General features: G+C 34.4%; 60 protein-coding genes (2 of these 60 running past the window's edge). 50 read left to right on the top strand and 10 right to left on the bottom strand.

The genetic code is table 11. The annotated features are described in order from the left end of the window. The 10 genes from mutL to glnA all read left to right on the top strand — a co-directional run. On the top strand, positions 1-1537 hold the 3' portion of the coding sequence (mutL, locus tag WAX74_RS02325) for a DNA mismatch repair endonuclease MutL (RefSeq protein ID WP_336496205.1). Its footprint begins 248 nt before the window's first position; the window shows 1537 of its 1785 coding nt (coding positions 249-1785); its start codon lies off the left edge, out of view; it ends in the stop codon at positions 1535-1537. An 11-nt stretch (positions 1538-1548) separates the two neighbouring features. Further along, a complete protein-coding gene (gene glpK / locus WAX74_RS02320; protein ID WP_336496038.1) occupies positions 1549-3054 on the top strand; it encodes a glycerol kinase GlpK in 1506 nt (501 codons plus the stop codon). Between the two features lie 3 nt (positions 3055-3057). Next, positions 3058-4710, top strand: a complete 1653-nt coding sequence (locus tag WAX74_RS02315) for a glycerol-3-phosphate dehydrogenase/oxidase (RefSeq protein WP_336496037.1) — start codon at positions 3058-3060, stop codon at positions 4708-4710. Continuing rightward, positions 4710-5630 (top strand): alpha/beta hydrolase, encoded by a 921-nt coding sequence (locus WAX74_RS02310; protein ID WP_336496036.1) that lies wholly within the window; start codon positions 4710-4712, stop codon positions 5628-5630. The genes WAX74_RS02315 and WAX74_RS02310 overlap by 1 nt, the downstream gene beginning before the upstream one ends. Beyond that, on the top strand, positions 5623-6543 hold the full coding sequence (miaA, locus tag WAX74_RS02305; RefSeq protein ID WP_336496035.1) for a tRNA (adenosine(37)-N6)-dimethylallyltransferase MiaA: 921 nt from the start codon (positions 5623-5625) through the stop codon (positions 6541-6543). The genes WAX74_RS02310 and miaA overlap by 8 nt, the downstream gene beginning before the upstream one ends. A gap of 66 nt (positions 6544-6609) precedes the next feature. Further along, positions 6610-6837: an RNA chaperone Hfq gene (hfq, locus tag WAX74_RS02300; protein WP_336496034.1), complete on the top strand. Its 228-nt coding sequence runs from the start codon at positions 6610-6612 to the stop codon at positions 6835-6837. A gap of 66 nt (positions 6838-6903) precedes the next feature. Continuing rightward, a complete protein-coding gene (locus WAX74_RS02295; protein ID WP_336496033.1) occupies positions 6904-7203 on the top strand; it encodes a rhodanese-like domain-containing protein in 300 nt (99 codons plus the stop codon). A 79-nt stretch (positions 7204-7282) separates the two neighbouring features. Continuing rightward, positions 7283-8530, top strand: a complete 1248-nt coding sequence (locus WAX74_RS02290; protein ID WP_336496032.1) for a methionine gamma-lyase family protein — start codon at positions 7283-7285, stop codon at positions 8528-8530. A gap of 131 nt (positions 8531-8661) precedes the next feature. Beyond that, positions 8662-9045: a MerR family transcriptional regulator gene (locus tag WAX74_RS02285; RefSeq protein WP_336496031.1), complete on the top strand. Its 384-nt coding sequence runs from the start codon at positions 8662-8664 to the stop codon at positions 9043-9045. A 39-nt stretch (positions 9046-9084) separates the two neighbouring features. Continuing rightward, entirely contained in the window at positions 9085-10419 is a 1335-nt protein-coding gene (gene glnA, locus WAX74_RS02280; RefSeq protein ID WP_336496030.1) for a type I glutamate--ammonia ligase, read from the top strand. A 101-nt stretch (positions 10420-10520) separates the two neighbouring features. Here the strand turns inward: glnA and WAX74_RS02275 are convergent, their stop codons facing one another. Continuing rightward, positions 10521-10670 carry a hypothetical protein gene (locus tag WAX74_RS02275; protein WP_336496029.1) on the bottom strand — a complete coding sequence of 50 codons (150 nt, stop codon included), beginning with the start codon at positions 10668-10670 and terminating at the stop codon, positions 10521-10523. 305 nt (positions 10671-10975) lie between these two features. Here WAX74_RS02275 and WAX74_RS02270 point away from each other — a divergent pair, with 305 nt between their 5' ends. After that, positions 10976-11848 carry a YitT family protein gene (locus WAX74_RS02270; protein ID WP_336496028.1) on the top strand — a complete coding sequence of 291 codons (873 nt, stop codon included), beginning with the start codon at positions 10976-10978 and terminating at the stop codon, positions 11846-11848. Positions 11849-11928: 80 nt separating this feature from the next. After that, a protein-coding gene (locus WAX74_RS02265; RefSeq protein WP_336496027.1) for an IS3 family transposase occupies positions 11929-13289 on the top strand; the annotation gives its coding sequence in 2 pieces (ribosomal slippage) (positions 11929-12385 and positions 12385-13289; 1362 coding nt in all). Positions 13290-13582: 293 nt separating this feature from the next. On the opposite strand, the gene WAX74_RS02260 is transcribed toward WAX74_RS02265, so the two are convergent. Both WAX74_RS02260 and WAX74_RS02255 read right to left on the bottom strand, forming a co-directional pair. Then, positions 13583-13744 (bottom strand): YjcZ family sporulation protein, encoded by a 162-nt coding sequence (locus tag WAX74_RS02260; protein WP_336496026.1) that lies wholly within the window; start codon positions 13742-13744, stop codon positions 13583-13585. 361 nt (positions 13745-14105) lie between these two features. Beyond that, complete coding sequence (locus WAX74_RS02255) at positions 14106-14753, bottom strand: cupin domain-containing protein (protein WP_413788902.1); 648 nt, start codon at positions 14751-14753, stop codon at positions 14106-14108. Positions 14754-14959: 206 nt separating this feature from the next. On the opposite strand from WAX74_RS02255, the gene WAX74_RS02250 reads away from it, so the two are divergent. From WAX74_RS02250 to WAX74_RS02235, 4 genes are all read left to right on the top strand, one after another. Next, positions 14960-15346, top strand: a complete 387-nt coding sequence (locus WAX74_RS02250; RefSeq protein WP_336496025.1) for a VOC family protein — start codon at positions 14960-14962, stop codon at positions 15344-15346. 212 nt (positions 15347-15558) lie between these two features. Then, positions 15559-16215 carry an alpha/beta hydrolase gene (locus WAX74_RS02245; protein ID WP_336496024.1) on the top strand — a complete coding sequence of 219 codons (657 nt, stop codon included), beginning with the start codon at positions 15559-15561 and terminating at the stop codon, positions 16213-16215. 285 nt (positions 16216-16500) lie between these two features. Then, a complete protein-coding gene (locus tag WAX74_RS02240; protein WP_336496023.1) occupies positions 16501-17331 on the top strand; it encodes an STAS domain-containing protein in 831 nt (276 codons plus the stop codon). 207 nt (positions 17332-17538) lie between these two features. Further along, entirely contained in the window at positions 17539-17835 is a 297-nt protein-coding gene (locus WAX74_RS02235) for a hypothetical protein (protein ID WP_336496022.1), read from the top strand. Positions 17836-17857: 22 nt separating this feature from the next. Here the strand turns inward: WAX74_RS02235 and WAX74_RS02230 are convergent, their stop codons facing one another. The 3 genes from WAX74_RS02230 to lexA all read right to left on the bottom strand — a co-directional run bounded on the left by WAX74_RS02230 (position 17858) and on the right by lexA (position 19909). Further along, positions 17858-18019 (bottom strand): hypothetical protein, encoded by a 162-nt coding sequence (locus WAX74_RS02230; protein WP_336496021.1) that lies wholly within the window; start codon positions 18017-18019, stop codon positions 17858-17860. Positions 18020-18132: 113 nt separating this feature from the next. Then, entirely contained in the window at positions 18133-18324 is a 192-nt protein-coding gene (locus WAX74_RS02225; RefSeq protein WP_336496020.1) for a hypothetical protein, read from the bottom strand. 964 nt (positions 18325-19288) lie between these two features. Continuing rightward, the gene (gene lexA, locus WAX74_RS02220; RefSeq protein WP_336496019.1) at positions 19289-19909 is read right to left on the bottom strand and encodes a transcriptional repressor LexA; all 621 of its coding nucleotides are present in this window, start codon (positions 19907-19909) and stop codon (positions 19289-19291) included. Between the two features lie 168 nt (positions 19910-20077). Here lexA and yneA point away from each other — a divergent pair, with 168 nt between their 5' ends. The 5 genes from yneA (at position 20078) to WAX74_RS02195 (ending at position 23865) form a co-directional block, all read left to right on the top strand. Then, entirely contained in the window at positions 20078-20395 is a 318-nt protein-coding gene (gene yneA, locus WAX74_RS02215) for a cell division suppressor protein YneA (RefSeq protein WP_336496018.1), read from the top strand. Then, on the top strand, positions 20392-21039 hold the full coding sequence (locus WAX74_RS02210; protein ID WP_336496017.1) for a YneB family resolvase-like protein: 648 nt from the start codon (positions 20392-20394) through the stop codon (positions 21037-21039). Before yneA ends, WAX74_RS02210 begins: the two co-directional genes overlap by 4 nt. Before the next feature lie 65 nt (positions 21040-21104). Continuing rightward, positions 21105-21338, top strand: a complete 234-nt coding sequence (locus tag WAX74_RS02205; RefSeq protein WP_336496016.1) for a DUF896 domain-containing protein — start codon at positions 21105-21107, stop codon at positions 21336-21338. A gap of 85 nt (positions 21339-21423) precedes the next feature. After that, complete coding sequence (tkt, locus tag WAX74_RS02200; RefSeq protein ID WP_336496015.1) at positions 21424-23424, top strand: transketolase; 2001 nt, start codon at positions 21424-21426, stop codon at positions 23422-23424. A 219-nt stretch (positions 23425-23643) separates the two neighbouring features. Then, positions 23644-23865 carry a YneF family protein gene (locus WAX74_RS02195; RefSeq protein ID WP_336496014.1) on the top strand — a complete coding sequence of 74 codons (222 nt, stop codon included), beginning with the start codon at positions 23644-23646 and terminating at the stop codon, positions 23863-23865. A gap of 21 nt (positions 23866-23886) precedes the next feature. Here WAX74_RS02195 and WAX74_RS02190 read toward each other — a convergent pair whose 3' ends face one another. Then, positions 23887-24816, bottom strand: coding sequence for an alpha/beta hydrolase (locus WAX74_RS02190; RefSeq protein WP_336496013.1), 930 nt, complete (start codon positions 24814-24816; stop codon positions 23887-23889). A gap of 11 nt (positions 24817-24827) precedes the next feature. Next, the gene (locus WAX74_RS02185; protein WP_336496012.1) at positions 24828-25724 is read right to left on the bottom strand and encodes a hydroxymethylglutaryl-CoA lyase; all 897 of its coding nucleotides are present in this window, start codon (positions 25722-25724) and stop codon (positions 24828-24830) included. Between the two features lie 84 nt (positions 25725-25808). Between WAX74_RS02185 and WAX74_RS02180 the strand changes: the two genes are divergently transcribed. The 13 genes from WAX74_RS02180 (at position 25809) to WAX74_RS02120 (ending at position 42589) form a co-directional block, all read left to right on the top strand. Continuing rightward, the gene (locus WAX74_RS02180; protein ID WP_336496011.1) at positions 25809-26990 is read left to right on the top strand and encodes an acetyl-CoA C-acetyltransferase; all 1182 of its coding nucleotides are present in this window, start codon (positions 25809-25811) and stop codon (positions 26988-26990) included. 18 nt (positions 26991-27008) lie between these two features. Continuing rightward, on the top strand, positions 27009-27260 hold the full coding sequence (locus WAX74_RS02175) for a YqkE family protein (protein WP_336496010.1): 252 nt from the start codon (positions 27009-27011) through the stop codon (positions 27258-27260). Between the two features lie 301 nt (positions 27261-27561). Next, positions 27562-29262, top strand: coding sequence for a polysaccharide deacetylase family protein (locus WAX74_RS02170; protein WP_336496009.1), 1701 nt, complete (start codon positions 27562-27564; stop codon positions 29260-29262). A 15-nt stretch (positions 29263-29277) separates the two neighbouring features. Continuing rightward, positions 29278-30513 (top strand): DegT/DnrJ/EryC1/StrS family aminotransferase, encoded by a 1236-nt coding sequence (locus WAX74_RS02165; RefSeq protein ID WP_336496008.1) that lies wholly within the window; start codon positions 29278-29280, stop codon positions 30511-30513. A gap of 34 nt (positions 30514-30547) precedes the next feature. Beyond that, positions 30548-32419, top strand: a complete 1872-nt coding sequence (locus WAX74_RS02160) for a ligand-binding sensor domain-containing protein (RefSeq protein ID WP_336496007.1) — start codon at positions 30548-30550, stop codon at positions 32417-32419. 4 nt (positions 32420-32423) lie between these two features. After that, the gene (locus WAX74_RS02155) at positions 32424-33488 is read left to right on the top strand and encodes a dienelactone hydrolase family protein (RefSeq protein WP_336496006.1); all 1065 of its coding nucleotides are present in this window, start codon (positions 32424-32426) and stop codon (positions 33486-33488) included. Positions 33489-33565: 77 nt separating this feature from the next. Then, positions 33566-35014, top strand: a complete 1449-nt coding sequence (locus WAX74_RS02150) for an extracellular solute-binding protein (protein ID WP_336496005.1) — start codon at positions 33566-33568, stop codon at positions 35012-35014. A 41-nt stretch (positions 35015-35055) separates the two neighbouring features. Continuing rightward, complete coding sequence (locus tag WAX74_RS02145; RefSeq protein ID WP_336496203.1) at positions 35056-37332, top strand: heparinase II/III domain-containing protein; 2277 nt, start codon at positions 35056-35058, stop codon at positions 37330-37332. A 62-nt stretch (positions 37333-37394) separates the two neighbouring features. Beyond that, positions 37395-38045, top strand: a complete 651-nt coding sequence (locus WAX74_RS02140; RefSeq protein WP_336496004.1) for a YesL family protein — start codon at positions 37395-37397, stop codon at positions 38043-38045. Between the two features lie 159 nt (positions 38046-38204). Continuing rightward, positions 38205-39128 (top strand): ABC transporter permease, encoded by a 924-nt coding sequence (locus WAX74_RS02135; RefSeq protein ID WP_336496202.1) that lies wholly within the window; start codon positions 38205-38207, stop codon positions 39126-39128. A 79-nt stretch (positions 39129-39207) separates the two neighbouring features. Next, positions 39208-40053, top strand: a complete 846-nt coding sequence (locus WAX74_RS02130) for a carbohydrate ABC transporter permease (RefSeq protein WP_336496201.1) — start codon at positions 39208-39210, stop codon at positions 40051-40053. A 70-nt stretch (positions 40054-40123) separates the two neighbouring features. Next, a complete protein-coding gene (locus WAX74_RS02125; RefSeq protein ID WP_336496003.1) occupies positions 40124-41746 on the top strand; it encodes an extracellular solute-binding protein in 1623 nt (540 codons plus the stop codon). Positions 41747-42067: 321 nt separating this feature from the next. After that, on the top strand, positions 42068-42589 hold the full coding sequence (locus tag WAX74_RS02120) for a histidine phosphatase family protein (RefSeq protein WP_336496002.1): 522 nt from the start codon (positions 42068-42070) through the stop codon (positions 42587-42589). Between the two features lie 330 nt (positions 42590-42919). Here WAX74_RS02120 and WAX74_RS02115 read toward each other — a convergent pair whose 3' ends face one another. Next, positions 42920-43822, bottom strand: coding sequence for an aldo/keto reductase (locus tag WAX74_RS02115; RefSeq protein ID WP_336496001.1), 903 nt, complete (start codon positions 43820-43822; stop codon positions 42920-42922). Positions 43823-43891: 69 nt separating this feature from the next. On the opposite strand from WAX74_RS02115, the gene WAX74_RS02110 reads away from it, so the two are divergent. The 12 genes from WAX74_RS02110 (at position 43892) to WAX74_RS02055 (ending at position 54362) form a co-directional block, all read left to right on the top strand. Then, complete coding sequence (locus WAX74_RS02110; RefSeq protein WP_336496000.1) at positions 43892-44440, top strand: NUDIX hydrolase; 549 nt, start codon at positions 43892-43894, stop codon at positions 44438-44440. A 219-nt stretch (positions 44441-44659) separates the two neighbouring features. Further along, on the top strand, positions 44660-45157 hold the full coding sequence (locus tag WAX74_RS02105; protein WP_336495999.1) for a hypothetical protein: 498 nt from the start codon (positions 44660-44662) through the stop codon (positions 45155-45157). 86 nt (positions 45158-45243) lie between these two features. Beyond that, positions 45244-45684 carry a ferric iron uptake transcriptional regulator gene (fur, locus tag WAX74_RS02100; protein ID WP_053589843.1) on the top strand — a complete coding sequence of 147 codons (441 nt, stop codon included), beginning with the start codon at positions 45244-45246 and terminating at the stop codon, positions 45682-45684. Positions 45685-45733: 49 nt separating this feature from the next. Next, on the top strand, positions 45734-46636 hold the full coding sequence (gene xerD, locus WAX74_RS02095) for a site-specific tyrosine recombinase XerD (protein WP_336495998.1): 903 nt from the start codon (positions 45734-45736) through the stop codon (positions 46634-46636). Positions 46637-46717: 81 nt separating this feature from the next. Further along, positions 46718-47896, top strand: a complete 1179-nt coding sequence (deoB, locus tag WAX74_RS02090) for a phosphopentomutase (RefSeq protein ID WP_336495997.1) — start codon at positions 46718-46720, stop codon at positions 47894-47896. Between the two features lie 16 nt (positions 47897-47912). Further along, positions 47913-49217 (top strand): pyrimidine-nucleoside phosphorylase, encoded by a 1305-nt coding sequence (locus tag WAX74_RS02085; protein ID WP_336495996.1) that lies wholly within the window; start codon positions 47913-47915, stop codon positions 49215-49217. A gap of 209 nt (positions 49218-49426) precedes the next feature. Next, on the top strand, positions 49427-49783 hold the full coding sequence (locus WAX74_RS02080) for an STAS domain-containing protein (RefSeq protein WP_053589839.1): 357 nt from the start codon (positions 49427-49429) through the stop codon (positions 49781-49783). Further along, positions 49773-50219, top strand: a complete 447-nt coding sequence (gene spoIIAB / locus WAX74_RS02075) for an anti-sigma F factor (protein WP_336495995.1) — start codon at positions 49773-49775, stop codon at positions 50217-50219. The genes WAX74_RS02080 and spoIIAB overlap by 11 nt, the downstream gene beginning before the upstream one ends. Continuing rightward, positions 50219-51007 carry a SigF/SigG family RNA polymerase sporulation sigma factor gene (locus WAX74_RS02070; protein ID WP_336495994.1) on the top strand — a complete coding sequence of 263 codons (789 nt, stop codon included), beginning with the start codon at positions 50219-50221 and terminating at the stop codon, positions 51005-51007. The genes spoIIAB and WAX74_RS02070 overlap by 1 nt, the downstream gene beginning before the upstream one ends. A gap of 26 nt (positions 51008-51033) precedes the next feature. Next, on the top strand, positions 51034-52452 hold the full coding sequence (locus tag WAX74_RS02065) for a spore germination protein (RefSeq protein ID WP_336495993.1): 1419 nt from the start codon (positions 51034-51036) through the stop codon (positions 52450-52452). Positions 52453-52521: 69 nt separating this feature from the next. Further along, a complete protein-coding gene (gene lysA, locus WAX74_RS02060; RefSeq protein ID WP_336495992.1) occupies positions 52522-53838 on the top strand; it encodes a diaminopimelate decarboxylase in 1317 nt (438 codons plus the stop codon). 164 nt (positions 53839-54002) lie between these two features. Further along, positions 54003-54362: a GNAT family N-acetyltransferase gene (locus WAX74_RS02055; protein WP_336495991.1), complete on the top strand. Its 360-nt coding sequence runs from the start codon at positions 54003-54005 to the stop codon at positions 54360-54362. A gap of 59 nt (positions 54363-54421) precedes the next feature. Here the strand turns inward: WAX74_RS02055 and WAX74_RS02050 are convergent, their stop codons facing one another. Further along, positions 54422-54925 (bottom strand): DUF309 domain-containing protein, encoded by a 504-nt coding sequence (locus WAX74_RS02050; RefSeq protein WP_336495990.1) that lies wholly within the window; start codon positions 54923-54925, stop codon positions 54422-54424. Between the two features lie 54 nt (positions 54926-54979). Between WAX74_RS02050 and WAX74_RS02045 the strand changes: the two genes are divergently transcribed. From WAX74_RS02045 to WAX74_RS02030, 4 genes are all read left to right on the top strand, one after another. Then, the gene (locus tag WAX74_RS02045; RefSeq protein ID WP_336495989.1) at positions 54980-55759 is read left to right on the top strand and encodes a segregation/condensation protein A; all 780 of its coding nucleotides are present in this window, start codon (positions 54980-54982) and stop codon (positions 55757-55759) included. Next, positions 55743-56324 (top strand): SMC-Scp complex subunit ScpB, encoded by a 582-nt coding sequence (gene scpB, locus WAX74_RS02040; RefSeq protein WP_336495988.1) that lies wholly within the window; start codon positions 55743-55745, stop codon positions 56322-56324. The genes WAX74_RS02045 and scpB overlap by 17 nt, the downstream gene beginning before the upstream one ends. 44 nt (positions 56325-56368) lie before the next feature. Further along, positions 56369-57328, top strand: a complete 960-nt coding sequence (locus tag WAX74_RS02035; protein WP_336495987.1) for a D-alanyl-D-alanine carboxypeptidase family protein — start codon at positions 56369-56371, stop codon at positions 57326-57328. A 106-nt stretch (positions 57329-57434) separates the two neighbouring features. Beyond that, positions 57435-57671, top strand: partial view of a pseudouridine synthase gene (locus WAX74_RS02030; RefSeq protein WP_336496200.1) — the 5' portion only. Its footprint extends 498 nt past the window's final position; only the first 237 of its 735 coding nucleotides appear in the window; the start codon lies at positions 57435-57437; the stop codon falls past the right edge of the window.

Below are 57671 nucleotides of genomic sequence, written 5' to 3'. Positions count from 1 at the left end.
TGAACATGATCTATTTAGAATTCGATCGTTAGGATTTCGTGGTGAAGCACTTGCAAGTATAGCTTCAGTCTCAAAGATAAATTTATGGACTTCTGACGGGGTAAATGTTGGGACAAAAGTAGACTTAGAAGGTGGTCGTATTCTTACATGTAAACCAGCTCCTATACGAAGAGGAACGGATATTATTGTAAAACAATTATTTTTTAATACTCCTGCAAGATTAAAGTATTTAAAAACGGTTCAAACGGAGCTAGGTCATTCAATCGATTTAATAAATCGTTTAGCACTTAGTTTTCCATCCATTGCTTTTAGACTTACACATAATAATCAAACGATCGTTCAAACGAGTGGAAGAGGAGACTTAAAGCAAGTACTTGCTTCTATATATGGTGTTTCAAATGTTAAGAAAATGGTCCGTTTTGATGGAGAATCTTCCGATTTTCGTATTTCTGGTTATGCATCATTACCTGAGATTACAAGAGCATCCAAGAATTATATTACAATACTTGTTAACGGCAGATGGGTGAAGCATTACGGGTTAAATAATGCAATTGTCGATGCATATCATACATTGTTGCCTATTGGAAGATTTCCGATAGTAGTATTGAATATTGAAACGGATCCTATGCTTACGGATGTTAACGTACACCCTGCTAAGCATCAAATACGTTTAAGCAAAGAGAAGGAACTAATGGAGCTAGTGAGACAAACCATTCGTTCTATTATACACCGTGTTCAACAACCACCAAAAATTATGGAAAAACCTGAAGTAAAGAAACAGCCAAGTATACAATTTGATTTCTTTAAACAAACATATAAAGAACCTGAACAGCCAATTCAACAATCCCCTATTCAAAGTCAATACGAAACAGAGCAGGCTTCAATTGTATACGAGGAAATCGAACCTCTACAGGAAGAAATGCCGATAGAGGAATCAATAGAGATCAAAGAACCATTCCCAGACTTACATGTCGTAGGTCAAATTCACGGCACATATATAGTGGCACAAAGTGAAGACGGATTTTATTTAATTGATCAGCATGCGGCTCAGGAGCGTATCAAATATGAATTTTATAAAGAGAAAGTGGGGGAAGTAAATGCAAGTGAACGTCAAGCGTTACTGTTGCCTCTTACTTTTCACTACACTTTAGATGAAGCATATCGTATTAAAGAATCTATTGATGAACTGAATACTGTTGGTATATTTTTAGAGGAGTTTGGTTCATCAAGTTTTGTTGTCAGAGAGTATCCCGCTTGGTTTCCAAAGGGCCATGAAACAAAAATAATCGAAGGATTAATCGAACAGGTTTTAACAAACCGAAGAACAGATATTAAAAAATTGAGAGAAGAAGCTGCAATTATGATGAGCTGTAAACTCTCCATAAAAGCGAATCATTATTTAACAATAAAAGATATGGAACAGCTTCTTGAAAGTTTGAAGAATGCAAAGCATCCGTTAACATGCCCACATGGAAGACCAGTAATCATTCATTTTTCAACATATGAAGTGGAAAAGATGTTCAAACGAGTAATGTAGGAGGGGAATTTGTGGGTAAATACATTTTATCAATTGATCAAGGGACCACCAGCTCTAGAGCTATATTATTTGATAAGCAAGGTAATATAGTACATTCTTCGCAGAAAGAATTCACTCAATTTTTTCCAAGGTCCGGATGGGTAGAGCACGACGCCCAGGAAATTTGGGGTTCTGTCTTATCTGTCATTGTGTCCGTTCTAACAGAAAGTGGCAATCAACCAGAAGACGTACATGCAATAGGAATTACAAATCAACGTGAAACAACAGTTGTTTGGAATAAAAATACTGGAAAGCCTATCTATCATGCAATTGTTTGGCAGTCGAGACAAACGCAATCAATCATTGACGAGTTGAAAAGAGAAAATCTCGATTCCTTTTTTAAGGAAAAAACAGGTCTGATGCTTGACCCATATTTCTCTGCTACAAAAGTAAAATGGATACTCGACCATGTGGATGGAGCAAGGGAGCAAGCTAAAAACGGAGAACTTCTTTTCGGTACAATAGATACATGGCTAATTTGGAAGTTATCCAATGGGAAAAAACATGTAACGGACTACTCTAATGCTTCTAGGACGATGCTTTATAATATATTTGAGCAGTGCTGGGACAAAGAAATATGTGAAAAATTAAATATACCAATGGAGATATTGCCAGATGTTGCTTCCTCCTCTGAAGTGTATGCCCAAACAGACCCCTCCGTATTTTTTGGTAAGCAAATTGATATTGCTGGAGTTGCAGGAGATCAACAAGCGGCGCTATTTGGTCAATGTTGTTTTGATAAAGGTATGGCAAAAAATACGTATGGAACTGGCTGCTTCATGCTCCTTAATACAGGAGAAGAAGCAATTTCATCGGCATCTGGATTACTAACAACAATTGCTTGGGGATTAAATGGAAAGGTAACTTATGCATTAGAAGGTAGTGTCTTTGTTGCGGGTTCTGCGATTCAATGGTTGCGAGATGGTTTACGTATGTTTAAAAATGCAGCAGAATCAGAAAGTTACGCTAATAGAGTAGAATCTACAGAAGGTGTTTATGTGGTTCCTGCTTTTGTTGGACTGGGCACTCCTTATTGGGATTCAGATGCAAGAGGGTCTATTTTTGGATTATCTCGTGGTACTACAAAAGAGCATTTTATACGTGCTACAATTGAATCCCTTGCTTATCAAACAAAAGATGTATTAGATACGATGGAAAAGGATTCAAGGGTCGATGTAGAAGTACTCCGAGTTGATGGTGGGGCAGTAAGTAATGAGTTTCTAATGCAATTTCAAAGTGATCTCTTAAATGTACCGGTGGAACTTGCTAAGTTAAATGAAACAACAGCTTTAGGAGCAGCTTTTTTAGCAGGACTTTCTACTGGGTTTTGGGAAAATGAGCAGGAGCTTTCAGCAATGCGTGAAAGTCAAAGATTATACAAACCAAAAATGGATGAAGTAAAACGAAATCAACTGTATAGAGGTTGGAAAAAAGCAGTAGAGGCAACAAGAGTATTTAAACTGGATGATGAGGTGTAATGAATGAAATCTTCTGTCGAACGTGAACAAATATTAAATACATTAAATTTTTATGAATTTGATGTATTAGTTATTGGTGGTGGAATTACTGGAGCAGGTATCGCTTTAGATGCTGTTACTAGAGGAATGTCCGTGGCACTTGTAGAAATGCAAGACTTTTCTGCAGGTACTTCTAGCAGATCCACAAAATTAGTACACGGTGGCTTACGTTATTTAAAGCAATTTGAAGTGAAAATGGTTGCTGATGTTGGTAGAGAAAGAGAAATAGTATATGAAAATGCCGTTCACGTGACTGAGCCAGAATGGATGCTACTTCCATTCCACAAAAAAGGAACGTTTGGCCCTAAAACAACTTCCCTTGGATTGAAGGTATATGACTTTTTAGCTGGAGTAAAAAAGGAAGAAAAAAGACATATGCTTTCAGCAGAAGAAACCCTTCAAAAAGAACCATTATTAAAAAGTAACGGTCTTCAAGGAGGCGGATACTACGTAGAGTACCGGACGGATGATGCGAGGTTGACAATTGAAGTAATTAAAAAAGCGATTGAAAAAGGAGCAGTTGGTCTAAACTATGCAAAAGTAAAATCATTTGTCTATAATGACCAATATAAGGCTATTGGCGCAGAAGTAATAGATCAAGTGAATAATAAGAAGATCACAATTCATGCAAAAAAGATTATTAATGCAACCGGTCCATGGGTGGATACTGTCCGAGCTCTAGATTCTATGGATAATAATAAAAAATTGAGACTCACTAAAGGCGTTCATGTGGTTATCGATCAAGCATTCTTTCCACTCCGACAACCAACCTATTTTGATACACCCGATAAGCGAATGATTTTTGCTATCCCACGGGAAGGTAAAACATACGTTGGAACAACAGATACTTTTTTTGAAGGAGATATACAAAATCCTGTAGCGACAAAGGAGGATGTGCAATATCTTTTAAAAGCAATACAGTATATGTTCCCAGATGTTCAAATTTCGGAAGAAAATGTCGAGTCTACCTGGGCCGGAGTCCGTCCACTAATTTATGAAGATGGAAAAAATCCTTCCGAGATTTCTCGAAAAGATGAGGTTTGGCAATCCGATTCAGGCTTATTCACGATTGCAGGTGGAAAACTAACTGGATATCGTAAAATGGCTGAGTCTATTGTAGATACTATTTCAAAACAACTGGGAGATTATAATTATGGGCCATGTGTAACTAAGCATGTAAATCTTTCTGGAGGAGACGTAGGGGGATCTGAAAACTTTAGAGCATTTATTGCTTCGAAAGAAAATCTAGCGCAATCATACGGACTTACGAAAGAAGAAGGTAGACACCTTGCTAAATTTTATGGCTCGAATGTAGACAAAATCTTTCAATATGCACATTTATTGAATACATCACGAAACTCTAATTTACCTTTAAGTGTTTTAGCACAAGTTTATTACGCGATACATGATGAAATGGCTTATTCCCCTGTAGACTTTTTAGTCCGTAGAACTGGAATGCTTTATTTTCATGTGGATCAGTATAAAGCTTATAAAAGTGAAGTGTTACAAGTGATGAAACAATTATTAAATTACACGGATAAAGAAACAGACAATTTCCAAACACAACTAGATAAACTTCTTATGCAAGCGACTTTAGGAGGAAGTGGGGAAGTTTAATGAAATCTATTTTAGAAGCAGAAATGTCTGATGGCCATTTGATCCATGTTGTTAAGTATATACCTGAACAAAATCCAATTGGTCATGTCCATTTATTACATGGTATGTCTGAGCATATTGATCGTTATGAGGAATTCGCTCTTTTCCTAGTAAACAAGGGATATATGGTAAGTGGACATGATCATAGAGGACATGGTCGCACGGTTGTTAAAAATGGAAAACAAGGCTATTTTGCAGAAGCTAATGGATTTGAGCGAGTTACAGAGGACGTTCGAGAGGTGTTACTTAAAATTCGTGAAGACTTGGTCGAAGTGCCGCTAATATTATTTGGACATAGCATGGGTTCCTTTGTTGCACGCAGATATATGCAAAAGTATAGTGATTCTTTATCTAAAGTTATTGTTTGTGGAACTACATATAATCCTGGTGTAATGGGCGATGTTGGTTCTGTTATTGGTAAAATGGCAGCTACATTTAAAACACCAAAAACCGAAAGTAAAATCCTAAACAATCTATCGTTTGGTGGATTTAATAATAAAATAGAGGACGCTCAAACTCCTTTCGATTGGTTAAACACAGATCGAGTGGAAGTGAAAAAATATATAGATGACCCGATGTGTGGATGTATCCCTACTAATCAGTTTTTTATCGATTTATTTTATGGATTAAAGGTGATTCATCAAAACAAGGAGATGGCACGTATACGAAAGGACTTGCCAGTTCTTTTAATAAGTGGTGCAGAGGATCCGGTTGGAAAAAGTGGAAAAGACATATTTAAAGTTGCGAAAGGTTTGTCAAATGCTGGGATGAAAAATATAACCGTACAATTAGTGGAAAATGCAAGACACGAAATATTATTAGAAAAAAATAAACTAGATACTTTCAATGTTATTGAAAAATGGATGATGAATAATGACTAAAAAACCTTTTGTTGTAGCAATTGTAGGTCCTACAGCTGTTGGTAAGACAGCACTCAGTATAGAACTTGCAAAAGCATGCAATGGAGAAATCATTAACGGTGATTCTATGCAAATATATCGAGGTTTAACCATTGGTACAGCTAAGATCACTACAGAAGAAATGGAAGGGGTTCCTCATCATTTAATAGATATTAAAGAACCTTCAGACACTTTCTCTGTAGCTGAATATCAAAGGTTAGTCCGAGAAAAAATAGAAGAGATAGCTATGCGTGGTTGTGTTCCTATCATTGTGGGAGGTACAGGGCTATATATTCAATCTGTGTTATATGATTTTCGTTTTACTGAAGAGTTGAAAACGGATAGTAACTTTTTGAAAGAATTAGAGCAGCTATCATCAGAAGATTTATATAAACGGTTAAAAGAACTTGATCCAATCGCAGCCTCCGAAATCCATCCGAATAATGTTCAAAGAATTATGAGAGCTATCGAACGAGTAGAATTAAGCGGTAAAAGAAAAAATGAAATTGAACAAAATCAAGGCAATGAAAAAATATATCCACATTATATTATCGGACTTTCCATCGACCGAGCATTACTCTATGAAAGAATTAATAAGAGAGTGGATATTATGATGGATAAAGGATTACTGGAAGAGGTAAAAGGGCTCCATAAAAATGGTATTCGAAATGTCCAATCAATCCAAGCAATTGGCTATAAAGAAATTTACGAATATTTGGATGGGAAAATTACTCTAGAGGAAGCAATTGATCACTTAAAGCAAAATTCACGTAGATATGCAAAGCGCCAACTAACATACTTTAGAAACAAAATGGAAATACACTGGTATAATCCGTTTACCGATTCAGAAAGAATTATTAAAGAAATTCAGGCTATTTTGCAGGAGAATGAGTAATTAAAGCGAATAGTAATGAATGGAAGAGTCTATTTAAAGTAAAATGCATACTTTGGGGGTATTGGAATGAAACCTATGAATATTCAAGACAATTATTTAAATCAATTAAGAAAGAACAATATTTTTGTCACCGTATTTTTATTAAACGGTTTTCAATTAAAAGGTATTGTAAAATCATATGATAATTTCACTGTTTTACTTGAATCTGAAGGTAAACAGCAATTAATTTATAAGCATGCGATTTCAACTTTCTCACCATCAAAATCTGTTGATATTAACTCGGAAGAAGTTTGATAAATTGACTTTTAGAAATACTCCTATTATTATTTGGAGGAATCTATACAGAAAGTGGCGATTGAAATGAATTTTATTACAACAGAAGAGCTTCTACAAAAAATAGATGCTGGTGAAAATTTAAACATAATTGATGTCCGTGAAAATGAAGAGGTTGCAAATGGAATAATTCCTGGTGCAAAACATATTCCATTAGGACAAATAGAAACTAGTTTAGATCAAATCGACAAAAACGTTCCGCAATATATTGTTTGTAAAGCTGGCGGTCGCAGCGCGATGGCTTGTGAGATGTTAGAAGAGAATGGTTTTTCAGTAACAAATATCGTTGGTGGTATGCAAGAGTGGGAAGGCGAATTACAGTTCTAATGAAGAGGACTAATTTCATTTTATGAGATTAGTCTTTTCTATTGGTGTTTTTCAAGAAAAATTAGGAGAGAATAACAACATGAACTTTAGTACAACTTTGTCAGAAGAAATATTAATTAAAGCGGAAAAAGCAGAAGAAAAAATAGCTTCCTTTCAAAAAGATGTTGAAAAAATAGCCTTTTTTAATCAACAAAAAGTGATTGGTGCATTCAAAGCTCATCATGTAAGTGATCACCATTTCAATCCTTCCACTGGTTATGGATACGATGATGAAGGACGCGATACATTAGAAAAGGTATATGCTACGACGTTTGGAGCAGAGTCAGCACTTGTTCGTCCCCAAATCATTTCAGGGACACATGCAATTTCAATAAGTTTGTTTGGTGTATTGCGTCCAGGGGACGAACTGTTATACATAACAGGAAAGCCATACGATACGCTTCAATCTATTGTTAGCGGCCAAGGAGAAGATACTGGATCCCTTGCTGATTTTGGTATCTCTTATCAACATGTAGATCTGTTAGATACTGGAGAGGTAGATTGGAACAGTGTTGAAAAATTAGTGAATGAAACTACGAAAGTAATCGCAATCCAACGTTCGAAGGGCTATGCTGTTCGTCCTTCTTTTACAATTAGTCAAATCAAAGAAATGGTTCAAAAAATAAGAGCACTCAAAAAAGACAGTATTATCTTCGTTGATAATTGCTACGGAGAATTCGTGGAAGAATTAGAACCGACTAATATCGGTGTAGATTTAATGGCGGGTTCACTCATAAAAAATCCTGGTGGGGGTATAGCTAAAACGGGAGGATATATAGCTGGTAAAAGTGATTTAGTAAAAAAATGTGCTTATCGAATGACTTCACCTGGTATAGGAGCAGAAGCAGGTGCTTCTTTAAATACATTATTAGATATGTACCAAGGGTTTTTCCTAGCTCCACATATTGTCTCACAAGCTGTAAAAGGTGCTATTTTTACTTCAGCAGTTTTAGAAGAGGTTGGCATGACAACTGAACCGCACTTTTCTGAAAAGAGAACAGATTTGATTCAATCCGTTTCATTCCAAACAGCGGAACAAATGATTCAATTCTGTAAGGCAATTCAATTACATTCCCCTGTAAATGCTCAATTTGCGCCTGAGCCTGCTTATATGCCCGGTTATGAAGATGATGTTATCATGGCGGCGGGAACATTTATTCAAGGGTCTAGTATGGAGCTAACAGCAGACGGACCAATCCGCCCACCTTTTACAGCCTTTATACAAGGTGGTTTAACTTATGAGCATGTGAAATATGCGATATTAGGAGCAGTACAGACGTTAAAATAGATGAGAAGCCACTCTCAATGAATAGAGAGTGGCTATTTTTAAAAAAACGTGTGTAAGTTTTTCTAACATATAGTTGACATGTTAGCTAACATCACATATACTATTTTTATAACCTACTAGGAGGTGCAGCGATGGAAAAGGAATGGAGACGTTCTATGCCACTGCTATCCATGAATATAGTCATGCAGTTAACTGGATTAACCGCAAGACAAATTAGATATTATGAAGAGCAGGAATTAGTTCAACCTGCACGGACAGAAGGTAAGCAGCGAATGTTTTCTTTAGATGATATTGATGTATTATTAGAAATTAAAGATTTGCTCAAAACAGGAGTGAATATTGCTGGTATTAAGCAAATTTTTGAAATGAAAAAGAATCCAGCTGCTTCGAAAGAAGTACGACAAGTAATTTCAGACAAGGAATTACGCGCAATTGTAAAGGAAGAGATGCATCTTGCTCAAAGGCAACAACGTGCATCTTTAAGACAAGGGGACCTATCTCGTTTCTATCGATAGAACGAGGTTCATATATATTAATTTTAGGAGAGTGAAAAAATGAGCAAGTATACAAAAGAGGATATCAAAAAGTTCGTTCAAGAACACGAGGTGAATTTTATTCGTCTTCAGTTTACAGACATACTAGGTACGATTAAAAACGTTGAAATTCCAGTGAGTCAGCTCGATAAAGCTCTCGATAATAAAATGATGTTTGACGGATCTTCTATTGAAGGATTTGTTCGAATTGAAGAATCTGATATGTATTTAGTTCCAGATTTAAATACATGGGTAGTATTCCCTTGGATCACTGGGAAAGGGAAAGTTGCTCGTCTAATCTGTGATGTTAATAAAGCGGATGGTACACCATTTGCTGGGGATCCGCGTAGTAACTTAAAACGCGTCTTGAAAGAAATGGAAGAGTTAGGATTCACAAGCTTCAACTTAGGGCCAGAGCCAGAATTCTTCTTATTTAAACTAGATGCGCAAGGTGAGCCAACTCTTGAGCTTAATGACCATGGTGGTTATTTTGACTTGGCACCAGTTGACCTTGGCGAAAACTGCCGTCGTGATATCGTGTTAGAACTTGAAGAAATGGGCTTTGAAATTGAAGCATCTCACCATGAAGTAGCTCCAGGCCAACATGAAATCGATTTTAAATATGCTGATGCAGTTACAGCTTGTGACAATATCCAAACATTTAAATTAGTAGTTAAAACGATTGCTCGTAAACATGGTTTGCATGCGACATTCATGCCAAAACCACTTTTCGGTGTAAACGGTTCTGGAATGCACTTTAACGTTTCGTTATTTAAAGGAAAAGAAAATGCATTCTTCGATGAGTCAACAGATTTGAAAATGAGTGAAACGTCCATGCAATTTATGGCAGGCGTATTAAAACATGTTCAAAGCTTTACTGCTATTACGAATCCAACTGTAAACTCATATAAACGTCTAGTACCTGGATACGAAGCACCATGTTACGTAGCATGGTCTGGTCAAAATCGTAGCCCATTGGTTCGAATTCCATCTTCTAGAGGATTAAGCACTCGTATCGAAGTTCGTTCAGTAGACCCTGCAGCAAATCCATATTTAGCAATGGCAGTAATTCTTCAAGCTGGTTTAGATGGTATCAAAAACAAGATGACACCACCACCAGCAGTAGATCGTAATATTTATGTCATGTCAGAAGAAGAGCGCATAGAAAATGGTATTCACAACTTACCACCTACTCTACACGCTGCTATTCAAGAGCTTGGTAAAAACGAAATAATCCGCGGAGCACTTGGAGAACATATTTACGCTAACTTCGTAGAAGCGAAGGAAATCGAGTGGGATATGTTTAGAACAACTGTTCATCCATGGGAACGTGAGCAATATTTGAAAATGTATTAATAGTAAAGCGTTGGAGCTCTAAGCTACCAACGCTTTTTCTTTTGAACTAAAAAGTAGTTCGTGGTAAATTTCTAAAAAACTACCACATCTATACAACGAAATTATTCAATATCTTTCATGTTCTCATCAAATTTCTCGATTGATCTTGCTGTTATATTCTTCGAAACATGGGCATGCCATGTGGAATGGATGGCAATGAAACTTGTTTGTGCTTCGTTGATACATGCAAACAATGAGAATAAATTTTTCAAAAAATCCTTCCTACTATTAAAAAAAGCGAACTTCTTTTATGATACAATTTTTATATTGTTTACATCATAACAAATTTATTAATAAATTATAAAAATTACCAGTATTAGAAATTGTAAAGTATCCTTTCTCAGTAATGATATAGAGCCTTCTGTAAGGGTCAATCAAGTATTATTAATACTTATGGTTTTGCTAAAAAGTAATATACTTATATAATTAAAAATAGGTTGAAAATGGATTTATAAAAAGAACATAAATCTTTGGAATATGTATCAATCAAATAATAGATTAAACGGGGAAATTAAAAATGAGAACAAACAAGAAGCAAAAGTCCAAATTAGGTAAAATGGCATTGAAAGCATTATTGGTTATTATTGGGGGCTTTATAGCTGCATATGGCTTAGAAGCAGTATTAATTCCAAATAATGTATCGGATGGTGGGGTAACGGGACTAAGCATCGTTGGATCTCAATTATTTGGAATACCCTTAGGAATTCTAATTGCAATATTGAATATTCCATTCATTTTTTTAGGATATAAACAAATAGGTAAAAGTTTTGCAATATATTCAGTGATCGGAATTGCTTCACTAGCAGTCAGTACTAGCCTGATGCACCATGTACAAACGATTATTCATGGGGATACATTGTTAGTAACGGTTGTTGGAGGTATTATTATTGGTTTTGGAATGGGATTAGCATTACGTAATGGTGGGGCATTAGATGGTATAGATATGTTGGCAGTACTACTATCTCGAAAATTACCTTTTGGTACAAGTGATCTAATACTCTTCTTAAACACGTTTGTCTTTATTGTTGTTTCAACAGTTTTCGGTCTTCAAGGGGCTATCTTATCGGCAATAGCTTATTTTATTGCTTCAAAAGTGATTCATATCGTAGAAGTAGGTTTGAGTGGTTCAAAAACTTTTAAAATCATCACAAATCATCCTGAATTAATGGTAGAGACTATTCGTGACCGCTTAGGTCGAGGAGCTACGTTTAATATAGTGCATGGTGGATATTCAAATGAACAATTCAAAGAAATAACATGTGTGATTAACCGTCTAGAAGAAAGTAAAATGAAAGAAATCATTAGTGATATTGATGTGAATGCTTTTGTCACAGTTTATGAAGTGGCAGAGGTTAGGGGCGGTAACTTTAAAAAGAATGATATTCATTGAATAAATAAAAAAGCTATACTTCAATTGAACTGCCCCGTAAATGTTAGACACAAAATCTAACATTTACGGGGGTTTTTTTAATGTCTAAATTTACAGCAGAAGAAAGAATTAAGATTGTTTTACGATTTTTAAATGGTCATGAATCTATCTCACAGATTGCTCAAGAGGTACAGGTAAATAAAAGTATTGTGAGCGGATGGATTCGCCTTTATGAACAACAAGGAATCGAAGCTTTCTTAAAAAACTATACAAGCTATTCACTGCAGTTTAAAATGGATGTACTTAATTATATGAACGAAACGGGCACATCCTCTTATGACGCGGCAGCTATTTTCAACATATCCTCTCCGGGGATGATTAGGAATTGGAGAAATAAGTTTGAGCGAGGAGGAATTAATGCCCTAGAACAAAAGAAAAAGGGGCGTCCCACAATGAAAAAAGAAAAAGAACCAAATACCAAAGCAAAATCTCCAGTTGAAGAGTCTATGGAAGCTCTACGAGCTGAGAATGAGCGTTTACGTATGGAGAATGCCTACCTAAAAAAGTTGAATGCTTTAGTTCACGAACAGGAAAAATTACAAACAAGATCAAAGCGCAAGTAATTTTTGAACTAAATTCTGAGTTTGATGTAGTGGAACTGGTTAAAGTCGCTGACATTCCACGTAGCACGTACTATTACTGGGAGAAAAGATTACAACGTGAAGATAAATACGCGACGACAAAAACAGCGATTGAAGTGATCTATCATGAACATAAAGGGCGCTATGGCTATCGTCGCATCGCTAAAGAATTAGTAAAAAAGAACATTTGTCATGATCCGAAGACGATCAACAGATTGATGAATGAAATGGGCTTAAAATGTATGGTTCGAATGAAAAAGTATCGTTCCTATCGAGGAAAAGTAGGTAGAATCGCATCTAATTTACTGAATCGTGATTTCCAGGCAGACAAAATGAATGAAAAATGGGTGACGGATGTAACGGAATTTCATCTCTTCGGGGAGAAACGTTACCTATCACCAGTTTTGGACTTGTGCAATGGTGAAATTATTGCTTATAAGGTAATGAACCGTCCAGTCTATCAACTTGTGGGTGATATGTTAGAGGAGGCAATCCGACGATTAAATCCAAGAGATGAAGTGATTCTGCATTCAGATCAAGGGTGGCACTATCAAATGAAGAAGTATCATAAGACTTTAGAACGCCACCATATAAAACAAAGTATGTCCCGCAAGGGTAATTGTTTAGATAATGCAGTCATAGAGAACTTCTTTGGCTTGTTAAAGTCGGAGCTTCTTTATCTACAGGAGTTCGAGAATATAGAGCATTTTGAACGAGAACTGCATGAATATATCGAGTATTATAATCACAAAAGAATGAAGGCAAAATTAAAAGACCTAAGTCCGGTAGAATACCGAACTCAGATCTTAGAAGTTGCCTAACTTTTTTGTCTAACTTTATTGGGTCAGATCAGATTTTGAAGTATAGCTTTTTTATTATACAAGATATAGAAAATTAGATGGAATAAAAGGATTTATGACTATTCAAATTATTATCAGAAAGAGAAATTAATAATTTAAAAAACATAATGGAATAAAAATTGAGGTTTGAATTTGTTAAAGATGCAATCGATTTGTATTTGGTAAACAAGCTCAAGTGAGAGTGGGGTGGTATAAATATTTATAAGACAGGTAAAAGACACCTGTCTCTGATGAAAAGTTAGTTATACGGATATTTAGCAATCGTCGCCACCATATCTACCATGGTTTACGAAACTTGCGCCAATGATAATCAATAGAATAAATAAAACAACAATTAAAGCGAATCCTGATCCGTATGGTCTATTATACTCAGGTCCATACCCGTACCCGTAACATGGATTACAATCATAACCCATTTTATACACCTCCCGTTTGTTAGATAGTTCATCCTATGTAATTCATTTTTCACCGACTGGTTCATTTGCTTAGTTATAAATACAAATTTTTCTGAACTAACAGGAGGATGGGTTGAGGCGCACCTCCTGTTATAAATAGCTTATTTCTATTATAAAAAAGTATTAGGCTATGTGACTATACACTTCTGCTAAGATTTGATAAAAGGCGAGGCATTGTATGCTAGAGGGAACCTAATTAATTATAAAAAACGCAATTGATAATAAATTTTTTTAAAGAACGTCCACATGGTCATTTTTTTATTTATCCAAGACTAAAGAAAGTCCCTTCGCATGAAGGTTTCATTAAAGCAATTTATATTTTCTAAGAAAAAGGAATTGGGCCACAAGGATAATTATAATGAAATGGATAAGGAGTAGGGTAAGGATAATATTGATACTCCTGAGTATTCTTATGTTGAGAGTGTTGTTTAGAAGATTTCTCTTTTGCTCTTTTACAGCCTTTAGGAGGTCCAATATAGGTGGAAGGTTGTACAGGGGCAATTGCCTCTTTCCATTGATTTTCATCCATACAATACGTATGCGCCATGATGTTAGATGGTGTAAATTTTAAGATATCAGAACCTAAAATTACCTCAGGAGTTGGAGCATCAAAAATAGCTAATAGATGTGTGTTATCGACAGTAGCAATTTCATAATGCCACCAACCTTGAGGAATGTTTGCTACCTGTCCAGGTGTTATTGGATAGTTTTGGATCTTTTTTGTATAAGGGTTCAATAAAGAAACAGTAGCTGCTCCAGAAATACAATAAACAAGTTCTGCTGCATTTTGATGGTAATGAGGCTCGACTACATTACTCTTGCTAAGAAAAATATCAAGTAAAGACACATTTTGTAATGTATTTAACTGCTTAATACCAAGTACATTAATAAAATTATTTTTATCTTTCTTGAAAAGTGGACTTTTATTTACATCAAAAGTGAACTGTTTATTTGACGAGGTGTAATCCATATTCGAACTAATACTAACATCCTTCCTTAAATGGTTGTGCTTCAAAAGCACATTTTGTTAGCATATGTATGTTTTTATATTTGGTTTGAGTTATACATTTTGGATTATTTGTCTTTCAAATAAAAATTATTTAGATCTATTAAAGGTATTTTATTTAATTTAAGAGAATATCTTATGAAATTTAATTATAGAATGAGGGATTAGGAATGACAAAAACATTTAGTAAGAGCAATGCTATTAATGGAAAGGTAGTTATATGGCATTTTGTTGAGGATTTGCTTAGTGCAGTAGAATGGTATTCAGACCTTTTAGGGATGAAACCGACAAGCAATATTGATGTCGCTTACTTCTTCTCTATAAATCAACTTACAAAACTTGCAATTAGTAATCGTTATAAAGCAAATGAGAAGAATGAGTTACCTAAAAGCTCTACATTGGATTTGCAAAGCGATGATATTTTTGAGACATACCGGATTTTTAAAGAAAAAGGTGTTCAGGTAGAAGAGATACAAAATCCCGTGTTTAATTACTATGAATTTTATTTGAGTGATTTAGAGAATAATATCATTAGAGTGCATGGTTTTGTAAAATAATAACGGTTAATTGTTACTTCTCTCAATTGTGAAGTGGCTAAATAAATGAACTTCAACTACCTGGCTATATGGATTTACTAGTTTAATAGTAAATAAATAATTAAGCAATATTCTAAATTTGCTGTTTAGATGAAGAATGTATTTTATGATACAAAACAGAATTCAGAAAGGGTAGGGTTTGTAGAAGTTACTATAAGAGGGAGGCTTTTGAGATGAAATTCATAAGTAAGAGTATTGAGGGATATAAAGGGATAAAAATTCCTTATAAACTCTACGGTAAAACTGAAGACTCGCAGGACTTATACATATTTCTACCAGGTTCAGGTTACACGGTAAATAGCCCAGTTTTTCATTATACAAGTGGAATTCTTTTTAATAATAATAAAGATATTTTAGAAATCAATTATTCTTATAAAGCAGATCTTTATCATGAATTTAGCAAAGAAGAGATTATCAAAGCAGTTAAAATAGATTCAAGATTAGTTATAGATACGGTATTAGAAACTAACACTTACAAAAATTTTTATTTTATAGGGAAATCCTTAGGAACAATAGCTATGAGCTCAGAATTACGAAGAGAAAAGTTTAAGGAATCTAAAGTAATATGGTTAACTCCTTTATTAAATTTAGACGAAGTTATAGATACTATAGTTAATAGTGGAAACAAAGGGTTTTGCATAATAGGGGATGAGGATGAAATTTATTCTGAGGAGTTATTTGGTAGATTGAAACAAAATACAAATTTAATGTCGAAATTAATTCCTAGTGCAAATCATAGTCTTGACCATAATAGTGACAGTATAATTTCAATAGATATTTTAAAAGATATTATTACTGACATAGATACTTTTTTATCCGAAGATTATTAGAAGCTTGCGAAGTTTTGTGCTTTAGCTGGAGGTAGGAATTACTTTTAAGCTGCCTTGGTGATTTCTAGAACATCATAATACTTAGCACGGGATGATTTATCGATTCCGATATATGTTGAACTGAATGGAGAAAGCAATCTGAGATTTTCGAAGAAACTCATATAGTGTTTGTGAGCTATTAAACAAGGAAAGTATGTGAAAATCATTATTTTTTTAAAATATATCAAAATCAATGGTATTTGTTATACTTGAGTATATAGCAATAATAAAGTAGGAGGATCACGAATGATTCGCAATAAATTACTATATGACTTTCTAAGCGAAAGAACTTGGTTAATAACTGAACGTTGGTACGCAACACTTAATAAAGATCAAATAGGAATTTATAGTACTTTAGAACAAGAAGAAATAGATAAGCTAAAACATCAAAATCATAGATTCCAAGAAAAATTTGTTCATTTGTTTAATGAGCCAAATGAAACATTTTTAGAAATTTTTGATGATTTTGTGGAATCAATAGTAGCAGATGAAGGTCATCAGAAAACACCGTTAACTGAGATAGTAGGGGAATTCTTTCGTCAACAATATTTATACTTAGAATTAATAGAAGAATTCGTCGAAATGTATCCAGAAGAACTTACTATTAAACAAATATTTGCGTGTCACAGTGCAATAATTGAAACCATTAACGGAGTCATACTTAAGTTTAGTAATGAATTCATAAAACAGACAGAAATTCGATTAATTGCTCATCAAGAAATGATAATAGAATTAAGTGCACCCATTATTGAGTTAATAAATAAGACAGCAGTTTTGCCGTTAGTAGGTGAGATTGATACGAACAGAGCAAAGGTGATGCTAGAACAAGTATTAAAGCAATGTGCGGATTTCCAAATTCGTCATTTGTATATTGATTTATCCGGTGTTCCTGTTGTGGATACAATGGTTGCACAGCAATTATTTCATATGATTGATGCATTAAAGTTGATTGGAGTAACATCTAGTCTTTCAGGGGTGCGTCCAAGTATAGCTCAAACAACTGTACAACTAGGCATAGACTTTTCAAATATAGATACTCATTCTACGATAGAACAAGCTATGAGAAAACATAAATAATTTAGCATAAGAGCTCTGATTTTGGGGCTCTTTTTTATTATATAAAAAAATAAAGAAGTTATTTCGCCTATTAATATTGAATTGTCTAAACCGATATTTAAATAGTATAAATAGAGGAAGTTAGAGGTGTTAAATGGATATAAAAGATTTAATAAAAAAAATAAATGAAAGTATGATACGCTGGATTTGATTTCAGCTAGAAGTTATATGGAAAATAATATAGAATTGATTAGTGAAAATAGACATCTTTTACGGAGTAATGCTAGATTATTGTTTGAAATACTAAAAAACAATACACAATCTGTTATAAACTCTTTAAGCCGTAAAGAGATGAATGTAATCTATTCCATAAATTCTTATGCAACAAAGTTTGATATAAGAGGATTGAAATTATCTGTTAAAAATAACCCAGAACTGCTAGTAAGAAAAGATATTGAGTATTACTTAAATGAAGATGCCAAAACTTTATTGACTGGCCTGAGTGTTCTTAATAACTCTAAATAATATTATAAATTTTTTTGAGTAATTACTGATGTATATTATAGGATTCTTGTTCTTGTAGTTGTAAAATAGCCAAAGCCTCATTTAATAGATTGATATCTTCTAGAATTTGTTCTTTAATAGAAGGATTTTCACAATTTCTATAGTCCTCTAATAAATAATTTAGTTCATTCTTGATGAATATCATAGGTCATTTCTCCTTTAAAACTTCTTTAATACTTTAATTATGAACTAATTTTAGGGAAAAAGAAATAGTGATTATTAATAATAGGTGCCCTACGTAATGTAGGGCGCATAGTACTATGGTTTTAATCGCTGTTCTTCAATCCACCAATCAATATGTTCAAGATTAAAAACAATCATAGTGGAAAGAGGTTTTTGATGTGGTATCTCTTTTTTTATTATTAAATCGTCAATTTTTGATTCAGACAATGGAAAATTTACTGAATCAAGATACTCTACTAAGCTTTTAATACCATAGACTCTATTCAATTATTCACCTCCCACCAAGCTTCTTTACTTAAAAAACAAGAAATCTTAGAGTTAGGTATTAAGTGAAATATGAGTTATATAAAAAATACCCTATTTTCTTAATTTTATTCCTTTTATTTTTTTTTATTATCATTTGGAAAAACTTTCGGTTTATTCTCTTTAGTTTTGAGGTATATAAATACAGAGAAACATATGTGATCTCCCTTCAATTTTCTCATAAAAGATTGTCAGATATAGTCTCACTCTTATTAGAGTGAGACTATTTTTTATGTCTAAATTTAGGGAATATAAAAAGTACTTTAAAAGGCTATTCAATTTTATTGCAATTCTTATTAAAGAATGATGCTTAGAGTGCTGAACTTAATAAATATAAAGGAGGGAAATAATGTTTATTAGACCTTGTGAAGGAATATTACTTCGCGATTTAGTCCTTCTCGAAGTCAAATAGTCAGAGCTTTTTAGTAGGGAAAGTAACTAGTGTGAGGAGCATGGATGGTAACTGAAATACAATAACGATTGCTCATGTATTAAATAATACGAGACATTATATACTTAATAGATTAGGTAAAAAAATAGAAGAACTTGAGAGGAGAATAGATTTACTAGATAAAAGTAATAATGTTTAACAAGATCATTCTCTAGCTAAGTAGTTTAGTTTTGTGGAGTACCCTTGTAAATAGAGTAGTATTTAACAGAAAATATTCGTTGGTTTTCCCATTTTACGAATTATTTCTCCTTTAGGTTTAACCTTTTCTTGAATAAATCTATAGACAAACACATATTAATAGAATTAGATTCCAAACTTATACTCTTGGTAATAAAATAATAACAAAAACCCCTCGACCAAAAGGTCAAGGAGTTTTTTCGATGATCTAAACAAAAATGTCCACTTTTTGTTTAGATATGATATCGGCTCTACGTAATCATACGGATTATAACTCTATCTGTCAAGTCAACCATGAATCTATTGAATATGTCGATAAACACCTACAACTTTACCAAGAATAGTTACTGAGTTAACGATGATTGGATCCATTGAAGAGTTTTCGGGTTGTAATCGAAAATAGGATTTTTCCTTAAAAAATCGTTTTACAGTTGCTTCATCTTCTTCTGTCATTGCAACTACAATTTCACCGTTATTAGCGTATTGTTGCTGTTTAACTACAACATAATCTCCATTTAATATACCCGCTTCAATCATACTGTCACCCATAATTTCTAACATAAACAAGTGATCATCAGAAGTACCAAATGTTTCAGGAAGGGGGAAGAATTCTTCCACATTTTCAATAGCTGTAATTGGAAGTCCAGCAGTAACTTTACCAACTAAAGGTACATGAACAACACCCTGTTTTTCTATAGTTGAACTTGTACTATCTAGAATCTCGATGGCACGAGGTTTAGTAGGATCTCTTCTTATTAATCCTTTGCTTTCTAATCTTGCTAAATGACCATGTACAGTAGAGCTAGATGCTAGTCCCACCGCTTCACCTATTTCACGTACAGAAGGTGGATATCCTTTTTTTCGCACTTCATCTTTTATAAATGCTAATATATCTTCTTGTCGTTTAGATGCTTTCTTCAATACATTCACCTCTTTTTATTTTATAAGAGTTTTTTTCTTATTTATAGTATATCAGCCTATAATATGAAATGCAAACATAGGTTCTAAAAGATGTTGACAAAAACATGCGTTCGCATTATTATAAGAACATACATACCGAACAAACATTCTGTAAAAGGGGTTATACTCATGAAATTATTAGCAAAAAATTATTTTCTTACTTTATTCTTTGGATTAAGCCTAACTTTCATTTTATCAATTGTTATAATAAACTCTCAAGTAGCTGAAGAAGAATATAAAATAACAGTAGAACCAGGTGATTCATTGTGGGCACTTGCTGATAAATTTAAAACAGAAAAATCAAGAGATGCATGGATTAATGAAGTAATGAAAATAAACAATTTATATACTGCACATATAAAAGCTGGTGATGTTTTAATAATTCCGAGCGAAAAGGAGCAGTTTAATTTTGAGAATTCAACAGAGTTAGCAGGGGATAGTCAATGAAAGCAGTTATATATTGTAGAGTAAGTACAGAAAAAGAAACACAAGAATCGTCTCTAGTAAGACAAGAAGAAGAGCTAACCAACTTTGCAGGTGCCCAAGGGTACGAGATTGCAAAAATATTTAAAGATCAGCATAGTGGTTACGACATAGAAAGAGATGGATTGCTTGATTTATTATCCTATATTAAAGAAGAAGCAATAAAAGCTGTTTTCGTTCAAGACGAAACACGGATTGGTCGTGGTAATGGAAGGATGGCAGTTTTACATCTTCTTCAAAAAACAAATACCTCAGTTTTTACTCTTCAAGATAAAGGTGTATTAAATTTAAACGAAATGGACTCTATGCTTTTAGAAATTTTGGCTTTAGTCGAAGAATATCAACGGAAATTGCATAACGCTAAAATTAAGCGCGGAATGAAGCGGGCAGTGTCTCAAGGTTTCCGGCCCGAAAAGAATTTAAAAATGCGAGGAAATCAAGAAGGTAGGGAAAGAATTGAAGTTCCCGTTGATGAAATAGTAAGATTACGTAATGCTGGCTTAACTTTCGAGGAAATTGCTGCCACGTTAAAAGGTTTGGGTTTTGAGATAAGTAAAGCCACTGTACATAGACGTTATATTGAATTTACTAAAACACACGGAGGTTAAAGGCTTGCACTCTGTGTGTTTTTTCCTTACCTTTATATAAGAATAAAATATAAAGGGTGAGTGTTATGCTTAGTAAAGAAAAACTTGCAAGAATTAGCGAATTATCGAGAAAATCGAAGTCTTCTGGATTATCTTTAGAGGAAGCTAAAGAACAAAGTTCATTAAGAAAAGAATATTTAGAGACATTTCGTGCAACAATGAGAGATACTATTGAAAGTGTGAAAATTGTGGATCCTGCAGGTAATGATGTGACACCAGTAAAAGTGCAACAAGCTAAAAAAGGGAAATTTCTGAATTAATCAATCAATAAGAAACCATTGATAATGCCGAGATTGTTGTCTAAACTATAGATATAGAAAAAATTAGCTCGAGAGGATGTCAAATATGTCACTTCAATCAGATTTACTTGCAATTAATACCATACGTACTTTATCAATTGATGCAATAGATAAAGCAAATTCTGGTCATCCAGGTTTACCAATGGGAGCTGCACCAATGGCTTACACACTTTGGACAAAGCATTTACGACATAACCCAAATAATCCTAATTGGTTCAATCGTGATCGTTTTGTTTTATCTGCAGGTCATGGTTCTATGCTTCTATATAGTTTACTTCATCTTGGTGGATATGATCTTCCTATGGAAGAGATTAAAAACTTTAGACAGTGGAATTCTAAAACTCCAGGACATCCAGAGTTTGGTCACACGGCAGGAGTAGAAGCTACAACAGGTCCTCTTGGACAAGGCATTGGAATGGCTGTTGGAATGGCAATGGCAGAAGCTCATTTAGCTGGGACTTATAATCGCCCAAGTCATGAAGTTGTTGATCATTACACCTTTGCTCTTTGTGGAGATGGAGATTTAATGGAAGGCGTAGCAGCGGAAGCAATTTCACTTGCCGGTCATTTGCAATTAAGTAAATTAATTGTTCTATACGATAGTAACGATATTTCTTTAGATGGAGATTTGAATAAATCATTCTCAGAAAAAGTAGAAAAACGATTCGAATCATACGGCTGGAATTATATTCTGGTGAAAGATGGAAATGATATTGAAGAAATTTCTTCAGCGATTGAAAAAGCAAAGGCTCAAAATGATAAGCCTACTATTATTGAAGTTAAAACAGTAATAGGATTTGGTTCACCGAATAGAGCGGGTAAATCTGATGCTCATGGTATGCCACTAGGAAAAGACGAGACATTATTGGCGAAAGCTTCTTATAAATGGTCTTTTGAGGCAGACTTTCATGTGCCTGAAGAAGTATATGAAACATTTAAAGAAGCTTCTAACCGTTTAGGTGTGGAACAAGAAGAAGCTTGGATTGAAAAGTTAAATGCTTATTCAAATGAATTTCCTGAGCTTGCAGTTACATTAAAGCGTGCTATTAAAGGTGAATTACCGGAAAACTATGATGAAGCTATGAAGGTGTACGAAGAAGGGACATCTCATGCAACTCGTTCAGCATCAGGTGATGCAATTAATGCAATAGCTCAAAATCTACCATCATTCTTTGGTGGAAGCGCAGACTTAGCAGGTTCGAATAAAACTACTATTAAGAATGCAGGAGATTTTTCTTCGTTAAATTACGAAGGTAAGAACATTTGGTTTGGTGTTCGTGAATTTGCAATGGGTGCTGCTTTAAATGGTATGGCGTTACATGGTGGGTTACATGTATTTGGTGGTACATTCTTTGTGTTCAGTGATTATGTAAGACCTGCGATTAGATTATCTGCTCTAATGGGACTTCCAGTAACATATGTGTTCACACACGACAGTATTGCTGTGGGGGAAGATGGTCCGACGCATGAGCCAGTTGAACATTTAGCTTCTTTAAGAGCAATGCCAGGATTATCTGTCATTCGTCCAGCAGATGCAAATGAAACGAAAGAAGCATGGAAGCTTGCGGTATCTTCTAAAAACAAACCAACAATTCTTGTTCTTTCAAGACAAAACCTACCAACACTTAAAGGTTCTGTGGAGAAAGCAAATGAGGGTGTTTCAAGAGGTGCTTATGTAATTTCTCCAAATGACCAAGCAGAAGCAATTTTACTTGCTACTGGGTCAGAAGTTAGCCTTGCTGTAGAAGCACAAGAAGCTCTTGCAAAATTGGGTATTCAAGTTTCAGTTGTATCTATGCCATCTTGGGACTTATTCGAACAACAGGATAGTGAATATAAAAAATCTGTACTACCTTCACATTTAACTAAACGCCTTGCTATTGAAATGGGAGCATCCCTTGGCTGGCATCGATATGTTGGATTTGAAGGAGATGTTATTGCAATTGATAAATTTGGTGCGAGCGCACCGGGTGAAATCGTAATGAAAGAATATGGTTTCTCGGTAGAAAACGTTGTTGCCAAAATGAAGAACTTGCTTGAAAAGTAAGAGGTACTTTAAAGCGATTCGAATACTTGCATTGTAAAGTATTCGAATTGCTTTTTATCTTGGAAGAGCTAACTTATTTCCTACTTCATTCTCACAAATAGAGATTTTGTTTCCTATGTATTTCTTTTTTTGAATTTTTATAGTCTGGATAAAGAATCTATAGTATAATTTTCTGTGGTGTCTTGTACACGTAGACAAGAACGTAAAGGAGGAGAAAGTATGCAAGATTGGATTTGGATTATTATTGTAATCGTTGCCTTAATCGCTGGAGCTGCAATCGGCTTTTATGCTGCACGTCAATATATGATGAAATATTTAAAAGAAAATCCACCTATCAATGAACAAATGCTTCGTATGATGATGGCACAAATGGGTCGTAAGCCTTCTGAGAAACAAGTGAAACAAATGATGAATCAAATGAATAAAATGCAAAACAAATAAAAGCACTCCGTTGAGTGCTTTTTATTTGTTCAGTAAATTATTATGTTGTAAAAAATCCGCTACAATTTGTTCATATTCCTCACTATTTTCATTAAAAGATTTTGCATGAGCTCCCACATCAAACAACTTTAACGATTTTGGTCCTTTTTTCTTTTTAAACAATTCTTCTGTCATTCCCGGAAGAATAAAATCATCCTGTAAACTATGAATAAACAACACCGGTTTCTCTATGTGATCTACCACATCAATAGGAGAGACAAGATTTAAAGTATATCCATCTCGTATCTTCAAAAATAAGTTAGCAAAGCGTATTGCTAAACTGGAGCGAAGAGGGGTAGTTTGCCGCATTATATGAAGAACCTGCTCTTCAAAATTTGAAAATGAACAATCGGAAATATAAAAATCAGCATCATCTAATATGGATCCTGCATATAGTAGCATAGTCGCTGCCCCCATAGACTCTCCATGTATACCAATGATGGCATTTTCACCCACACGTTCTCTTACTGCTTCTACAATGGATTGTAAATCAATCTTTTCATAAAATCCAAAGCTGGTTGTTTTTCCTCCAGAGTCACCGTGTCTTCGATGATCATAAACAACACTGTTAAACCCTAATCGTTCAAACATACGTACAAAACGAAGGGAATTAATTTTGTTTTCTGTAACTCCATGACAAATGATAACGTAATTATTTGTTTGAAGAGGCCCCACGAAAATAGCTTTTAGCGAGTATCCATTAATCGATTCGATCCACCTTTCTGTTTTATTCACAGCACGAAACCAAGCTTCGTCTAATCGTTTAGATGTAATCTCCCTATTTAATATAAAGTCATCTTCTTTTTTCTTCATATACATTAATTTATTTGTGACAAAGTAACCAAAAACCGTGGTAGTTGCCGTTAGAATGCTTGTCAACAAACTCGTCCATAATATTACTCGTTTTTTCATTGCACCAACCCCTATTTGCTTTTAACTAGTTTATACATACCGGTCTCAATTGGTCTAGACACAAAAGGAGCAACTGAATCAACAGCTTCAATTAATAAATCAAGATTAATATCCGTTTCAATATCCATTTGATGTAGCATATTCACGACATCCTCAGTTGCTACATTACCTGTTGCACCAGGCGCAAATGGGCATCCGCCTAATCCACCAGCTGAACTATCATAACGATCAACTCCTGCTTGTAGTGCTGCAAAGATATTAGCTAAGCCCATTTTCCGTGTATCATGGAAATGAGCAGTGATAAGTGTTTCGGGGAATTCCCTTTTTAGTCGTTCAAATAGTACATAACTTTCTTTTGGATTAGCCATACCTATAGTGTCTGCAACACTTAATTCATTTACTCCCCAAGAAACAAATTGTCTACATAATTCGATAGTTTTATTTGGATCAATCAATCCTTCATAGGGACAATAAAAAGCAGTAGAGATGCATGCACGTACAAAATGATCCTCACTTACAAGAAGCTCCACGAGAGGTTTAAGTCCGATCATACTCTCTTCAGTTGTTTTGTTGATATTTTTTTTATTAAATGTATTTGATACCCCGACAAATACAGCGAAACTCTTTGCGCCTGCTTGTTTAGCGAGCTCTATTCCTTTTTCATTTGGTGTTAAAACAAATTGCCTTCCAACTTTAGGGGTACTATTTACTATGTCTTTTGCATCTTTCATTTGTGGAACCCATTTTGGTGATACAAATGAAGTTAGCTCCATTTCTTTAACCCCTGCTTTTTGAAGTTTCCCGATAAAATCTAATTTTACTTCAGTTGGTACTTCATTTTTCTCATTTTGTAGTCCATCTCTCGGTCCAACCTCGATAATTGTCACTTTTTTTGGTAAACTGAACATAATCATCCCTCCATCTATATTGTAAGGAATGGATGGTTAAACAAGCAAATATTATTTTAGGGGAATAAGAGGAGGAGTTTGACTGTGACAAATGAAGTGGTTATTGTAAGTGCAGTAAGAACTGCAATAGGATCTTTTCAAGGGGCGTTAAAAGATGTACCAGCAACAAAATTAGGGGCTATTGTTATTGAGAAAGCATTAGAAAAAGCTGGACTAGCAAAGGATGCTGTAGATGAAGTTATTATGGGGAATGTTCTACAAGCAGGCTTAGGACAAAATCCAGCTAGACAAGCGTCTATTCAAGCAGGATTACCAGTAGCTGTTTCAGCTTTAACAATAAATAAAGTATGTGGTTCAGGCCTTAAAGCAATCCATCTAGCTTCTCAAGCTATTATTGCAGGAGATGCTGACATCATTGTAGCAGGTGGAATGGAAAATATGAGCCAAGCTCCTTATTTATTAAAAAATGCTAGAGATGGTTTTCGTATGGGTGATCAAAAAGTGGTGGATAGCATGATCTCTGATGGTTTGTGGTGTGCTTTTAACGATTATCATATGGGAATAACAGCGGAAAATCTTTGTGACCAATTTAATATTACTAGAGAAGAGCAAGATTCATTTTCTGCTCGTTCTCAAGCTCGTGCAGCAAAAGCAATTGAAGAGGGGAAATTTGTGGAGGAGATTGTTCCAGTAGAAATTCCTCAGCGTAAAGGGGATCCAATTATATTTGATACGGATGAATATCCGAAAAAAGGGTCCACTCAAGAAAAATTAAGTTCATTACGACCTGCTTTTAAAAAGGATGGATCGGTAACAGCAGGAAATGCTTCTGGAATTAACGACGGTGCAGCAGCGGTAGTTGTTATGTCAAAAGCGAAAGCAGATGAATTGGGTATAAAACCATTAGCTACTATTGTTGCAAATGCATCTGCTGGGGTGGATCCAAGTGTTATGGGTATTGGACCAGTGGAAGCAGTGAAAAAAGTCTTGAAAAAATCAAACCTTTCACTGGCAGATATTGATTTAATTGAAGCAAATGAAGCCTTTGCTGCACAGTCAATTGCAGTAGATAGAGAGCTTTCATTTGATCATGATAAACTAAACGTAAATGGTGGTGCTATTGCTTTAGGACATCCAATCGGAGCAAGTGGAGCAAGAATTTTTGTTTCTTTACTTCATGAAATGGAGAAAAAGGACTCAAAAACTGGATTAGCGACACTTTGTATCGGTGGAGGACAGGGTGTAGCTACTATTATTAAGCGATAATAAAAGAAGGTGATTCATTTGGCAAAGAAAAAACAAAGACAACCAGTTAAACAGGTTGAAAAAAAGGATGAAGGAAATGGTCTTTTCGATCAACTTTCCTCTGACGTGCTTGCTAAACTAAAAGAAACAAAGAAACAATTAGTGGCAGCAGAACAAGAAAAAGAAGAAGAAAAACAAGCGCAACTTGCATTTGAGAAAAAGCAAAAAGAAAAGAATAAAAGTTTTGAAGAATTACTACAAGAATACGGAGATAGTGGTTCGAAGTTTTAGAAAAATGACCTATTCGCAACTGCGAATAGGTCATTTTTAAATTGTATTCATTTGATTTCTCCATATTATTAAATAACTTAGAAAATATTTATTTTAAATGTTAAAAAATATTGATTTTTCTGTTAATTTAATTTAAGATTTGATATAGACATGTAATATACATGTATTAGATCTGTATTTAATTTAAACATGAATTGTTCATAATGATTGTAAAAAGGTTGATTATATTTAAACACTATATTAAGAAAATTTAAATACATGTATCTTACATATATTTAAAGGTTTGAGAGGTGATGATAATATGAAAATGGCAAAACTAGGCATTCTTTTTGACGAATATGAAGCGGAATTAAAGTGGTCGACAGGTGAGAACCTTTTTGAAAATTATTTATTTGAAATTATTGATCGCTTTAGAATTCCATATGAAAAGGTTGGTATTTTAGAAGATTTTAATACATTTGATGTTTTAATAGTGTTGCAGTGTAGTGGAGGCGTTGAAGTCGCTAAAAAAATATTAGAATACGTGCATTCAGGTGGAACAATAATTTCTTATGCAGGATTGGAAAACGCAAGAGAGATATTAGGTTTTGCTAAGACAGAAGTCCTTGAAAAGGGATATGCAAATTTAGCATGCTTCTTCAATCAAAACGTACCATTGCGATTTCTCCATGCTGAACCTTGGGAAAGTGAAAATAATTCTTCAAAAGTAACTGACATTGGCTTCTTAAATGAAAAAATAGAAGGTAAGCGATTATCTGCTTTGCAACGGATCAATCACGGGAAGGGGGTATTAGATCGTTGGACAGTTGCTATTCCCAAGTCAATCGTTTATCTACAACAAGGTACACAACCTGTTAATAAGGATGGAATACCAGCTCCGGATGGTTCTGCAAACTTAGATGAAAATATTTTAAAGGCGGAAGATGGTTTTGAGTTAGATTGGGATAAAGACCGAACTTACACAGAAACCGGGATGCCATATTTCCCGTATCCGTATGCTGACCTGTGGAAAGAAGTAATTGTAGAACACCTTTTTAAATGTGTTATTGAAAAAGGTTTGACTCTTCCGTTTGTAGATTTCTGGCCAACTGATGTAAAGTATATCGCTACGATATCTCATGATAGTGACTTGAATGTGGATGAATCGGCACAAATTACATTGGATACATTAAAATCAGAAAATGTTCAAACTACTTGGTGTATGATTGCACCGGGATACGACTCCTTGATCTATGAACAAATTAAAAGTGATGGACATGAAATTGCTTTCCATTATAATGCCCTGGAACAGGAAAATGGAGTTTGGTCTGAGGAAGCATTTAAATCACAATTAGAGTGGATTAAAAATTCTACAAGTACAGAAGATATTATTTCAAATAAAAATCACTATACACGTTTTGAAGGTTGGGGAGAATTATATTCTTGGTGTGAAAAAAATGGTATACAAGTAGATCAAACAAGAGGACCAAGTAAGAAAGGTAATATTGGTTTCTTATTTGGTACCTGTCACCCTTATTTTCCAATAGCGTTAGCGGATGAAAAAAATCGTTTATACGATGTATTAGAGATTGGTTTCTTGACGCAAGATTTAAATCACAATACATTATCCGATTCTAGTGTTATTCAACCATTTTTAGATGGAGTAAAAAGTGTAAATGGAGTAGCTCATTTTCTTTTTCATCAGTTTCATATTTATAATCAGCCAAAAGTACGAGAAGCACTTCTTCAATTAATAACTTCTGCCAAGAGTCAGGGATTTACGTTTTGGACCAGTCGGCAAATCAATGACTGGGAAAGGGAACGTAGGAAGTTATCGATAACAGGCATTAGTGGATCAGGCCAAATTGAAATAACTGGTCTAGTTGGACGTAATGACTTTGTTTTACTTGTTCCTTTTGAAGAGGATAAAAACTTAGATATTAATCAGGGAGAGACGGTAACGAGATTTGGTTTCAAATGTAAACAGATCTTTAATTCATCTAATGTCCTTGAAGAAGCCTAATATGGGGGACTTATAATGGGAGAAAACATGCTTGCTTTGTATGGTGGACCGAAAGTGAAAACAACTCCATTTGGTACTGGTAATCGATTTGGCCAAGATGAAGCAAAAGAATTATTAGAAGCTCTCGAGCAAAACACACTATTTTATCATTTTGGAGAAAAGGTAAAAAAATTTTTGAATGATTTTAATAATCTGTATGGGATCAAATATAGTGTTGCTACATCTTCAGGAACTGCTGCACTTCATGTTGCTATCGGGGCAGCTGGAGTTTCAGTGGGTGATGAGGTGATAACTAGTCCTATTACTGATCAAGGGACTGTAATTGGTATTCTATATCAAAATGCTATACCTGTATTTGCTGACTTAGATCCTCACAGCTATACGATGACCGCAGAAGCAATTGAAGAAAAAATAACACCAAGAACAAAAGCGATAATTATAGTTCATTTAGCAGGAAATCCTTGCGAAATGGATCCAATTATGGAGTTGGCAAAAAAATATAATCTTAAGGTAATTGAGGACTGTGCCCAAAGCTATCTTACGAAATATAAAGGACGTTTAACGGGGACTATTGGTGATTATGGATGCTTTAGTACAAATGACTTCAAACATATTTCTACTGGGGACGGTGGAATAGTTACGGTAAATTCAGGTGACCAAGAAGATTATTTTACTACTCACGCTTTTGCCGATAAAAATTACAGAAGAGAAGACAGTGAAGTTTTGAAGGATTTAGAATACTTAGCGCCGAATTATCGTATGACAGAGTTACAAGGAGCTGTGGGAATTGCTCAGCTAAAAAAACTTAACTGGATTTGTTCGAGACGAAACGAGTTAGGTGAAAAGTTGAATAAAGGTTTAACTTCTACAAAGGGTATTAATCCAATGAAAATCACAAAGGGTGGCTGGTGCAGTTATTGGTTTTACATGCTGACTTTAGAGACTCAACAGTTATCATGCTCGAGAGATGAATTTTCCGAAGCTTTAAATGCTGAAGGGGTTCCCAACCAGCCTGGTTATATTCCAAAAGTTTTATATGCCCAGCCTTTATTTCAAAAAAAACAAGCATATCTAAATAGTCAATTTCCATTCGATCAAGGTAACTATGATTATTCAATTGGTAGCTGTCCAAACGCTGAGCATATTCTACAAACTGCTATTCGTTTGAATCTAAATGAGTTTTATACAAATCAAGATATTGATGACATGATAACCGCTATAAATAAAGTTGCTACCTATTATTCTTTGTGAAAATGTGAGAGATTAGCACTTAGAAAGGAGAGCCATGATGCATAAAGATATTACTCCTTTTATCGACTATGGTGTCCCTGTTGCTGCAGAGGAAGAAAGAAGCGCTGCATTTTGTATAAATTCAGCGAGGGATGCAAGATTCGTAATTGCCGCAAAAGGATTCGTAATTGTAATAAATCTTGAAAACGGAAATTCGAAACAAATATTTTTTCCAGAAAAAAACTTCGAGTATCCTTTTTCCTCATTTAGTAGCAATGGGTTATTTTATATAGGCGCAGGGAAAATGTTCATGGTTTTGGATCCTTTTGAAGAGAGTTTTATTTATTATGAAGTGATTGAAAACGGGGAAGAAATAATCGGATTTAGCTTTGCGGATGATATGGAAGGTAATATTTATTTCACTACCTATCCACATTGTCATTTACTTTGTTATAAACCCATTTCAAAAGATATCATTGATTATGGTTCTATGGATCCTTCAGAAAAATATGCTGGAAGCTTAGCGATAGACCAAACTGGTTGGGCGTATATAGGTATTGGAACCGAAAATAAAAACCTAGTTGCTTTTCATCTTGAAACAGGATTTAAGAAAAACCTAGTCCCTGATTCTCAAAGGCAAAAAGGTACCGGATATGTCTACTTAGGTGAAGATAGTAAAGTATATGGACATATGGAAGCTACTGATTTAAGGGATGTGAATTACTCTACTTCCTGGATGACATTTTCAAACGGCGATTTTCAACATTTAGATTTTAAAGAGATATCTCCATCTTTTTTCTATGGAACTGGGTTTAAAAAGATACACCGGTATCAGGAAGCAGACTATCAAGTCATATCATATAGTTTAGCTGAAGGTATTATCGAAATTGTGAAGAAAAAAACTGGAATTTCAAAAACTATTTCATTTAAATACACTTCGGATGGAGCAGTATTATCTACAATATGTATTGGCCCAGATGGACATTTATATGGTACTTCTATGCATCCTCTGCATTTTTTCCGATTTAATTTTATTACCACAAAGAGTACCAACTTTGGTGGAAGAGTAATTGAGAAAGGTGGAGGGGGAAATATATGTGCATATGCTTCAAATAGTAATTTGCTAATTGGAGTTGCATATGCAGGAGGTAAGCTTTATGTTTTTGATACAACAAAGTCACTTAGTAATAAAGAGAATCCTAAGTTAGTCATTGAAGAAGAGAAAATTCATCGACCTCGCTGTGCCATCACTTTAAGAGATCAAAAGCATATGATTTGGGGAGGTTTCCCTGGATATGGAATGGTCGGTGGCGGACTTGGAATCTATCATATAGAATCTGAGAAAAACCTCGTGTTGGCACATGAAAAAGTTGTGGCTTACCATAGTACAGTCAGTCTAGCAGAATTGACCACTGGAGATATTCTTGGTGGAACTAGTATAGAGACACCAGGTGGAGCCCAATCAAAAGAAAAAGAAGGATGCTTATATATTTTAGATTGGAAATCTAAAATGGTTCGCAAAAGATTTGTTCCTTTAGAAGGAGCAAAAGAAATTTCAATGGTTTTTGTTGACCAGTTTGACCGTGCACATTGTCTAACGGATCAGAGTATTTATTTTGTATGTAATCCTTATAACCAAAAAATCCTTTACAGAAAAGATTTATCTCGCTGGGGGGAAACGGTGCGAAATGGTTTTGTATATGATATGACAACTAATTCACTTTTTTGTCTCTTAAGTAAAACATTACTTAAAATTGAGATAAATAAAGAAAAATGTATTGAACCAGAAGTAGTTAGGCCCCTCCCTTCGAAAGCTAGTAGTGGGGTTGTTTTAAATAACGATAGAATTTTTTATGGCAGCGGAAGTCACCTCTGTAGTATTTACACAGGGGAAGATGAATATTTGAAGGAAGTAATGGAGGACTAAGACCATGTATTCATTAAAATCATTGGAACAAGAGGGAGCTCCACCTTTACTTCAGAACATAAACGAAGTGAATGATTGGAACAAAAAAAGAAATGCAATTCTAAATAAGTGGTTGTCATGTATAGGTGGACTCCCGCCTTTAGTTACACCTACATTGAAGTTGATCGATTGGGAGGTTCACTCAGACTATTATCATATTAAGATTTGTTATTCCTCTGTTAAAAATGATTGGGTACCCGCAAATCTCTTAATTCCGAAATCGGAGAATGCTAGGGAGTTAATTATAGAGAGTGATGTCACAAGTTTACTATATTCTAATAGTAGTAACGAAATGAAGTTCCCGGCTGTAATTGCCCTGCATCCTACAAGTGATAATGGCAAGGATGATATTAGTACTTCGACTGGAAGAGAAAATAGACAATATGGGCTAGAGCTTGCTAAAAAGGGTTATGTTGTTCTGGCACCTGATACAATTACTGCGGGAGAAAGGATATTGAAAGCCGATAAGCCTTTTCAAACCGCTTCTTTTTATCATAGTCATCCAGAATGGTCTGCCGTAGCTAAAATGATTGTTGACCATCAACAAGGTGTAAGTTTTTTAGAAGAGTTAAATATAGTTGAAAAAAATAGAATAGGTGCTATTGGCCACTCTTTAGGGGGGTATAATAGCTATTTCTTAGCGGGAATCGATAAAAGAATTAAAGCGGTTGTTTGCAGTTGTGGATTTTCGCAATTTGCTCAAGATCCTGAGATACATCGTTGGGGGAGGAGAGAATGGTTCTCTCACATTCCAAAAATCAGTGATTACATAAATGAGGGAAAAGTACCTTTTGAATTTCACGAAATTGCTAGTCTTGTTGCACCAACTCCCTTTTTTTTATGGATGGGTCAAAACGATAAAATATTTCCGCATTGGAAGCCGGGAGTGGAAGGTCTTGTTGAATTAAATTCTCTATACGAATGGATGGGAGATGGAGAAAAATTAAAATATTTATTAGGAAACTCTGGACATGACTTTCCAGAGGAAATCCGCAAAATTGCTTATTCATTTCTTGACTATTGGTTGTGAAAAAGATAACGATTATCTTTGCAAAACAAACCATCTTCAATTAAATTTGGGCAATCAATCTGAAGGAGTTGTAAGCGTTGCTTAAACGTAAAAGTGAATTTGAAAATCGCTATAGTAAATTTATCCGCGCGGTTAAAGAGGAGATAATTTCAGGCAAAATTAAACCTGGGGAATTTATTCTCCCTGAAAATACATTAAGTAAAGTATATGAATTAAGTAGAGTTTCTATTAGAAAGGCTTTGGCTGAGCTCGTCGAAGAAGGTCTTATTGAAAAAATACCAGGTAAAGGTAATAGAGTAACTATTCCAAATGAAACTCAAAAGCAAACTATAACACTTGGTTGGTTTTCAAATTCTTATGAAATTGAGATTATTAGACAAATTATCAAGCGTTTTGAACAGCTTAACCCATTTACAAAAGTAAATCTTCGAATACTTCCTAATAGTCAATATGTATATAATTTGACCCAATCTTTAAAACATGAAGACGGGCCAGATGTATTTATAGTTTCTGATTACCACTTTCGGGAACTGATGGAAACAAATCGTTTGAATATCCTTGAGCCATTTCTACCTGATCATATAGATCCTGAAAAAGATAGTTATCAAAAGGTATTTGAAATGTTTTCATATGAGCAAACAGTACCTGTTACACCGTTTGTTTTTTCTCCGGTTATGATTTGTTACAATAGTCGAATGTTTGAGGAAGCAGGTATTCCCAAAAATTTCAAGATGGAAAATTGGCAAGACTTACTTGAACTTGCTAGCCGAACAACTAAAGGATTTAATGAAAATAGCTTTATTAATGAATATGGTTTTTGTTTTTCTTCTTCTACAAATCGCTGGCCTGTATTTCTTTTGCAAAATAATGGCAAGTTTATGAATGAGAATGGTTCTAAGTCCATCATGAATAGCGATGAAAACATTGAAGCACTGAATTTCTGTGGAGATTTAATGTATAAACATCAAGTATCTCCCATTTTCTCTCATGGAAGTAATGAGTTAGCGGAAAACCTTTTTATGAGAGAAGGGGCTGCTATGATTTTAACTACCTATTACTTCATGAACGAATTTAGAGATCACAAGATTAAGTGGGATGTTCTTCCCCCACCTAAAAATACTACGTCTTCATCACTGCTATTGGGTGGTGCATTAGGTATTAGTGCTACGAGTAATATAAAGGAAGCAGCTCAGGCGTTCGTAAGCTTTATGGTTAGTACGGAAGCCCAAACACTAATTAAGCAAAATGGTTGTACAATTCCGATGCTGCGTTTTGTTGCTGAAGATAATAATTTACTACAACCAGGGATACATCCTGAAAAATATAATGCTTTTAAAGAAGTGATGAAGTCTGTACAAACGATTAGGGATCTTAATTTGACGATTAAGGAATCAGAATTAGTTGAACGTGAGATGCAATTCTTTTGGGCTAACATGGAAAAAGCTGAGGATACGTGTAAGAGGATTGAAACTATGATAAATCAAAAGCAAGAAATTGAACAGAATTCGAAGGTAGATATCCTATAATAAGTAAAACTTTGTTAAATATGAGGGGTGTAATAGTTTTGATGTTATTAGACCGTTCCCTTAAGAATATAAAATCGAATCCAAGAATTTTATTTAATGAATTTGAAATCGATGAAATTAAATCGAGGCTAAAACAGAGCGAATTTGGCCAAGTATGGAAAGACACTTTAAAAACGGCGGAATCATATGTGATCGAGGAAAAGTTTAATGTGTCTTATCCGAGTTGTTCGGTAGAATTGGATATTACTTTGCCATTAAAACAACTAGAGCCTATTGGAGATCCACTTGGTTATACTGATTACCCATTTTGGACAATGTATTCAAGAGCTGTTGAGGATAGGATCAAGATATTATCGTTTGCCTTTGGAATGACTAGTGAGAAACGATTTGCGGAAAAGGTGAAGGAGTTTCTTATTGCGCTATCTTCGTTTGAGAGATGGTTTGAATTTCCGCATCGAGGAGCAGAGGGGAATTTAAGTAATGCTCACTTTACTATAGGAGCAGCGATCGGATATGATGCAATCTATAGCTTCCTCTCCGAAGCTGAGAAAATAATCATCAGGGAAGCTATTTTGAATAAAGGCTTACAACCATTCAAAATAGATTTTAACAATCATGATAGCCATAACATTATTGCTTCCAAGCAAGTTGCAATGTTAATTGGTTCACTTTCCATTTATGAAAGAGTTAATAAAGACGATATAGAGCCCTTTTTATTAAATTCCTATAACTATCTAAGTAATTATCTAGACAAGAGTATGGAAGATCCTGATATTGAAGGGTTGCTGTATTTAAACGTAGCTGCAAGACATATTCTAATGGCTGCAGATATTTTGCATCGTTCAACTGGAGATAGTACATTATTGAATCACTCATATTTTAACTTTCTCCCGAATGTTTTTGTTTATATGCTTGGAACAGGTGGAAAGTCTAGTTTTGTGAACTTTTCGGATTCTTTTTACAATCTAGATATTTCATTTACTATGGCGATTTTAGCTTCGAAAACTCAAAATCGTATAGCCAGCTGGTACTTAAATAAGTTCTCAAATAATCAATTGGATACATTGATCCATTCGAACAACATAACTGAACCGCTTGAACCGGAATCTTATTATAGAAATAAATACTCAAATGTATTTTTTCGAATAGGATGGGCTTCTCTTCGAAGTGGATGGAAGGATAAAGATCATTTCTTAGCATTTAATTCTAGCCAGTCAGCTAAGGATCATAACCATTTTGATCAGAACAATTTTGTATTACATGTTGCAGGGGAATGGCTGATTACGAATCCAGGATATCAGGATTATGTGGAAGGTTCTAGACGAGATTTTACTATTGGAACTGTTGGGCATAATAGCATGCTAGTTGACGGGGTAGGCCAATCGAAGATGGGGAAAAGTAAATTTATAAATTGGTATACTTCTCAGAATTTCACCTACGTTATCGGTGACGCGACTAATGCTTATGACGAAAGTATATTAAAATGGGAAAGAAAAATATTTCACATCGACAAAAGCTTTTATATTCTTGTCGATAAAGTAATGAAAAAAAATGAAGAAAATATACCAAGTTTTCTATATCATACTACTTCAAGTATGTATGCTAATGAAAAGAAATTGATACCAGGAGAAAAATTAGAACAAAACTTTATCGAGTTTAGAGGTGAAGTGGTCTCTGCTTCTCTATATATTTGCTATCCCCAAAAAACTACGAAGACTATTGAGCGATACAAAGGAGCGGAAGAGTATGGCTCATATCTTAAAGTGGCACTAACTGAGAATGAAAAGTCGCAGTACCTAATTACTATTCTTGCTCCTGAAATTTTAAACAATGAAATGTCATATATATTAAATAGTAATGAGCCATTTTTTGAAATACAAATTAACCACAAAAGCATGGATATTATATATTTTATTTTAATAAACGAGGCAAGAGAAAGTGCTCATCAAATAACTAAAGACAGGAAGCTATCTATTCTTGGTGAACAAGGCTGGCTATCATTTTTCAACGGTGAGAAAACTCCTTGTACGTTCGCACTAACAAATGGATGCTTGATTATGATAGAGGAAGAGGCTTTTATTAAATCGAATGCAAATATAAATATTTCAGGTTCTTTAAAAAGATCAGGGATCAATTTTGAAATAGAACTTAAAACTTTTACACAAGTGGTGATAAAAACTCCAAAGCCTAAAAAAATTAAGATAAATGGTGAGGAGGAACACGGGTATGACACTGCTTACTATAATAATAAAAAGGGATTGCTAGAGTTAAATTTGCATAAGGGAGACTATGAAGTGGATTTGGACTTAATAAAATAAAGATTTACACTAAAAAGACTGAAATTTCAATTATCAATTTTGTTTTATAGAGGATGATTTATATGGAACTTACTGGATGGAGAGGCGCAATATATCGGTATATGGATTTAGCTATGAAGCTTGCATATCTTAATATTCTTTGGTTGGTAGGTATATTTATTGGATTGGGGATTGTAGGCTTTTTCCCTTCTACAGTAGCGATGTTCTCAGTGATTAGAAAGATGCAAGACGACGACATAGATATTAAGATTTTTACTCATTTTAAAAGGGAGTATAAGAAGGAATTTATAAAATCAAATTTATTTGGATATACTTGGGCTATTTTGGGGTTAATTATTTATGTAGATTTGCTTTTTTTTAGAGGTATTTCAACTCTTTGGAGCCTTATAATTTCCTTTTTCATTTTTATTCTAGGTGCTATTTATGTAGCTTCTTTATTGTATGCTTTTCCACTTTATGTCCATTATAAATTGAACTTCAAACAATATTTTAAAAACTGTTTACTCATTGTACTTTCCAATCCATTATTTGCTGTGTTAATGGTACTTGGCTTTTATTTTCCGTATTATTTTATGATTAAAGTTCCAGGTTTGATCCCTTTTTTCGGTGGTAGCTTAATTAGCTTTATATTAATGAGTATATCAAATAAATTATTTACCTCTCTCGAAGGAGTTAAATCTCCGAATTATGAAAGAAATGAAAAAAATTACTAAATAACATTGAATTATCACAAAATTTAAATTATTATTATTGTATAAATACATGTAATATACATGTAAATAAATATGGATTTCTAGATTAATAGAAAGGGGTAATTAGTTATTCAAACTAAAATAAAGAGTGTTGAAACTCTTGATTCGGCAGAAGTTAAAATCCCAATTCAGAAAAAAAAGAAATCTCTTAAAAAGAAACTGTGGCGTGATCGATATCTTTTACTATTGATTTTACCAGGCATTTTATATTTCCTAATTTACCGCTACATACCAATGGCTGGTATTTTATTAGCATTTAAGGATTATAGTCCTTTTCGTGGGTTTATTGATAGTCCATGGGTAGGGTTAAAATACTTTAAATTAATGTTTGAGGACGCTGAGGTAATTCAAGTTATTTGGAATACACTCCAAATTTCGTTTTTACAAATCTTTTTTGCGTTTCCGATTTCTATCATTCTAGCCTTAATGTTAAATGAAATAAGGAATCAGGTTTATAAGAAATTTCTACAATCAGTCGTATATCTACCTCATTTTTTATCATGGGTGGTTGTTGTAGGGATAACAGTTATTTTTCTTAGAAGTGAAGGATTGGTAAATACTTTTTTAATTAATATTTTTGATATGAATGCTATCCCGTTTTTAACGGATCCAGCAATGTTCAAGCCAATTGTCATTCTTCAAGTTATATGGAAGGAATCTGGATGGGGTACAATTCTTTTCTTAGCTGCATTGTCCGGCGTTAGTCCTCACTTATATGAAGCAGCCGTCATGGATGGTGCAAGCCGTTTAAGGCAAATGTGGCATATTACATTGCCAGCGTTAAAGAGCACAATAGTAATCTTATTGATTTTGCGTCTAGGAACTGTAATGGATAGCGGTTTTGAGCAAATATTTTTAATGCTTAATCCCTTTAATATGGAATCTGGAAATGTTCTTGATACTTATGTCTACTTTAAAGGAATCCAGCAGGCAAACTTTAGTTTCGCTACAGCTGTGGGCTTATTTAAAGGAGTTATTGGTTTAGTGCTGGTCGTTCTAGCAAATAGGCTAGCAAAAAGGTTTGGCGAAGAAGGTTTATATTAATATGGTAATATTTTCTTAATTTATTTTGTTTATGTGAGGGGGTTAGATTGTGTTTAAATCTACAGGTCGCGAAAGGGTTATGGAAGTTATAAATAACATTATATTGTTATTGATTGCTTTAACAATGCTCTTTCCTTTCTTTTACATTTTTTCAGTTTCGTTTTCCAGTGTAAGTGATGTGCTTAATAGTGAATTCCTTTTATGGCCAAAGGAATGGGTAACAGATGCTTATTCCTATATTTTGGGTTCTGATCAGTTTATTCGGTCCCTTTTTGTAACGGTTTATATTACAGTGGTAGGAACATTTGTGAATCTCGTTTTCACCTCAACAATGGCTTATACATTAACAAGAAATATTATTGGTCAGCGTACGATAATGTTCCTCGTATTGTTTACGATATTATTTTCAGCAGGAATGATTCCAACTTATATGATCGTTAAGGAAACAGGATTATTAAATTCTTTGTGGGCTTTGATAATACCAGTAGCAATAAGCCCTTTTAACTTAATTATCATGACACAGTTTTTTAAAGGAATACCTGAAGAGCTAACGGAAGCAGCATTAATTGATGGAGCCAACGATATTCAAATATTTTCTAAAATTATTTTACCTTTATCGAAGCCAGCTTTAGCAGCCTTTGGTCTGTTTTATGCAGTAGGTCATTGGAATAGTTATTTTACAGGTGTTCTATATTTAAACGATCCAGCGAAATGGCCCATACAGGTTATTTTAAGACAAATTGTAATTGTGAATGAGCCAAATGCTGCTCTGGGTGGTCATGCAGCCATGCTAGAAGCAATACCACCTCCTGAGACAGTCCAAATGGCAGCAATTTTATTAGCTACTCTACCAATATTGATTGTGTATCCTTTCTTACAAAAACATTTTGCTAAAGGAGTGATGCTTGGATCTGTAAAAGGTTAAAATTGTTTGTTTTTTATTAGTGATTCGAATATCTTGTCTTGCCTTACAAAAAAGTGATGGAGGGGTTAATTTGAAAAAAAAGCAATTAATTATTAGCTTTCTAATTCTTTTCTTAAGTTTTATGTTGGTAGCGTGTACCTCTGATCAAACGACAGACGATGGAAAGAAAACTGAAACAGAGAAAGAAACTGCAACTGAACCAGAAAAAAATACTGAAATTGATCCATTTGATCATGCTGAAAAGTATACTATTACAGGGATGACATTTCGCTTTGGTGATCCTCCCCCGGTAACCAGTCCTGGGCTAGACATGATAAATGAGCGATTTAATGTTGATTACAAACCAGAAATTATTCCTCAAGGAGACTATATTGAAAAATCTTCTGCAATTGTAGCTTCAGGATCTATGCCGGATTTAGTGGGATTTCCTGGTACTGATACACGCTTTTATCAATGGGCTGAGGAAGGTGCATTTTTACCTTTAGATGATTATTTGAAACACTATGAAACTCTAGGTAATATCCCAGATTATATTTACAATTCTTTTAAAGTTGATGGCAAAATTTATGGTATTCCACGATATTCTCAACCATATCCTGTTACCCCAGTTATACGTAAGGATTGGTTAGATAATCTTGGATTAGAAGTACCTACAAATTATGAGGAATTAGAGAAAGTTGCAATCGCTTTCACTAAGGACGATCCAGATGGAAATGGTAAGGCAGACACTTATGGTGTTGCTATTGGTGAAAATATTAACCCTAATTTCAATATGGGGACTTATTGGGACTTCAATGCATGGTATCACCAAAATGAAAAAGGCGATTATATACCTGGTGTAATATCAGAAGGAAGAAAAGATTTAATTCAGTTTTTTGCAAACCTTTATAAAGAAGGTGCGATGACGAAAGACTTTGCGGTACTCGACTGGGCTAGTACGAATACTGAATTTTATTCAGGAAAAGCAGGGGTTTTTGTTGGTGGCGTATCTGGAATGTCTGAGGCATATTTTGAAGGATTGTTAGCGGCGAATCCAGAAGCTAAGCTTGTAGCAATACCCCCATTTGAAGCACCAGATAAATCTAAAGGTTTCACGATGGGGTCAGGTTTTTCAGGAATTCTTGCTCTAAATGCGAAACTTGCAGAAGATGAAGGGAAGATATACAGAGCTTTAGAAATGGTGGACTTTGGGAAGAAATACTATCCACAGGATGAAAAGAATCCGCAAAATGAGGATTTTGATTTTTATTTAGGTAAAGAAGGAATAGGTTATAATATGGAGAATGGGGCTCCAGTTCAAGTTCCAACATTCTCATCTGACGGGCTAGCACCTTCGACTTATTTCTTAGATAACAGAGAGCAAGTTCCGACAGATGCTAAGATTAATTATGCCGATGTTTACAAATTGCCGGAGTTGAAAGAGATGACAACCTCCTTACAGGCGATGTTCGAATCAAATCCATTATATGTTGATCCTTCATACGGAGTCTTGTCACCAACGAACCAAGAAAAGGGTACTGATTTAATGCAATTTTTGATCAACGAACAATCTAAAATGATTGCTGGCCAAAGACCAATATCCGACTGGGATAAACTTGTTGATGAGTATTTAGCAAAAGGCGGAGAAGCGATAATTAAGGAAGTAAATGAAGGTATTAAAGCTAAAGGATACACAGATAGAGAGTGGAAATAAAAAATAAATCTATTCGCAGTGGCGATTAGGTCATACAAAAGGTATCGAGAGTCTTCTCGATACCTTTTGTCATTATTTATGTGCATTATCGAGGGCTATGTTAAACAACCATTATTTTAGTTGGTTTCAATTTTTAGACCAAATCAAGCATTAAATTGAAGCACAACTGTTATTAAGATGATTGTTGATAGTGCCTGTTCTCAATGAATTCTACCTATGATAAAATTCGGTTATAAAAATATTCTATATGAGTAAAATTTTTCTGCGATAGGTCAGTATTAATGAATAAAAAGGAAATATAGATACTGGGGGAACTATAATATGATTTATGTAATTAGGCATAGTCAAACTGACTTTAATAAAGAACGAAAAATGCAAGGGAGAATGGGCTTACCATTAAATGAATATGGAATAGAACAAGCGCAGAAACTAAGAGATGAACTCCAAAAAATAAATTTCTGTTTTGTATTTTCTTCCCCGCAAGAGAGAGCTATCCAAACTGCTGAAATAGTTACTGGACTAAAAGCCATTATAGATGAGAGACTTGATGTCTTTGATTTGGGAGAAGCTGATAAAATACCTATCAACGAACTAAAGATGGATGGACCTTTACCAGATACAAATGTATATAAAGGTGTTGAAGACCCAAATAGATTTTTTAAAAGGGTATTTAGTTTTATGAATGAGCTTGAAAGTAATTACGGTAAAAGAGAACTTAACATTCTTTTGTCAGGACATAGATGTACAACGGGGTGCATTGGTGCATACTTCGAGGGGATACCTTCTGATGGTAACATTTTAAAATTTTCATCAGACACTGGTAATTATAAAATATATAATTAAATATAAGTTTTTGGACTATGCAAAAGAGTATTTTATTAAAACAGGGGCTTTAATGGAACAATGGAACTCCAAAGGAGTTCCATTGTAAAAATCAACACTATTCTTAAGCAAAGCTTATTTTAAAAGAAAAAAGACTATAGATAATCTCGAAATTTTTAAAGTTTGTCAACAGTCTGACCTATTCGCAGTTGTGTATAGGTTTCTTATATCTAAAAAAGTACATTATGGGTTAGAACTAGACTCTAGTATTTTTTCGGACAATCAATGGTCCTGCTAAAAATTTATCAATTTTAGATAGAATACTTTTAACTAACAGTCTAACGTAATAGATTATTCTCTATGCTCTCTATAGATTTCCTGCTTAGTAATCTCACTAGCTTTATCAAGTATGTCTCCAGGAAGTGGATATTTGTATGAGCCAATAGTTTCTATTAACTGCTCCATATTACTAGCACCAATAATCATTGACCCTGTTACTTTTCTTTGTAATACATACTTAAGTGCAATAGAGTTAAGAGGTTGTTTTAGTGTAAATAGTTTTTCGATTGTCTCGATTAATTCACCTTTTGAATAGGACAAATATTCCTCTGTTTTGTTAGCTCTTATTAATCCCTCAGGAGTTAATAATCCTCGTGCTAAAGTTCCGCGGGTTAGCAGTGAAACTTCATTTTTTTCAAATAAGGAAAGCCATTCTTCAGGTCTTCGATCTAATAAACTATATTGCATCATCACGGAAACCGCATTGCTTTTTGATAAAAATCGATCGATAACATTTGGTCGAATAGAAGAAATCCCGTATTCTCGAATGAGTCCATCTTTTTTCAATGATTCCATCGTGTCTATTACTCCATCTACATCGTCTTCCATTGTACCGCCATGCAATTGGTAAACATCGATATAATCAGTTTGCAATCGTTTTAGTGATTCGTGCACACTAGTAGTTATCCATTCTTTTGAAGCATCCCATGTCCATCCTTCTCCTGATTCATTCAAACGATTACCGACTTTTGTTGCAAGAATAATATCTTTTCGATAATTCTTTAATGCGTTACCGACAATTTTTTCATTTTCGCCCTTATCGTATAAATCTGCCGTATCAAAATAATTAATGCCATTATCAAGAGCAACTTGAATAATATTATTGGCATTTAACTGATCTAGTGGTAGTGACATACAGCCAAAACCAATCTCAGAAACATATATATCACTTTTACCTAGCTTTCTTTTTTCCAAGATTTATCACATCCTTTACTACATGGTACAATGAGAATTATTCAGTATCAAATGAAAGGGAGGAAAGTAATGAAGAAATTCGAGGAAAAAACAATTCAGTCAGAACTTAAATTTAAAGGTAGAATTATAACCCTACAAGTTGATGAAGTATTATTACCAAACGGGGAAAAGAGCAATAGGGAAATAGTTAAACACCCAGGTGCCGTGGCTATAATGGCTCTAACTGAAGATAAAAAGATTATATTGGTGGAACAATATAGAAAAGCTTTAGAACGTTCGATTATTGAAATACCTGCAGGAAAGATTGAACCTGGGGAACCGCCAGAGGTAACAGCATTAAGAGAACTAGAAGAAGAAACAGGATACACGACACGTAAACTAAAATATATTCAATCTTTTGCAACATCTCCTGGTTTTGCAGACGAAATTATACATCTATATTTTGCAGAAAATATAGAAAAAATGACAGAAAAAGCAGATTTGGATGATGATGAGTTTGTAGAGCTAATGTATGTTTCTATTGATGAGATGGAATCTCTTATTAGAAATAAGCAAGTGTATGATGCAAAAACAGCGTTTGCGTTCCTTTGGTTAAAAAACTATTTGAAAGAAAATTGATTTTATAGATGAGTTAATTTCATGATTGGCTTCTTATAACAAATACACAAATGTTGGGAATTATTTTAAAATATTTGCTTATATAGAATTCCTGAAGCGGAAATCCACTTTGTTTGGATTCCAATATTTAGTTCCCTATTATGAAATTAACTTAGATATTAATATTTTTAATAGATTTGTTTATACTTGTGGTGGAATATTTAAACTTTGTACAAGCATATGATGGAAATAGATAGGGAGGTGTTCAAATCGAACCAGACTTATACTATTTTCATTTCATTATGTGTGCTCGTATTTAGTTTTATTGGTGGTTTAATTCTATTTGAAAAAAGTACTACAGAACAACAGCAATGGATTATTAATCTCTTGGACGCTCGTGTTCTCTTAGCAGAACAGCCTACTTTTCTAGAAACTATCTTTCCGCATTTGATGATTGCAGTTGTGTTTTTTTTATTTTATCAACACCGATATTTACGAAAACTAATTTTAATTATTTGTGCGTTTAAGATTACATTTTACGGTTTTTGTTCTAGTTATTTATTACAATCACAAGAATCCTCTTATCCATACGTGTTTTGGTGGTTCCCGTTTCAATTAGTATATTGCATCCTTCTTCTAGCTCTAGCAAATCGGGTTAATTTGTTTACGTTGTCCTTCTATATAATTGTTATAATTATAGAATTCTTTGTTATACCATTTGTATTATTTAATAATTAGTTTTTATTAATAATTATTATCGTGTGAATCTCTTGTCATTGGAATTCACTATTTGGTATAATGTAAGAAGTTTAAGGAGGCGTCATATGGAAAGCCGTATTGATCGTATAAAAAAACAATTATCTGGTGCGAGCTATAAACTGACGCCACAGCGCGAAGCGACAGTCCGAGTATTGCTTGAAAATGAAGAAGATCATTTAAGTGCTGAGGATGTATTTTTACTAGTTAGAGAGAAATCTCCTGACATAGGGCTTGCTACAGTTTATCGTACATTAGAATTATTAAATGAATTAAATGTTGTTGATAAAATTCAATTTGGAGATGGCGTATCACGTTATGATTTAAGACAAGAGGGAGCAGCTCATTTTCATCACCATCTTGTATGTATTGAATGTGGCGCGGTTGATGAAATTCAAGAAGATTTATTAGAAGATGTGGAAGCTATCGTTGAAAAAAAATGGAATTTCATTATAAAAGACCATCGATTAACTTTTCACGGAATATGTCACCGGTGCCAAGATAAGTAACAAAGAGGATAGCAAATTGCTATCCTTTTTTTCATAAGGAGGAAATTTGATGAAAAATGGATTGCTTCAATTAGAAGATTATTTGCATTTTTTGCGGATTGAACGTCAATTGGCAGATAACACACTAATATCATATAAAAAGGATTTAACGGATTATATAAATCATATTTTCGAGGCACAACAATTACATAGTTTAGATGAAGTAGAGCGACAGCACATACTTATTCACCTTCGAAAGTTAAAATCAGAAGGAAAGAGTCCAAGATCTATAGCAAGACATATTTCTTCCATTCGTTCATTTCATCAATTTTTACTAAGGGATAAAGTAACTAATCAGGATCCAACTATCCATCTGGAAATTCCACAGATGGATCAAAAATTACCGAATTTCCTTTCAGTAGAAGAATTAAACAATTTGTTAGATAGTATTGATGTTTCAAAACCTCAAGGTCAACGAGATTTAGCGATGTTTGAATTGATGTATGGAAGTGGTATGCGTATTAGTGAGTGCTTAAATTTGAATTTGGAAGATTTACATTTAACAATGGGATTTGTTCGCTGTTTTGGAAAAGGTGGTAAGGAGCGAATTATACCACTAGGTGGAGCGGCTATCAAAGCCTGCCAAAAATATATTGAAGAGGCACGTCCTAAATTATTAAATGTTACTGAGAAGACTGATGCCATATTTATTAATCAAAGAGGAAAAAGATTAACTCGCCAAGGGATATGGAAGTTATTAAAAATGCATGCTATGAATGCAGGAATAACAAAAGAAATTACTCCGCACGTATTGCGTCATACTTTTGCTACACATCTAATTGAAAATGGGGCAGATTTACGTGCTGTTCAAGAGATGCTTGGTCATGCAGACATTTCAACAACACAAATATATACACATGTTAGTAAAACACGTCTAAAAGAAGTTTATAAACAATTTCACCCAAGAGCATAAGTTATTAAATATGTCAGAGGTCTGACCTGTACTTTATTAAAAAATTTGGTAAACTAGATGGAAAGAGGTGGAGGGAAAAAGATGAGTAAATTTAAGCGTATCCATGTCGTCGTTATGGACTCAGTTGGAATAGGGGAAGCACCGGATGCAAAAGCATTTGGAGATGTAGGTTCCCATACTTTAGGGCATATAGCAGAAGAGATGAATGGTCTAAAAATGCCGGAGATGCAAAAACTAGGGTTAGGAAATATTGAAACAATTAAAGGTATTTCACCAGTTGAGCAACCTTCAGCTTATTATGGAAAAATGCAAGAAGCTTCTGTAGGAAAAGATACAATGACTGGTCATTGGGAAATCATGGGTTTAAACATCGATAAGCCTTTCAAAGTATATCCTAATGGATTTACGGATGAATTAATTTCTGCATTAGAAGAAAAAACAGGACGTAAAGTAATTGGAAATAAACCAGCAAGTGGTACTGCTATTTTAGACGAACTTGGTGAAGAACATATGAAAACTGGAGCAATAATTGTGTATACTTCTGCTGATCCAGTACTTCAAATCGCTGCCCATGAAGAGATTGTTCCACTTGAGGAACTTTATCGTATTTGTGAAATCGCAAGAGAGCTAACTCTCACACCAGAATTTTTAGTAGGTAGAATAATTGCACGCCCATTTATCGGAGAACCTGGAAACTTCGTACGTACATCAAATAGACATGATTATGCGTTAAAGCCATTTGGAAGAACAGTTATGAATGAACTGCAAGACGCTGGTCTGGATGTAATTGCATTAGGCAAAATAAATGACATATTTAACGGAGAAGGCATAACTTCTGCCGAACGAACAAAAGATAATATGGATGGAATGGATAAGTTAATCACAACATTAGACAAAGACTTTACTGGAATAAGCTTTTTAAACCTAGTAGATTTTGATGCGTCATTTGGTCATCGACGTGATCCTATAGGATATGGAAAAGCCTTAGAAGAGTTTGACACACGCTTAATAGAAGTCTTACCAAAATTATCAGAAGACGATTTATTGATCATCACCGCGGATCATGGAAATGATCCTACAATGCCGGGAACTGATCATACACGTGAATTTGTTCCATTGACAATTTATTCTCCAAAGTTAAAAGAGATGAAAGAACTTCCTCTGCGCACCTCTTTTGCAGATATTGGGGCTACTATTGCTGAAAACTTTGGAGTTACAAAAACGGAATTTGGAGAAAGTTTTTTATCCTTACTAAAGTAAAGGGCGGGTCAAAACAATGAGAATGATTGATATTATTGAAAAAAAGAGAGATGGACATTCATTAACGAAAACTGAAATAGAATTTTTTATTCAAGGCTATACAAATAATACTATTCCAGATTATCAAGTCAGTGCGTTACTTATGGCTATTTTCTTTCAAGATATGAATGATGAAGAGAGAGCTAATTTAACAATTGCTATGGTGAATTCGGGTGAGCAGATTGATTTGTCTGCAATTGAAGGGATTAAAGTAGATAAGCACTCAACTGGTGGTGTTGGCGATACAACTACACTCGTATTAGGTCCATTAGTTGCTGCATGTGGTGTTCCTGTTGCTAAAATGAGCGGCCGAGGTCTAGGTCATACTGGCGGTACTATTGATAAGCTAGAAGCGATTGAAGGGTTTCATGTAGAGCTTACTCCTCAACAGTTTGAGAAACAAGTTAACGAGCTTAAACTTGCTGTTATTGGTCAAAGTGGAAATTTGACTCCGGCTGATAAGAAATTATATGCATTACGTGATGTGACCGGAACAGTAAACAGTATTCCACTAATCGCAAGCTCGATTATGAGCAAAAAAATTGCAGCTGGAGCAGGGGCAATTGTTTTAGACGTAAAAACGGGCGAGGGAGCATTTATGAAAACAACAGAAGATGCTAGAGAGCTTGCTAAAGCAATGGTTCGTATCGGTAATAATGTTGGAAGAAAAACGATGGCTATAATTTCAGACATGAGTCAGCCTCTAGGAAATGCAATTGGAAATGCTTTAGAGGTCGTTGAAGCGATTGAAACGCTTAAAGGAAAAGGACCAAAAGATTTAACGGAGCTTTGTTTGACTTTAGGAAGCCAAATGGTTGTGGTAGGAGAAAAAGCCGAAACGTTAGAAGAAGCAAGAGAAATGCTCCTTAAAGTTATTGAAGACGGTTCAGCTTTAGACATTTTTAAGAAGTTTATTAAAGGTCAAGGTGGTAACGATGCAATTGTTGATGACGTTTCGTTGTTGCCACAAGCTAAATATACTTATAGTGTCCCCGCTAAACAGGATGGCTATATCACATTCATGGAAGCAGATGAAATTGGTACTGCGGCAATGTTACTAGGAGCGGGTCGAGCTACGAAAGAATCAGAAATTGATCTTGCTGTAGGTATTGTTTTGCAGAAAAAAGTTGGTGATTTCGTTAAGAAGGGTGAATCACTAGCAACCGTTTATGCTAACAAAGAAGAGGTACAAGAAGTACTTGACAAATTAACTGCATTCATTGAAATTGAAGAAACAAAAAAAGAAGTTCCTACGCTGATTTATGAGATTATAACAGCTTAAATTTAAAACAAATAGGTATCTTTCAAAAGTTTAAAAAAACTTTTGCGAGATGCCTATTTTTTGTTTAGAAATAGAATAATATTCCTATACTATGAATGAATAATTCTTTGTCGAAAATGAACTAAAAAACAATGATTTTTTCTACTTTTGTCAAGCGCAAGGATTTTCATTGGTGAATGTTGAATAGCGCTATCAGAGGAGGCGATTATATGTATCACGAAGTAGAAAAAGTCGGAGACGAAATAATTATTATTCGATTAAAAGGTGAATTAGATCATCATGGTACTCATGATATACGCAATGAGATAGTACCGATGATTAAAAATGGCTCTATTAAAGTTATAGTTTGGAATTTAAAAGATTTACATTTTATGGACAGCTCTGGAATAGGTCTTATCCTTGGAAGAATGCGTGAACTTGCACCTGTAGATGGACAAACAATTATTGTAAATCCATCCCCTACAATGAAGAAAATTTTCGAGTTTGCAGGTTTAAGCCCATATATTTATAACGAATCAGAAATTGAAATTATGTCAAATTTAGGGGGAATCGTTTATGGACAATGAGATTACATTATCTTTTATTGCCAAAAGTGAGAATGAAGCGTTAGCTAGAATGGTAATGTCTAGCTTTATTGCAGAAATTGATCCAACCATTGAGGAATTATCAGAATTTAAAACAGTTATTTCTGAAGCAGTCACAAATGCAATTGTTCATGGTTACGACGAAAATGGTATTGGGAAAATAGAAATTCATGCACAAAGAACAGGAAGAGAAATAGTTGTTTCCATTATCGACTCTGGAAGAGGTATACGGGACATCAATCAAGCTCGCGAGCCTCTTTTTACAACTAAACCGGAGGAAGAACGTTCTGGAATGGGGTTTACCATTATGGAAAGCTTTAGCGATGACGTGGACATTTACTCTATTCCTGATAGGGGGACAACGGTAACTATTACGAAGAAATTTGTGCCAATTCAAGAATCATGTAGGACAGTCTAATGATGATGAATAATAAGCCGACTACTTTACTTACACAAGAAAAAATGAGGGAGTTAATTGCTTTATCGCAATCGGGAGATAAATTAGCGAGACAGCAGATGATTGAAGGTAATACGAGGCTTGTTTGGTCTATTGTGCAACGTTTTGCATCAAGAGGGGCCGACCTAGAAGATTTATTTCAAATTGGTTGTATTGGTTTAATGAAGTCAGTCGATAAGTTTGATCTTAGTTATGAAGTTAAGTTTTCAACGTATGCCGTTCCAATGATTATTGGGGAAATTCAACGGTTCTTAAGAGATGACGGAATGGTGAAAATTAGTCGTTCCATTAGAGAATTGAATTTTAAAATACGTCATGCAACAGATGACTTCTTAAAAAAGAATGAACGACAACCGACCATACTTGAACTAGCAAGTATATTAGAGGTTTCAAGAGAAGAAATAGTCATGGCAACAGATGCATTAAGAGATCCCGCTTCTTTACAAGAGCAACTTTATGAAAATGAAAGTGGAGACGCTTTGACTTTGATGGATCAAATGAAAGATGAGCGCTCTGAGAAGTCGTTTGATCATATACCACTAAGAGAACTTGTAGAAAAGTTAGAAAAAAGAGAACAGATGATTATTTATTTGCGATATTACCTAGACTGTACTCAAAGCGATATTGCAGAACGATTAGGTATATCTCAAGTACAAGTCTCAAGATTAGAGAAGAAAATCTTAACTCAGCTTAAAACTTGGTTGGTACCTGCTGGTTTTGCGCATAATCCAAAAGCAAAAGATGGGTGATTAAAACGAAACCACTATTTTCTAATATGTCAGAAGCTGAAGAGTACTTAAAAGAAAAGTTTGGTGTCAATGAATCGTATGATGTAGGAATATTGCATACCCATTTATACGAATTTCCAGTACTGCTTGTCTATATAAATGGACTAGTAGATGGGCTAGTACTCACCGAATTGTTAACAAATGTCCAAGATGATAATTGGCAAACAGATTTAGATGAGAATAGAGTAATGGAGCATTACTTTCCATATTACTCCATTACTCAATATGATTCGAAGGAAAAATGGCTCGCTGCACTTCTGAGTGGGCAAGTAACATTTATATTAAAAAATGGTTCAGTTTATACGATAGATGTAAGATCCTATCCAGGTAGACAGCCAGAAGAACCCGATAATGAAAAAGTAATTAGGGGCTCTCGTGATGGTTTTACGGAGAATATTGTACAAAATACGGCATTAATTAGAAGAAGAATCCGTGATACTGATTTACGTTTTGAATTACATCAAGTATCAAATTTGGGTCAAACAGATATAGCAATTACTTTTATAAAGGGTATAGCTAATGAAGATAATTTGGTTCAGATTCGTGAAAGGCTGAAACAAATTAACCATGATGGGTTCACGATGACGGATAAAGCCTTGGAAGAATGGTTATTTAAACAAGGCTTTCATCCATTGCCTTTTGTAAGATTTACGGAAAGACCTGACATTGCAGCAGCGCACTTATTAGAAGGACATATTGTAATCGTTGTCGATACTTCACCATCTGTCATTATCGTCCCGACTACGCTCTTTCATCATCTTCAGCATGCAGAAGAATATAGGCAGGCACCTATAATTGGTACATTTGTCCGACAGTTACGCTATTTTGGGGTGCTACTAAGTTTATTACTTCTACCTTTGTGGTACTTGTTTGCGAAACATCCAGAATTTCTTCCTAAATCATTAGAATTTCTAGGACCAAAGAAATTTAGTGATATACCACTTTTGTTACAGATTCTCTTTGCAGATGTTGGAATAGAATTCCTTCGATTAGCAGCGATTCATACGCCTACGCCATTGTCTACAGCAATGGGTATTATTGCAGCAATAGTAATAGGGCAGATGGCTGTTGATGTAGGTATGTTTATACCAGAAGTTATTTTGTATACCGCAATCACAGCAATTTTTACATTTGCTATTCCTTCTTACGAGTTAAGTATAACGACAAAAATTTTTAGATTGATTCTTTTGTTGAGTACAGCTGCATTTGGAGTAAATGGTTTTTTCATTGCTCTAGTTATTTTATTTTGGTATTTATGCTCGGTAAAACCTTTGAATGTTCCTTATTTATGGCCAGTTGTCCCGTTCTTTCCAAAGGCTTTTTTACGTATACTAATAAGATTCCCTATGCCTGCCAATGCAAAAAGACCTTTTATTACACGAGCGCTTGTTCGCAAAAGGGCATGAATAACGTTGCAATTTCCTCATTTACTGTGGTAAAGTTCTTATAGAAATAGAGGAAAAGAGGCGGGAGACATGGTGATGGTATCAAAGCATGCTGTAAATGAAAAAGGACACTTATTAATTGGTGGAATCGACAGTACAGAATTAGCCAAAACTTATGGAACACCACTATTTGTTTATGACTTGTCGCTAATACGAGAGCGTGCACGTGGATTTAATAACACGTTTAAAGAACAAAATGTACAAGCACAAGTTGCTTATGCAAGTAAAGCATTTTCAAGTGTTGCAATGTACCAAGTAATGAAACAAGAGAATTTATCACTTGATGTGGTTTCAGCAGGGGAGCTATTTACCGCGATAAAAGCTGGGTTTCCTGTTGAACGTATTCACTTTCATGGGAACAATAAAAGTAAAGAAGAATTATTGCTTGCTCTTGAGCATAAAATAGGTTGTATTGTAGTAGATAATTTCTATGAAATAGAATTATTGAAAACATTAACTAAGGAACATGGTCAAAAAGTAAATATTTTATTACGTGTAACTCCTGGTGTAGAGGCTCACACACATGACTATATTACAACTGGTCAACAAGATTCCAAGTTCGGTTTCGATTTATTAAATGGACAAGCCGACAAAGCTTTTCAAGAAGTTTATCAACATGACTATATTCATTTACTGGGATTGCATTGCCATATCGGTTCTCAAATTTTTGATACAATCGGATTTAAAGTTGCAGCCGAAAAATTAATTAAAAAAATGATTGAGTGGTATAATGATTATGGTTTCCAATGTTCTGTCTTAAACCTAGGCGGTGGTTTTGGTATCAAATATACGGAAGAGGACTCGCCTCTCGAGCCATCTGTATATGTTAGAGAAATGATAATCGTTGTTAAAGACTTAGTCGCAGAAACTAACTTTGCAATGCCAGAAATATGGATTGAACCAGGACGATCACTAGTTGGTGATGCAGGAAGTTCACTGTATACAATAGGATCTGAAAAAGAAGTTCCAGATGTACGCAAATATTTGGCTGTCGATGGTGGTATGTCCGATAATATTCGCCCTGCATTATATGGAGCGCTTTACGATGCAGTTATTGCTAATAAAATGGACGAAACAAATGTTGAAGACTATACGATTGCTGGTAAGTGTTGTGAATCAGGTGATAAGTTAATTGAGCAAATTTCATTGCCTAAAGCAGAACCAGGAGATATTTTAGCAATGTTTTGTACCGGAGCATATGGATATTCGATGGCAAGTAATTATAATCGTTTAGTAAGACCTGCAGTCGTTTTTGTTGAAAATGGCAAGCATCAACTAGCTGTAAGAAGAGAAACGCTGGAAGATATTGTTCATCTTGACCTTCCTTTAACATTAGAAAAGGAGTGATTTAAGGTGAAAAAACAAAACATTATTCTTTTTCTACTCTTACTTTTAGTTGGATTAATATGGGGCTTAGTTTACTGGTTATTTATCGCTCCAAATAGTAATTTGTAATTGAAAGAATTGCACGTAAAATATTCTTTTAAAGAAATTAAAAGAGGGTCTTAACTATGTTGCTACGTTATAAAAAAACATTTGAAAAAATATCAATGGGACTACTTTCCTTTATGCCTCACGAGAAAGACGTGAAAAAACTATTGGAAACGATTCATCTTTATGATACAGATCCAGATTGGCACTTATTCCTTTGGAAAAAAGATGAAGATTTAGTTGGACTAATTGGTGTAAAAATGAATGGGACAGATGGCATCATACAACATTTATCAGTTAATCCTTCCCACCGTGGGGAAGGTATAGGAAGAGATATGATACAGAATTTGCCATCAATATTACATACAACATCTATTCAACCATCAGAGGATATTAAAGCTTTCTATGAAAAGTGTAAGGCAGAAGATGAAGAGGTTTAATTGCTAAGCGGATTCTTGTATTGAAGCCCAAAGTTCTAAAGAAAGAAGAATGACAATTATTATTTGTCATTTCTTCTTTTTTTGCTTTTTTCTCTCTCCTTAAGTATTTCTGAACGATCTCTTAGCATATGCTTATGAATAAGAAAGTTTATATCATGGTTATTTATGATGTTCAAATTATGTACTAAGGACATTAGTTGAGGATTTTTGATAGTAATGAAAAAGGGCTGAAATGGTGCATTTTCTTGCATTAATGTTAATGTATTTGTAGTGTTCTGTATTAGATTGCTATAATCAATAGTTTCATAAAAAGATGAGTCACTTGTTTCTGATAACCGTTTTATACACGTTCGCATGGTTTTTAGTGCCCCTGGATTATTTCCTCTACGCCAATGATACATACTGGTAGACATTAGTATTAAAGCTGTTAAAGGATGATTTTTTTGTTTTGGAGCAATCTCTTTCCAATATTCTTCTAAAACTTCGTGACATTCAAAATAATCGTGTGTCACATTAAATTCTTTTAAAAATTGTACGAAATTAGGATGGAATGTAGGATGCAATAGTATCACCTTTCCTCTATAATGATGTTAAAAACCGATAATAGGTGGAGTTTTATGTCTTATGAAGTTAAAACAGAGGCGTTTGAAGGGCCTCTAGATTTATTATTACATTTAATAAATCGTTTGGAAATAGATATATATGATATTAAGATGGCAGAGATTACATCACAGTATATGGAGCATATCCATGCTATGCGCGTGCTCGAGTTAAATGAAGCAAGCGAGTATTTGGTGATGGCGGCTACTTTGTTATCTATTAAAAGTAAAATGTTACTCCCTATACATCAAGATGACGAAATGGACGATGATTTTGATCTCTCTTTAGATGATCCAAGGGATGAATTAGTTTTAAAGTTAATAGAATATAAGAAATACAAGGAAGCAGCAAGTAATCTACAAGAAATGGAGGAGTCTTCTAGTCTATTTTATTCAAGACCTCCAGCTGATTTAAGTGGATATCAGGACAGTAAACAATTAGCGTTATTCGAACTTGATGTAAATGTATATGATATGTTGGGTGCGTTCCAAAAAATGCTTCGAAGGAAACAATTGAATGCTCCACTTAATACTCGTATTAGTAAACAAGAAATTTCGATAAAAGATCAAATGAAAAATGTTATTTCCACATTAAGGAAAAGTGGAGGGAAAATATCGTTTTATAACCTTTTTCCTACGAGAGATAAAACGACAATTGTAACGACGTTTTTATCCTTACTAGAATTAATGAAGCGTCAGATTGTTCATATAGAGCAAAAAAGCAATTTTGAAGAATTATTTGTTCTATTGCGAAAGGAAGATTTTGAAAGTGAATTCGACGATGAAATTGATAAGTAATATTGAAAGCCTGTTGTTTGTAAGTGGCGATGATGGTTTAACAAAAAAACAGCTAGCATTTTTGACCGAAACAACAGAACCACAAATTACAGAAACATTAGAAAAAATGATTGCAGAATACGAGGGAAATGAAGAAAGAGGAATCATCATTAAACAGCTAGCAGGTACTTATCAATTAGTTACCAAGCTTGAAAATGTGCAAAGTATCCAAAAATTGGTTGAAAATCCTACTAGTCAATCTCTTTCTCAAGCATCTTTAGAAGTACTAGCTATAATTGCGTATAAACAACCAATTACTAGGATCGAGGTAGAGGATATACGAGGTGTGAAATCAGAGAGACCTATCTATACTTTATCTGCGAAAGGTCTTATTCAAGAAGTTGGCCGTGCAGAAGGTACTGGGAGAGCGATTTTATATGGAACTACGACTGAATTCCTCCAATATTTTGGTTTAAAGGATATTTCAGCTCTACCACCACTTCCCGATGAAATTGCTGTTGATGATATGGAAGACACCGACTTATTCATGACAAAGTTCCAAGAAGCATTTGTTAATCAGGAATAAATTAAAGAGGAGTAAATATTATTTTCAAAAAAACACTGCTTATCTTGACGTTCTTTCTATTTTGGCAAACAACAGGTGTAGAGGCTTCTTCCTCTTATGTAGCCATTGATGTTAACTCGGGTAGAATACTTGAGGGAAGTAATGTTCATGCAGAGCTTCCGATTGCTAGCTTAACAAAAGTATGGACAGCTTTAACTGTACTAGATGCTTCTGATTTGGATGAGGAAATTACGATATCAACGCAAGCTGCCTCCCAAGAAGGATCTTCATTATACTTAAAACCCGGTGAAGTATGGACTGTAGAATCACTTCTATATGGTCTTCTTTTACAATCGGGTAATGACGCTGCCTATGCACTTGCGGAACATACTGGTGGATCGGTTGAAGGGTTTGTAAAAATGATGAATGAAAAAATAGAACTCGCAGGGCTAGATAATTCACATTTTACAAACCCATCAGGTCTTCATCATGATGATCATTTTGCATCTGCAATAGATATGGCTAATATGCTTCGACTAGCTCTTAAAAATAAAGATTTTGAAAAAATAGCCTCGGCCAAAACTTTTCGACCAAAAGAGAGAAATGTGCTTTGGAAAAATAAACATAAACTTCTCCATTATTCAGATCAGGCTGTTGCAGGAAAGACCGGCTATACAAAACGAGCTGGCAGAACGCTTGTTACTTATTTTAAAGAGGGTTCAAAAGAAATTATTGTCGTTACATTAAATAATTCAAATGATTGGAAAACGCATACTGAATTAGCTGATAATATTTTCGCAAATTATGAAAATGTTAAAGTAGTAGAAAAAGGGAAATATAAACTCTTTAATAAAGAAGTAATTAAGGTGAAACAAGACTATATATTATTATTAAATAAAGAAGAAAAAAGTCAGATGCAAAACGTTTTACATATCCCTAGAAAAAAAGATTCCAATTCTTATATGTGGAACGTCTATATTAATAATGAGCTAGCTTTACGATTTAAAGTAGAGAAAATAAAGTAATAAGCGAAGGAGACAGTTTTTCTAAAAAGACTGTCTTCTTTTAATTTGGCTGAAAGTATGACATAATTCACTCATGTTAGTGGAAAGAATGGACGAGGTGAATGAATTGGAAAGATTACAAAAAGTACTTGCGCACGCAGGAGTAGCATCAAGAAGAAAATCAGAAGAACTGATCTTACAAGGAAAAGTTAAAGTTAACGGAAAAGTAGTAACGGAACTTGGTATAAAAGTGTCGGATGCGGATACAGTGGAAGTAGAAGGAGTTAAATTAGAAAAAGAGCAAAAAGTTTACTATTTACTCTATAAGCCTAGAGGGGTTATATCAGCCGTATCTGATGATAAG

This window comes from Psychrobacillus mangrovi (assembly GCF_037104765.1).
Classification (GTDB): Bacteria; Bacillota; Bacilli; order Bacillales_A; family Planococcaceae; genus Psychrobacillus; species Psychrobacillus mangrovi.
This window is presented reverse-complemented; position numbering and strand designations above follow the sequence as displayed.

Coding starts and splice junctions, on each gene's coding strand:
- WAX74_RS02145 (WP_336496203.1), top strand. CDS start 35,056: ATGTTATTAGACCGTTCCCTTAAGAATATAAAATCGAATCCAAGAATT.
- WAX74_RS02235 (WP_336496022.1), top strand. CDS start 17,539: ATGGAAAATAATATAGAATTGATTAGTGAAAATAGACATCTTTTACGG.
- scpB (WP_336495988.1), top strand. CDS start 55,743: ATGAAATTGATAAGTAATATTGAAAGCCTGTTGTTTGTAAGTGGCGAT.
- WAX74_RS02165 (WP_336496008.1), top strand. CDS start 29,278: ATGGGAGAAAACATGCTTGCTTTGTATGGTGGACCGAAAGTGAAAACA.
- WAX74_RS02190 (WP_336496013.1), bottom strand. CDS start 24,816: ATGAAAAAACGAGTAATATTATGGACGAGTTTGTTGACAAGCATTCTA.
- WAX74_RS02070 (WP_336495994.1), top strand. CDS start 50,219: ATGATGATGAATAATAAGCCGACTACTTTACTTACACAAGAAAAAATG.
- WAX74_RS02315 (WP_336496037.1), top strand. CDS start 3,058: ATGAAATCTTCTGTCGAACGTGAACAAATATTAAATACATTAAATTTT.
- WAX74_RS02255 (WP_413788902.1), bottom strand. CDS start 14,753: ATGGATTACACCTCGTCAAATAAACAGTTCACTTTTGATGTAAATAAA.
- WAX74_RS02210 (WP_336496017.1), top strand. CDS start 20,392: ATGAAAGCAGTTATATATTGTAGAGTAAGTACAGAAAAAGAAACACAA.
- deoB (WP_336495997.1), top strand. CDS start 46,718: ATGAGTAAATTTAAGCGTATCCATGTCGTCGTTATGGACTCAGTTGGA.
- WAX74_RS02170 (WP_336496009.1), top strand. CDS start 27,562: ATGAAAATGGCAAAACTAGGCATTCTTTTTGACGAATATGAAGCGGAA.
- WAX74_RS02105 (WP_336495999.1), top strand. CDS start 44,660: ATGATGGAAATAGATAGGGAGGTGTTCAAATCGAACCAGACTTATACT.
- WAX74_RS02045 (WP_336495989.1), top strand. CDS start 54,980: ATGTCTTATGAAGTTAAAACAGAGGCGTTTGAAGGGCCTCTAGATTTA.
- WAX74_RS02140 (WP_336496004.1), top strand. CDS start 37,395: ATGGAACTTACTGGATGGAGAGGCGCAATATATCGGTATATGGATTTA.
- WAX74_RS02270 (WP_336496028.1), top strand. CDS start 10,976: ATGAGAACAAACAAGAAGCAAAAGTCCAAATTAGGTAAAATGGCATTG.
- WAX74_RS02250 (WP_336496025.1), top strand. CDS start 14,960: ATGACAAAAACATTTAGTAAGAGCAATGCTATTAATGGAAAGGTAGTT.
- WAX74_RS02120 (WP_336496002.1), top strand. CDS start 42,068: ATGATTTATGTAATTAGGCATAGTCAAACTGACTTTAATAAAGAACGA.
- WAX74_RS02055 (WP_336495991.1), top strand. CDS start 54,003: ATGTTGCTACGTTATAAAAAAACATTTGAAAAAATATCAATGGGACTA.
- miaA (WP_336496035.1), top strand. CDS start 5,623: ATGACTAAAAAACCTTTTGTTGTAGCAATTGTAGGTCCTACAGCTGTT.
- fur (WP_053589843.1), top strand. CDS start 45,244: ATGGAAAGCCGTATTGATCGTATAAAAAAACAATTATCTGGTGCGAGC.
- WAX74_RS02290 (WP_336496032.1), top strand. CDS start 7,283: ATGAACTTTAGTACAACTTTGTCAGAAGAAATATTAATTAAAGCGGAA.
- WAX74_RS02080 (WP_053589839.1), top strand. CDS start 49,427: ATGTATCACGAAGTAGAAAAAGTCGGAGACGAAATAATTATTATTCGA.
- glnA (WP_336496030.1), top strand. CDS start 9,085: ATGAGCAAGTATACAAAAGAGGATATCAAAAAGTTCGTTCAAGAACAC.
- WAX74_RS02085 (WP_336495996.1), top strand. CDS start 47,913: ATGAGAATGATTGATATTATTGAAAAAAAGAGAGATGGACATTCATTA.
- WAX74_RS02230 (WP_336496021.1), bottom strand. CDS start 18,019: ATGATATTCATCAAGAATGAACTAAATTATTTATTAGAGGACTATAGA.
- WAX74_RS02160 (WP_336496007.1), top strand. CDS start 30,548: ATGATGCATAAAGATATTACTCCTTTTATCGACTATGGTGTCCCTGTT.
- tkt (WP_336496015.1), top strand. CDS start 21,424: ATGTCACTTCAATCAGATTTACTTGCAATTAATACCATACGTACTTTA.
- lysA (WP_336495992.1), top strand. CDS start 52,522: ATGGTGATGGTATCAAAGCATGCTGTAAATGAAAAAGGACACTTATTA.
- WAX74_RS02155 (WP_336496006.1), top strand. CDS start 32,424: ATGTATTCATTAAAATCATTGGAACAAGAGGGAGCTCCACCTTTACTT.
- WAX74_RS02240 (WP_336496023.1), top strand. CDS start 16,501: ATGATTCGCAATAAATTACTATATGACTTTCTAAGCGAAAGAACTTGG.
- WAX74_RS02195 (WP_336496014.1), top strand. CDS start 23,644: ATGCAAGATTGGATTTGGATTATTATTGTAATCGTTGCCTTAATCGCT.
- spoIIAB (WP_336495995.1), top strand. CDS start 49,773: ATGGACAATGAGATTACATTATCTTTTATTGCCAAAAGTGAGAATGAA.
- WAX74_RS02185 (WP_336496012.1), bottom strand. CDS start 25,724: ATGTTCAGTTTACCAAAAAAAGTGACAATTATCGAGGTTGGACCGAGA.
- WAX74_RS02285 (WP_336496031.1), top strand. CDS start 8,662: ATGGAAAAGGAATGGAGACGTTCTATGCCACTGCTATCCATGAATATA.
- WAX74_RS02130 (WP_336496201.1), top strand. CDS start 39,208: ATGGAAGTTATAAATAACATTATATTGTTATTGATTGCTTTAACAATG.
- yneA (WP_336496018.1), top strand. CDS start 20,078: ATGAAATTATTAGCAAAAAATTATTTTCTTACTTTATTCTTTGGATTA.
- xerD (WP_336495998.1), top strand. CDS start 45,734: ATGAAAAATGGATTGCTTCAATTAGAAGATTATTTGCATTTTTTGCGG.
- WAX74_RS02310 (WP_336496036.1), top strand. CDS start 4,710: ATGAAATCTATTTTAGAAGCAGAAATGTCTGATGGCCATTTGATCCAT.
- WAX74_RS02260 (WP_336496026.1), bottom strand. CDS start 13,744: ATGGGTTATGATTGTAATCCATGTTACGGGTACGGGTATGGACCTGAG.
- WAX74_RS02245 (WP_336496024.1), top strand. CDS start 15,559: ATGAAATTCATAAGTAAGAGTATTGAGGGATATAAAGGGATAAAAATT.
- WAX74_RS02205 (WP_336496016.1), top strand. CDS start 21,105: ATGCTTAGTAAAGAAAAACTTGCAAGAATTAGCGAATTATCGAGAAAA.
- hfq (WP_336496034.1), top strand. CDS start 6,610: ATGAAACCTATGAATATTCAAGACAATTATTTAAATCAATTAAGAAAG.
- WAX74_RS02065 (WP_336495993.1), top strand. CDS start 51,034: ATGTCAGAAGCTGAAGAGTACTTAAAAGAAAAGTTTGGTGTCAATGAA.
- WAX74_RS02110 (WP_336496000.1), top strand. CDS start 43,892: ATGAAGAAATTCGAGGAAAAAACAATTCAGTCAGAACTTAAATTTAAA.
- WAX74_RS02295 (WP_336496033.1), top strand. CDS start 6,904: ATGAATTTTATTACAACAGAAGAGCTTCTACAAAAAATAGATGCTGGT.